This is a genomic window from Pseudomonas laurentiana (assembly GCF_014648275.1).
Taxonomy (GTDB): Bacteria; Pseudomonadota; Gammaproteobacteria; order Pseudomonadales; family Pseudomonadaceae; genus Aquipseudomonas; species Aquipseudomonas laurentiana.
This window is the reverse complement of sequence record NZ_BMQU01000007.1, coordinates 57672-113558: the sequence shown is the minus strand read 5'-3', so window position 1 is coordinate 113558 and position 55887 is coordinate 57672. Positions and strand designations below refer to the sequence as shown.

Genomic DNA, 55887 nt, shown 5'->3' with positions numbered 1-55887 from the left:
GGCGTACCAGGCGCATTACCCAGGCTTGCAGGGTGTCGATGGCCGCCAGGGCTCGGTTGCCTTTTTCTGCATCATCCTTGAGCAACTGCAGCGCGGCCACACCGAGGAAGGCTGCGAAGATCACCACACTGATGATCGAGGTTGGCTTGGCCCGGGCCAGATCGCCTACCGGGTTCTGCGGGATGAACGACAGCAGCAATTGCGGGATATTCAGGTCGGCGACCTTGCCGGCGTAATCACTCTGGATGGTCTGCATTCGCGCCATTTCCTGAGTGCCGGCGACCAGCCCTTCGGCACTCAGGCCAAACAGGTTGGTCAGCAGGATGCCGATCAACGCGGCAATGGCCGTGGTGAACAACAGGGTGCCGATGGTCAGGAAGCTGATCCGGCCCAGTGACGATGCGTTGTGCAGGCGCGCTACGGCGCTGAGGATCGACGCGAAGATCAGCGGCATGACGATCATCTGCAGCAACTGCACATAGCCGTTACCGACCAGATCGAGCCAACTGAGGGTGGCCTTGAGCACCGGGTGGCCGGCGCCATAAATGGCATGCAGAGCGGTTCCGAACAATACGCCGAGGATCAGGCCCGCGAGGACCTTCTTCGCCAGGCTCCAGGTACTGTTACGGGTTTGTGCCAGGCCTAGCAACAATGCGAGGAACGCCAGCAGGTTAAGGGTTAACGGCAGATTCATTGAAGCTCCAGAACAAAGCAGGGGCATCGCTTCTGTGTGCGATTGCGAACAGAAATGCTAACAGCATGAAAACTGACGAATTTATATCGAAATGGAATTTGCTTAGTTGTTTTTGGAATAAAAAGTGTTGCGAAGCGTTGATGCGATAGTAAAAGGGGGTGACGGGCCACGCTAACTCTAGGTGCTAGGAGCTGTCCTACGAGCGCTGTCGAACTTGAAAGATTGTCCGGGGGAAGGTGTGAGACTACTTTCGTTCAATTGGTGCGTAATCGGCGGTCGGGTGTGCGAAACCGAGGACCTTACGTGCATCAGTGAAGTTATGGCGGCTGTGCGCGGGCAGACTCATGTCTGGCCGGTTTTCAAACTCCCGGTTTCTCACCCCGCGCATGGCTGCCACCTTAATCTTGTGAAAGTGATTCCGTCCGTTCACGGTTGAGAGCGCACTGGAAGTGAGGTCGGTTTCATCGGCAGGGCTGGCGTCTGCCTCACCATAGCGATGGGGAGGTATGAGAGGGGTGTCAGTCAGTTCGCGGCGCCTGCATCGCAGGCAAGCCTGGCTCCCACGGGACTGCGCGAAAATTTGGCGGGCCAACGATTTGCCCGGACCTTGTTGATCGCACTGCTGTAATTCTAGGTTTTAGGAACTATCCTACGAGCGCTGTCGCCTTGGGGTGCTTGTCCTGTGTATGTCTCGGTATTAGCTTCGACCTGTCACTGAAAATCCAGTGATCGGGCGTGAGAACCCGCCAGTCAGATACAGGGCGCAACCCTTTATGGCGTTATGTCATGGTAGCCGTGCGCGGGCAGACTTCGGTCTGGCCGAGCTCCTGTATCCTCGGTTTCTCACCCCGCGTACGGCTGCCACCCTATCTCGTGAGAAAGATCGGATGGCAGCTCCTTCATCAGGTACAGGAGTGCACCATGAAAAAAATCGTCCCCGATCCACCTCCCGCCCTTGGCACCACTGCCGCCATCCCTTTTGGCACCTGCCAGTCCAGTCATCCTCCGATGTTCAGCGTTTGCAGCGGTATCCAGGCCGAAGACGCGCTGGTTCATGCGACCCTATTGCTGCGCGGTATCCGTGACGTTACCGACTACTACTGTCAGCACCATGCCGAAGAAACCGGGCGTGGGATGTTGTGGTCGGTGTTGCATTCGGCGGAGATGGCCAAGGCATTGGTTGAAGGCGTGTTGGATGGGATGCCGGTGTCGTCGGCAGGGCCGGCGCCTACGTCAACGTAGCGAGCGCATGATTCTGCAGGGCGGGCTTGCCTGGGAAGGTATCGGTGGGGGCGCCGGTTCACGACGCCTGCATCGCAGGCAAGCCTGGCTCCCACTGGATTGCACAAGGCGGTGTGGGAGTTGGCTTGCCAACGATGGGTTTGGGCCGCTAAGGCGGTCTCAGGCGACGATCAGTGCCTTGACCTTGTTCATCGCGTTCTTTTCCAGCTGGCGAATACGCTCAGCCGACACGCTGTACTTCTCGGCCAGGTCATGCAGGGTAGCCTTTTCCTCGGCCAGCCAGCGTTGGTAGAGAATGTCGCGGCTACGGTCATCCAGGCCCTGCAGGGCTTCGTGCAGGTTGCTGGTGGAGTTGTCGCTCCAGTCGGCATCCTCAAGCTGACGGGCCGGGTCGTAACGGTGGTCTTCCAGGTAGTTGGCTGGCGATTGGAAGGCGCTGTCGTCATCCGCTTCAGCGGCGGGGTCGAAGGCCATGTCCTGACCGGTCAGGCGGCTTTCCATCTCGCGCACTTCACGCGGTTCGACGCCCAGGCTTTCGGCGACACGATGCACTTCATCGTTGTTCAGCCAGGCCAGACGTTTCTTTTGGCTGCGCAGGTTGAAGAACAGCTTGCGCTGAGCCTTGGTGGTCGCGACTTTGACGATCCGCCAGTTACGCAGGATGAATTCGTGGATCTCGGCCTTGATCCAGTGCACGGCGAACGACACCAGGCGAACGCCCATTTCCGGATTGAAGCGTTTGACCGCTTTCATCAGGCCAACGTTACCTTCCTGGATCAGGTCAGCCTGGGCCAGCCCGTAACCCGAGTAGCTGCGGGCGATATGCACGACGAAACGCAGGTGGGCGAGCACCATTTGCCGAGCCGCCTCAAGATCCTGCTGGTAGTAGAGACTCTCGGCCAGTTCACGCTCCTGCTCGACGGTCAGCAAAGGGATGCTGTTGACCGTGTGTACGTAGGCCTCCAGGTTTGCACCGGGGACCAGGGCATAAGCAGGTTGCAACGAAGTGGTCATACGAAAAAACCTCCGACTCACTGAATTTGTGCCCGTGGGCACTGCCAGCATTGACCGGGGAACCCAAAACAAGTTCCCCCAAGCGATACGTCAATGCAGGCAAAAAGACACTTTTATCGCGGTGCGAGCTCGCTCAAGTGACGAGCGACCGCAATCCAAGCACCGATATACCCTAACAACACTGCACCAAGCAAGAGCGATAGACCATCGGCTGGTGGAACGCCTGCCAGTGCGAAATCGCTACCGTAGAGACCAGAAAGCCCGATAACGGCATCATTCAGCCAGTTCAAGCCAAATGCCAGCACGCCCCAGGACAGTACGCCTGCGCCAAATCCGTAGAGCGCGCCCATGTACAGGAACGGCCGGCGGACATAGCTATCGGTGCCACCGACCAGCTTGATGACCTCGATTTCGATGCGACGGTTTTCGATATGCAGACGAATAGTGTTACCAATTACCAGTAGCAGCGCTGAAACCAGCAGCACGGTCAAGCCGAAGACAAAGCGGTCACCCAGCTTCAGAATCGCTGCCAGGCGCTCGACCCAGACCAGATCCAGCTGGGCCAGTTCAACCCGTGGCAGTTCGGCCAGGCGCTGACGCAAGGCCTCAAGGGCCGGTTTGTCGACTTCTTTCGGGGTGACCACGATCACGCCGGGCAACGGGTTTTCGGGCAGTTCGCGCAGGGCTTCGCCGAGGCCGGACTGCTTTTGAAACTCATTGAGCGCCTGGTCTCGGCTGACAAACTCCGCTTCGGCGACACCGGCAATGCCCTTGATCTGGTCGCGCAAGGCTTCGCCATCACGGCTGCTGGCGTCCAGTTTCAGGTACAGGGAGATTTGCGCTGCGCGCTGCCAGGAGCCACCGAGTCGTTCGACGTTGCTCAGCAGCAACGACAGGCCCATGGGCAGGCTCAGGGCGACGGCCATCACCAGGCAGGTGAAGAAGCTGCCAATCGGTTGTTTGCCCAGGCGCCGCAGGCTGTCGAGAAGGCTCGAGCGGTGGCTTTCCAGCCACGCGCGCAGCAGGGTGCCGAAGTCCGGGCCGTCATCCTCGTCGTTGCCGCGTTTTTTCTTCTCCGGGGCTGGGTCGGCCGGTTTCGGTGCCACCCGCTCGGAAACCTTGGGACTACGTGTTGCACTCATTGCCCGGCCTCCCCATCGCCGATCAAGCGGCCGCGCTGCAAGGTCAGCATGCGATGACGCATGCGTGCGATCAGGGTCAGGTCGTGGCTGGCGATCAGCACACTGGTGCCCAGGCGGTTAATGTCTTCAAAAACACCCATGATCTCCGCGGCCAGGCGCGGGTCAAGGTTACCGGTCGGTTCGTCGGCCAACAGCAAGGCCGGGCGGTGAACGATGGCCCGGGCGATACCGACGCGCTGCTGCTGCCCTGTGGACAAGTCGCCCGGGTACAGCTCGGCCTTGTCCGACAAGGCCACGCGTTCAAGTGCGGAGTCGACTCGCTTGGCCACTTCGACCTTGGACAGGCCGAGAATCTGCAGTGGCAGGGCGACGTTGTTGAACACGGTGCGGTCGAACAGCAACTGGTGGTTCTGGAACACTACGCCAATCTGGCGGCGCAAAAACGGAATCTGTGCGTTGCTGATCTGCCCCAGGTCCTGGCCAGCCAGCAGCAACTTGCCGCTGGTTGGACGTTCCATGGCCAGCAGCAGGCGCAGCAAGGTGCTCTTGCCTGCGCCGGAATGGCCGGTGACGAACAGGAATTCGCCCCGACGTACCCGAAAACTCAATTCATGCAGGCCAACGTGACCATTCGGATAGCGTTTGGCGACCTGTTCGAATCGGATCATGGATGCTCCCGCTCGGCAAACAGTGCTTTAACAAAGGGTTCGGCCTCGAAGGTCCGCAGATCGTCGATGCCTTCGCCCACACCAATGTAACGAATGGGCAAGCCAAACTGCTTGGCCAGGGCGAAGATCACCCCGCCTTTGGCCGTGCCGTCGAGTTTGGTCAATGCCAGGCCGGTCAGCTCAACGCTCTGGTTGAAGTGCTTGGCCTGATTGATGGCGTTCTGCCCGGTACCGGCGTCCAGCACCAGCAGGACTTCGTGTGGGGCAGCGGCATCGAGTTTGCCCATTACCCGACGGACCTTCTTGAGCTCTTCCATCAGGTTGTCTTTGGTGTGCAGGCGGCCTGCGGTGTCGGCGATCAGCACGTCGATACCACGGGCTTTGGCGGCCTGCAGCGCGTCAAAGATGACTGAGGCCGAGTCGGCACCGGTGTGCTGGGCAATGACCGGGATATTGTTGCGCTCACCCCAGACCTGCAACTGCTCGACTGCGGCGGCACGGAAGGTGTCGCCGGCCGCCAGCATGACTTTCTTGCCTTCAAGCTGCAGTTTCTTCGCCAGTTTGCCGATGGTGGTGGTCTTGCCCGCGCCATTGACGCCGACGACCAGAATCACGAATGGCGTGCTCTGTGACTGAATGCGCAACGGTTGCTCAACCGGCTTGAGCAGGTCGGCCAGTTCGCCTTGCAGCGACTTGTACAGTGCATCGCTGTCGGCCAACTGCTTGCGCGCGACCTTCTGGGTCAGGCTCTGGATGATCACCGACGTGGCTTCAACGCCGACGTCGGCGGTCAGCAGACGGGTTTCGATTTCGTCGAGCAGGTCGTCGTCGATGGCTTTCTTGCCCAGGAACAGGCTGGCCATGCCTTCGCCGATGCTGGCGCTGGTTTTCGACAGGCCTTGCTTGAGGCGGGCAAAGAAACCGGTTTTGGCTTCCTCGGTGCGCTCTGGCACCGGCTCGACCGGCGTAGCCACAGGCGTAGGGGGTGCGGCCTGGGTGATAGGCGCAGGCGCGACGGGTGCAGGTGCAGGTGCAGGCTCGACGGCTGGCTCAGGCGTTGCAACCACCGGAGGGTGCGGCTCAAGCGGCTCAAGCGGCTCAACCGGTGCGGCGCGGTGCGGAATCGGCGGCGGCGAATGCGGCTCAAGGTCGGCCACCAATGCCACCGGCTCCTCAGGAACCGGCAAGGTCAACCCGGCAGTCGGTGCTGCCGGGGCAACAGCGGGGGCAAGCTCAGGCGCGGGCGTCGGGGCCGAAGTCGGGGCGACGTTGATCGCCGGCTCGGCGACGGGTGGCGCGACCGGCTCAGGTGCATCCTGGGCGGGCGGCTGTGGCTGTTCGACAACCGGCTGCTTTTTGCGCAGCCAACCGAACAGGCCCTTCTTTTCACCGGCCGGGGCCGGGTTCTTTTTGTCGTCGTTGGAACCAAACATGGAAGACGGCTATCTCAGGGTAGCGATGCGCCACTGCGGCGCCTCAAAAAATTCTTTCAACGCAGAACAGACTATGTTTAAACCGACTTGTTCATGCGCACATTTTGTCGAGAAGCTCTCGGGCTTGAACCCCGACAGGCATGGTCGTCTGGCAACCGGATCAGTATCCTAGCACCTCCTCGCCCGCAGACGCTAAGACCAAGCGGGCAGTCCTACAGGTTGAACAACGAATGAATGCTCTAGCCCGCCGCGCCGCTGGCCTGCTGCTCAGCACAGTTATTCTGCCGTTCGCGGCCTTTGCCGCCGATCCGCAGCCCACTCACGAGTTCTTTCTCGACAACGGCCTCAAGGTGGTCGTGCGTGAAGATCACCGCGCCCCCGTGGTGGTTTCGCAGGTCTGGTACAAGGTGGGCTCCAGCTATGAGACGCCGGGGCAGACCGGTTTGTCCCATGCCTTGGAGCACATGATGTTCAAAGGCAGCGAGAAACTGGGTCCTGGCGAAGCTTCCCGCATCCTGCGTGACCTGGGTGCCGAAGAAAACGCCTTCACCAGCGATGACTACACCGCCTATTACCAAGTGCTGGCCCGTGACCGCTTGCCGGTGGCCTTTGAGCTGGAAGCCGACCGAATGGCCAGCCTGCGCCTGCCGGCCGATGAATTCAGCCGTGAAATCGAAGTCATCAAGGAAGAGCGCCGCCTGCGCACCGACGACCAGCCTACAGCCAAGGCCTACGAGCGGTTTAACGCCATGGCCTACCCGGCCAGCGGCTATCACACTCCGACCATCGGCTGGATGGCCGACCTTGATCGGATGACCGTCGAAGACCTGCGCCATTGGTACCAGTCCTGGTATGTGCCGAACAACGCCACCTTGGTCGTGGTCGGTGATGTCACCCCGGACGAGGTCAAAAACCTCGCCCAGCGCTTTTTCGGGGGTATCCCCAAGCGTCCGGTGCCATCGGCGAAGCTTCCGCTGGAACTGGCCGAGCCTGGCCTGCGTCAGCTGACCCTGCATGTACGCACTCAACTGCCAAGCCTGATCTATGGCTTCAACGTCCCGAGCCTGGCGACTGCAAAGGACCCACGTACCGTACACGCCCTGCGCCTGATCTCGGCCCTGCTGGATGGGGGCTACAGTGCCCGCCTGTCGACCCGCCTCGAGCGTGAACAGGAACTGGTGTCTGGTGCGTCCACCAACTACGACGCGTTTGCCCGTGGCGACAGCCTGTTCGTGATTTCGGCCACGCCCAATACCCAGAAGAACAAGACATTGGCCGACGTCGAGGCCGGTATCTGGAAGCTGCTCGAAGAGCTGAAGACCACACCGCCGTCGGCTGAAGAGCTAGAACGCGTGCGTGCCCAAGTGATCGCCGGGTTGGTCTACAACCGCGATTCCATCAGCAGTCAGGCCACGACCATTGGTCAGCTGGAGACGGTTGGCCTTTCCTGGAAACTGATCGACAACGAGCTGGAGGAGCTGAAAAGCGTGACCCCGGCTGACATCCAGAAGGCCGCGAGCACCTACTTCACCCGCGAGCGCCTGAGCATCGCCCACGTATTGCCCGAGGAAAAGGCTCATGAGTGAGCGCACGACTCCCCGTTACACCCTGATGGGCCTGGGTATCCTGCTGGCGGTAGCACTGCTGGCATTCTTCCTGGCTCGCCCCGCCCAGTCCGATAACGCTGCTGTCGCAGAAAAACCGGCGGCAAAGCCAAGCAGTACTTTGCAGTCGCTGGCTGAGCTCGACAACAAGGCGCCCAGCCGCCGCCAACTGGATATCCAGACCTGGAATACCGCTGAAGGCGCCAAGGTGCTGTTCGTCGAAGCCCGCGAGCTGCCGATGTTCGACCTGCGCCTGACCTTCGCTGCAGGCAGCAGCCAGGATGGCGATGCGCCAGGCCTTGCGACCCTGACCAACGCCATGCTCAACGAAGGCGTCGCCGGTAAGGACGTCAGTGCTATTGCCGAAGGCTTTGAAGGCTTGGGCGCAGACTTCGGTAACGGCGCCTACCGCGACATGGCTGTCGCGACCCTGCGTAGCTTGAGCAGCACAAGCAAGCGTGAACCTGCGCTCAAACTGTTCGCTGAGGTGGTCGGCAAGCCGACGTTCCCAAGTGATGCCTTGGCACGAATCAAGAACCAGTTGCTGGCAGGTTTCGAGTACCAGAAACAGAACCCCGGGAAACTGGCTAGCCAGCAATTGTTCGAGCGCCTCTATGGCAGCCACCCCTACGCTCACCCGAGCGATGGCAATGCCAAGAGCATTACCCCGATTACTGTCGAACAACTGCGGGCTTTCCATGCCAAGGCCTATGCGGCCGGCAACGTCGTGATCGCACTGGTCGGTGATTTGAGCCGCGAGGACGCCGAAAAGATCGCAGCTCAGGTGTCTGCCGCGCTGCCTAAAGGTCCGGCACTGGCCAAAGTCGCCGAGCCGAGCGAGCCCGCGCCGGGCGCCAGCCATATCGACTTCCCGTCCAAGCAGACCCATCTGCTGCTCGCCCAATTGGGCATTGACCGCAACGACCCGGATTACGCTGCGCTGACGCTGGGTAACCAGATCCTCGGGGGTGGCACTTTCGGTACTCGGTTGATGAGCGAAGTACGAGAGAAGCGGGGTCTGACCTACGGGGTGTACTCTGGCTTCAGCCCGATGCAGGTACGCGGCCCGTTCCTGATCAACCTGCAAACCCGCGCCGAACTCAGCGAGGGCACCCTGAAGCTGGTTCAGGACATTCTGCGTGACTACCTGAAAACCGGCCCGACCCAGCAAGAGCTGGACGACGCCAAGCGTGAACTGGCCGGTAGCTTCCCGCTGTCCAACGCCAGTAACGCCAGCATCGTCGGCCAGTTGGGTGCCATCGGCTTCTACAACCTGCCACTGACCTACCTTGAAGACTACATGCAGCAGTCCCAAAGCCTGACCACTGAACAGGTCAAGGCGGCACTGAACAAGCATCTGGTCGCCGACAAGATGGTCATTGTCACGGCAGGGCCAAGCGTGCCGCAAAAGCCTTTGCCGCCACCTACTGACAAACCCGCCGAGCAGCCGCTCGGTGTTCCGGAGCATTAATGGCCAGTCCCTCCGCAAAACCGGCCCGGGCCCACAACGGCCAGGGCCAGCTGCGCATCATTGGCGGCGAATGGCGTAGCCGTCGTCTGAACTTTCCCGACGGTCCGGGCCTGCGTCCGACCCCGGACCGGGTTCGAGAAACCCTGTTCAACTGGTTGGCCGCCTACATTGAAGGCGCCCGTGTGCTGGACGCGTTCAGTGGCAGCGGGGCGTTGTACCTTGAGGCGTTGTCGCGCGGCGCCGCCTCTGCGGTGGCGCTGGACAACAATCCGGCAGCGATCGCCAGCCTCAAGCAGAACCTGGAACTCCTGCGCTGCCCACTTGGCCAGGTGATCCAGAGTGACGCCCAGCGTTACCTGCAGGGGGAGCCGAGCGCTCCCTTTGATGTGGTGTTTCTCGATCCGCCGTTTCATCAGGACTTGCTGAGTACGACCTGCAGCCTGCTTGAAGAGCGCCAATGGCTGGCGCCACGCGCCTGGATCTACACCGAGAGCGAGACCGCACCGTCGAGCCTGCAAATGCCAGGGAACTGGCGCTTGCACCGGGAGAAAAAGGCTGGCCAGGTACACTATGCCTTGTGGCAGCGCACCTGATAGCGCGTCAGGCTCGCCTTCTGGCGGGCCTGACACCTCAATAACTATCTACACCCATCCCCCTTGGCGGAACGCAGAAGCTACTCCGGCACTTGATGCCACTTTATGGAGTACTTCTCATGCTCAAGAAAACCTTACGATGGGCGCTCGCCTGTCTTGCCCCCGGCCTGCCGCTATTGGCAACGGCCAGTGAACCCGCCCCCTTGCAGCACTTCACCCTCGACAATGGCCTGCAGGTCATTTTGCGAGAGGATCGTCGTGCCCCTCTCGTTGAATCGCAGCTGTGGTACCACGTCGGCTCCAGCTACGAATATCCCGGTCAATCGGGATTGTCCCATGCACTGGAACACTTGATGTTCGAGGGCAGCAGCAAAATCGGCCCTGGCCAGTTTGCAAAGATTTTCGCCCGCATCGGGGCCACGGAAAACGCCTTCACGACACATGACGCGACGGTATTTCACCAGACCTTGCCCAGCGACCGGCTTGCAATTGCCCTGGAGGCAGCAGCTGACGCGATGGAAACCGCACGTTTGGGCGCAACGGAATATGCGCGTGAGATCGAGGTAGTAAAGGCTGAGCGCCGCAGACGGGTGGACAACACGCCCATTATGCTGGCTGAGGAGCGCGTCCTGTCCCATGCCTATGCACAGAGCAGTTACCGGACGCCGACCATTGGTTGGGCAAACGACCTTGAGCAGATGCACGTCGAGGAGCTGCGGCAGTGGTATCGCGACTGGTATGTCCCCAACAACGCCACCCTTGTGGTGGTGGGTGATGTAAGCCTTGAAACGCTTAAACCCTTGGTCGAGCGCTATTTCGGTGCCATTGCGCGCCGAGACACTCCGGTGAAGAAGGTGCCTCGCGAGCAGGGTAGCGTGGGTGAGCGTCGCCTGGACCTGCGCCTGCCCCAGCTGGAGCCTGGCCTGATACTGGCGTTTAACGTCCCCAGCGCGGCGACGGCTGAAGCGCCTTATCTGCCCCAGGCATTGCGCCTGATTCCGCAGATACTCACGGAAGGCTTCAGTTCACGCATGAATGCCCAGCTGCTTCGTCATGAAAAACTGTTGTCCTATGTGCAGTCTACCTACGAGCCCTACCGGCGCGGCGACACGCTGCTGACGCTGCATGCCTTCCCAAACCCGACCACGCAACCCGCATTGGCTGACGTCGAAATGCGGGTCTGGGAAATGCTCGAAGCACTCAAGTCCACACCCCCTACAGCCGCCGAACTGGCACGTGCCAAAGCGCGCCTGATCGCCTCGCAGGTGTATGTCCGCGACGAATTGGGTGCACAGGCCGACGCCATCGGCGAGTTCGTCGGCAGTGGTTTACCGCTGACCTACCTGAACGACGAAAGCCAGGCACTGCAAGCTGTTACCGCCGAGGATGTTCAGCGCGCAGCCCAAAGCCTGTTGACGCGTGAGCGTTTGACCATTGCCTATCTGCAGACCAAGGAGGTCGACCATGAATAACCTCAAGGCACGCCTGCGTCATGGCGTGATGGGTGTATTAAACATTACGCTCTTCACCCTGATGACATCGACCGCCGCAACAGCAACAGATGAACTGTTCGGCGGTCTTACCTCGCCTCACGAGATTGATCTGCTCAGCCACCCGGAGATAAAGCAGGACATTCAGACCTGGCGTACCGACGCAGGCACTCAGGTGTTGTTCGTGCATTCGCCTGGCCTGCCCATGTTCGATCTGGTCCTGAAGATTGATGCCGGCAGCGTCCGGGATGGCGACACGCCCGGGTTATCCGCGCTCACCGTGAGCATGCTCAACGAAGGGACCAACGACTACAACACCGACGAAATTGCCGAACTGTTCGAGCAGCACGGCGCTAAATTCGCGACCCGTTATGAAGCGGACTATGTCTCTGTTTCGCTGCGCAGCCTGAGCGCTGCCGAGCACCGCATACCGCTGGTTGAGCTGTTCGCCGAGGTGGTTGGCAAGCCCACGCTGGGCGCCACTCAGTTGCAGCGGTTGAAAGGGGAGATGCTCAATCAGTTGAACGATGACAACAATTGGATGCCGTTTTTCCTGAAGAGCGAGTCATACGCCCAGCTCTTTCGTGGTCACCCCTACGCTCAGCCGTCAGGGGGCACGCCAGAGGGTATTGCAGCGGTTACCCGCGAAGCCTTGCACAGGTTCCACAGCCAGACCTACACCTCGCAGAACATGGTCATTTCACTGATCGGTGATCTGACGGTGGAGGAGGCCAAGGCCATTGCCGAAACCGTTAGTCAGGCGCTGCCCGAAGGGCCGGCTCAACCTCCGATTGCCAGTACGTCAGAAGCTGAGCCCGAGGTTCTGCATTTTGAGCGCCCGAATGCACAAACCGATGTCATGCTGGCATTTCCGAGCATCACGCTAGACGACCCGGATTATGTTGCCATGGAGATTGCCAGTATTTTATTGGGCAACCATCCCAACTCACGCCTGACGAATGAGCTGCGCCAGAAACGTGGGCTGACCTATGGTGTTGTGGCCACGTTCATGCCGTTCAAGGCTGGCGGTTCGTTGCAGATCAAATGGGATGTAGAACCACGCTACAACGAGGCTTCCCAGGCGTTGGTCAGTGAAATGCTGGAGACATTCTTGCGTAACGGCCCGACCCAGGAAGAGCTGGACCTGGCCAGACAGCTATTTCGTAGCGAAGCGCTCAACGCAATTTCGGTCAACGCCCTCGCGGTGCGGGAAATTTCTGCCATAGGCTTCAACGGTAGACCGCTTGATTACATTCAGCGTCAACAGGAAGACGCCCTCGCCTTGACCCCAGAGGCTGTCAGGCTTGCTGTAAATCGCACGTTGGACCTTAAGAAGTCGGTGTTCATCAGTGTTGGCCCCGAGGTGCCTCAGGAGCCATTGCCCGAGCTATTGTTGATTACACAAGCCGACGAATAGTGGCGGTACAACGATTATGGTTTGTGGCAACTTAGTTGACGCTAGAAGAGGAATCGACGTTGCCCAAAGCCCTCAATACACCCGTATTTCGCCCAGCCCTGGGGCTGGGCAACCCTCATCTGCAGACCTTGTGGGGGCCGCTATGGCGCAAGCTCCCCACGCCGTCACGCAGCCGTGAGCGACTTTGGTTAAAGGACGGTGATTTTCTCGACCTGGACTGGTACGGCCCGCATCGCATTGATGCTCCCCAGGTACTGCTGCTACATGGCCTGACGGGGTCCTCATCATCGCCGTATATCCTCGGCTTGCAGCAGGCACTCGCGGAGCAGGGCTGGGGCAGTGTCGCGGTGAACTGGCGAGGCTGTTCAGGGGAGCCGAACCTGTTGCCACGCAGCTACCATTCGGGTGCCAGCGAAGACTTGGCCGAAGTCATTACTCATGTGCAGGCTCAACGTCCCGTCGCACCGCTCTACGCTGTCGGTTACTCATTGGGTGGCAACATACTGCTCAAGTACCTTGGGGAAACCGGCACGGCCTGCCCCTTGCAAGCCGCCGTGGCGGTTTCGGTACCGTTTCGCCTGGATCAGTGCGCCGACCGCATTGGCCAAGGTTTTTCGCGGGTGTATCAAGCCCATTTCATGCGTGCAATGCTGGCCTATGTGAAAGACAAGCAGCGGCATTTCCAGCGCCACGGCCATCAAGACGGGCTCCGCGCTATTGAACGCCTGGGGCCACTGGAGAATTTGCGCACCTTCTGGGATTTCGACGGCAAGGTCACCGCGCCGCTGAACGGCTTTGACGACGCCCACGACTACTACCGGCGTTCATCAAGCCGTTACTTTCTTGGGGAGAATCGAACGCCAACGCTGATCATCCAGTCCAGCGACGATCCGTTTGTATTCCGTCACAGCGTGCCGGGTAGCAACGAACTTCCGACACAGACCCGCCTGGAGTTGCATGCACGCGGCGGGCATGTCGGCTTTGTCGATGGCAGCTTGCGCCATCCGGGTTATTACCTGGAACGGCGCATTCCGCAGTGGTTGGCGCGAGGGGTTTAATCGCCGGTGGCGACTGGGTTTTGCGGGTCGGTAATCCACTCGCTCCAGGAGCCTGCGTACAGTGGCGCCATCGGGTAACCCGCCAGGCACAGGGCAAACAGGTTATGGCAGGCCGTCACGCCTGAACCGCAATAGGCCACCAGCCCTTCCGGTTGACGTGTGCCCAAGGCAGCGGCGAAGCGCTGATGCAGTTGCTCAGTTGGCAGGAAACGACCATCAGCGTCCAGGTTGTCGGTGAAGACTGCACACTGGGCGCCCGGGATGTGCCCTGCAACCGGGTCGATAGGCTCTACTTCACCACGGAAACGCGGCAAGGCACGGGCGTCGAGTAAGGTCAGTTCAGGCGAGCCCAGACGTTTGCTCAGTTGTTGCGCCGAGACCAGCATCGCCTGATCCGGCTTGCCCGAAAAATTCCCTTCTCGCTTTTCCGCAGGGTCCAGGCTCAATGGCAGTCCCGCCGCGTGCCAGGCCTTGAGCCCACCATTGAGCAGGTACACACCATTGCGTTTGCCCAACCAGGCCAGCAGCCACCAGGCTCGCGCGGCAAAGGCGCCTGGGCCATCGTCATAGAGCACGACGTCACTGTCGTTATCCACGCCCCAGCTTCGCAGGCGCTCGATCAATCGCCCTGGCTGTGGCAGTGGATGACGTCCGCTCACGCCCTTGACCACCGGGCCACTGAGGTCGCGCTCCAGGTCGGCGAAATGCGCACCGGCGATATGCCCTCCGGCATAACTGCGCTGACCATAATCGACATCGTCCAGGGCAAAGCGGCAATCGAGCACCACCAGCTTTGGCTGTTCGAGCCGTTCGGCCAGTTGCTCAGGGCTCATCAGTTGCGCGAGGGGCATGACCATCTCCTTATCGTTCAAATGGGGTGGATAGCAAAGGCCGGGGCGTCACTGCTCCAGTGCCTTGTTCAGCGAAACGTAGAATTCCTCACACAGGGCATCCACCGCCGGGCGCGCCTGGGCGGTGACGAAGCCCAGTTCGAGCACCAGCACCTGGTAAACGCCACGCTTGAATGCCTGTTCGCTCAGGTGCGCGGAGTGCTCACGGGTCGTGCAGAGAAACCGCACCCAGGAGGTCAGCACGATCCAGGCATTCAGCGTCAGCGATTCGATCTGTACGGCGTCCATCATAACGATGCCGGCTTCGACGAAGCCGCGATAGATGGCCTGGCCCTGCAGCAGGCAGCGCTGGGAAAAACGCCGGTAACGTGCGGCCAGTTCCCTGTCGCTGTCGAGCAGGTGCTCAAGGTCGCGATGCAGGAAGCGATAGTTCCACATCGCTGCCAGCAATTCCTTGAGGTAGAAGCGCTTGTCCTCCACGGTTGCCATTCGCCCCTCGGGCGGTCGCAGGAAACTGTCCACCTGTTCTTCGTACTGAGTGAACAGTACGGCGATGATTTCCTGCTTGTTGGCAAAGTGGTAGTACAGGTTGCCGGGCGAAATCTCCATGTGCGCGGCGATATGGTTGGTACTCACACTGCGCTCGCCCTGCTGGTTGAACAGCTCAAGGCTGTTCTGCACGATGCGTTCGCGGGTATTGATTCGTGGGGCCATAGGTCAGCTCCCAAAACATGAGCTTGAATGATTATGCCCATCTTACGGTTTATCGACCGCAGGATGTACCCGGCGAGAGGCTTTAAAAATTGGTACAACAGTGCAATATTAGAGCATTAGCTCTATTCATATTGCCCCTGTCGTGGAGCACCGCATGACCGTCGACACTGCCAGCACGCTACCGCTACCTACTGCACTTGATGCAATGAACATGACGTTTAACGCTCAACGACAGGCGTTTGCCGGTAACCCGATGCCGCCTGCGGCACAACGCCGGCAGTGGCTGAAGCACCTGCGTCTGGCCCTGCTGGCGCGTCAGGACGAATTGGTCGAGGCGATTGGCCGCGATTTTTCCATGCGCAGTGCCGATGAAACCTTGCTGGCCGAATTGATGCCCAGCGTTCAAGGCCTGCGTCACGCCGAGCGACATGTGCAGCGCTGGATGAGAGCGACTCGCCGGCCGGTCGGCCTGGCATTCCAGCCTGCCAGCGCGCGCGTGGAGTACCAGCCATTGGGTGTGGTTGGGGTGATCGTGCCCTGGAACTACCCGCTGTTTCTCGCCATCGGCCCCCTGACCGGTGCCTTGGCGGCCGGCAACCGGGTGATGCTCAAGCTCAGCGAAGCCACACCGGCCACCGGTGAGCTGCTCAAAGGCCTGTTGCAGGATGTTTTCCCCGACGACCTGGTCAGTGTGGTAGTGGGGGAGGCCGAGGTCGGTGAAGCATTTTCACGCTTACCGTTCGACCACCTGCTGTTCACCGGTGCGACGTCTATCGGGCGCAAGGTCATGCAGGCCGCGGCACACAACCTGACGCCGGTGACACTGGAGCTGGGTGGCAAATCCCCGGCCATTGTCTCGGCCGATGTGCCGCTGGAGGCAGCAGCCGAACGGATTGCCTTCGGTAAAACCCTTAATGCCGGGCAAACCTGTGTTGCCCCGGACTATGTACTGGTGCCTGAGCAGCGCCTGGCCGGGTTCGTTGACGCCTACCGCAAGGCCGTGCAGCGGTTCTATCCACGGATCGCGGGTAACCCGGACTACAGCGCGATTATCAACCCGCGCCAGTTGGCCAGGCTCAACGACTACCTGAGCGATGCGCGAGAGAAGGGTGCGCAGGTGCTTGACCTGTACCCCGGCGAGTCCGGCGAGGGCCGGCAACTGGCACCTCATCTGTTGTTGCAGGTCAACGATGACATGCGGGTCATGCAGGACGAGATCTTTGGCCCGCTGTTGCCCGTTGTTCCCTACCGCCAGCTTGACGATGCCCTGGCCTACGTCAACCAGCGGCCCCGTCCGCTGGCGTTGTATTACTTCGGCTACAACCGCCGAGAACAGCAGCGAGTGCTGGAACAGACCCATTCCGGAGGCGTATGCCTGAACGACACCCTGCTGCATGTCGCCCAGGATGACCTGCCGTTTGGCGGCGTCGGTCCATCCGGGATGGGGCATTACCACGGGCATGATGGTTTTCTGACCTTCAGCAAGGCCAAGGCGGTACTGATCAAACAGCGACTGAATGCGGCACGGCTGATCTACCCGCCCTACGGCAAGGCCCTGCAAAAGCTGGTGTACAAACTGTTCATCCGTTAACTCGGCGATCGACTCCCGGCCTGATAACAATGACAACAAGCCTGTCTGAACTGCACGCTCTAAACCGTCGCAACCTGCTCAAGCTTGGCTTGGGGGCCACGGCACTGTTTGCCACTGTCGGGCTGAGCGGCTGTACCCCGGCGCCTTCGGCCAAGGGCCTCTATGTGTTGCGCGACAGCGACTTGCCGGTGCTGCGGGCGCTGATCCCCGTGGTATTGGAAGGCACGGCTGCCGTGCACGCGGTGGAGCCGGTGCTGCGCAGTCTGGATGACAAACTCGCTTACCTTTCCCCGGCAATGCTGAAGCTGACCCGTCAGTTACTCGACGTGCTGAGCCTGCCCCTGACCCGGGGCCCACTCACCGGCGTATGGGGGGCGTGGGATCAGGCCAGTAGCGAACAGATCCAGGCCTTTTTGAGGCGCTGGCAGCACAGCTCGTTCGACCTGCTGCGCATGGGGCATGGCTCGCTGCTGCAACTGTTGCAGATGGCGTGGTACGGCCTGCCCGACGCGTGGGTCGACTGTGGCTACCCCGGTCCGCCGAAAATCTGACCCCTTATCCAGAGCACCGACATGCCCGTACCCGATCTGTTCCGCGAAGGCCTGGCCCGCGGCTGGAAGACCCACGACGGTTCTGCCCTGAGCCAGGACCTGACCCTGGAAACCGACGTGGCGATCATCGGCAGTGGTGCCGGTGGCGCGACCACTGCCGAGTTGCTCAGTGCCGCCGGGCTCAAGGTGCTGCTGATCGAGGAGGGCCCGCTGAAGACCAGCAGTGACTTCCATCTGCTCGAAGACCAGGCCTATGCCAGCCTCTACCAGGAAGGCATCGGTCGCATGAGCAAGGACGGTGCCATTACCATCCTGCAGGGCCGGGCGGTCGGTGGCACCACGTTGATCAATTGGACCTCCAGCTTTCGCACCCCGGTGCAAACCCTGGATCACTGGGCCACCGATCACGGCGTCATCGGCCACAGTGCCGAAGCACTGGCGCCGTGGTTCGAGCGCATGGAAAAACGCCTCGGGATTGAGCCGTGGGCGATGCCGCCCAATGCCAACAACGAGGTATTGCGTCGTGGCTGTGAACAACTGGGCTACACCTGGAAAGTCATTCCGCGCAATGTGCGTGGCTGCTGGAACCTGGGGTACTGCGGCATGGGCTGCCCGGTCAACGCCAAACAGTCGATGCTGGTGACCAGTATTCCGGCGACGCTGGAAAGCGGCGGCGAGTTGCTGTACTTGAGTCGCGCCGAGCGCCTGCTGCATAACGGCGAGCGCATCACGCAGTTGGAGTGCGTGGCCATGGACAACCGCTGCGTGGCGCCCACCGGGCGGCGCATCACCGTCAAGGCACGGCACTATGTGCTGGCGGGTGGCGGTATCAACAGCCCGGCCTTGTTGTTACGCTCCGATGCCCCAGACCCCTACCAGCGCCTTGGCAAGCGCACCTTTCTGCACCTGGTGAACTTCAGCGCCGCGCAGTTCAAGGACGCTGTGAACCCGTTCTACGGTGCCCCACAGTCGATTTACTCTGACTACTTCCAGTGGCGCGATGGCGTCACCGGGCCCATGGCCTACAAACTTGAGGTGCCGCCACTTCACCCGGCACTGGCCAGCACCCTGCTAGGCCGTTTCGGCCGGGAAAACGCCTTGCGCATGGCACAACTGCCAAACACTCATGTGATGCTGGCACTGATGCGTGATGGCTTTCATCCGCAGAGTGTCGGTGGCGAGGTCTCGCTGCGTGATGATGGCGCTCCCGTGCTCGACTATTCGATTTCCGACTACACGTGGGACGGCCTGCGCCGGGCGTTCCACAGCATGGCCGAGATCCAGTTCGCAGCCGGTGCCGAGGCTGTGCTGCCGCTGCACAGCGACGCGCACTACGTAAAGAGCCTGGCCGAAGCCCGGCTGATGATTGACGGCCTGAACCTTGAGCGCTACCTCACACGGCTGGGCAGTGCCCATGTCATGGGCGGCTGCGCCATGGGTGAAGACCCGCGACAGGCCGTTTGCAACAGCCTTGGCCAGCATCATCAATTGGCCAATCTGTCGATTCACGACGGTTCGTTGTTTCCCACCAGCATTGGTGCCAACCCTCAATTATCGGTGTATGGCTTGAGTGCCAAGCTCAGCGATGCCTTGGCCAAGCGCTTGTCGAAAGGCGGGTGACAAGCCTTATTCATGCTGTCTATAGTGCCATCAGCCTGTGGATGCGACTTGGCCGACTGCAGAGGCTGCGCTACCATCCGACTCCCCAACGCACTCCTGCCAGGACGACGCGATGAACCGAGTGTTGTACCCAGGGACATTCGACCCTATTACCAAGGGCCATGGCGATCTGGTCGAACGCGCCTCGCGCCTGTTCGACCACGTGATTATCGCGGTTGCCGCCAGTCCCAAGAAAAACCCGCTGTTCCCACTGGAACAACGGGTCGAGTTGGCGCGCGAGGTTACCCGTCATCTGCCCAATGTCGAAGTCATCGGCTTCTCCACGCTGCTGGCGCATTTTGCCAAGGAGCAGCAAGCCAATGTCTTCCTGCGAGGTCTGCGCGCAGTGTCCGACTTCGAGTACGAGTTCCAGTTGGCGAACATGAACCGCCAATTGGCGCCGGACGTCGAGAGCCTGTTCCTGACGCCTTCCGAGCGTTACTCCTTTATCTCGTCCACCTTGGTGCGTGAAATCGCAGCCTTGGGCGGAGATATCAGCAAGTTCGTTCACCCTGCGGTGGCTGACGCCCTGACCCAGCGCTTCAAGAAGTGATTCTTCCGGCCTGAACCGAGCGCCCGCGTGCATCGCGGGCGCTAATGCGGCACAATTACGCTCATTGGTTTTCACATGCCAGGGCCAGATGCCCAGGCCGGAGTCCCCATGTCCCTGATCATCACCGACGACTGCATCAACTGCGACGTCTGCGAACCCGAGTGCCCGAACGCCGCTATTTCCCAGGGCGAAGAGATCTACGTGATCGACCCAAACCTGTGCACCCAGTGCGTCGGCCACTACGACGAGCCGCAATGCCAGCAGGTTTGCCCGGTTGACTGCATCCCGCTGGATGAAGCCCACCCGGAAACCCATGAAGAGCTGATGATCAAGTACCGCAAGATCACCGGCAAGGCCTGATGCCTGGCAGCACCGCGTTCCGTACACTGCTGTTTGGCGCCGCGCTGGCGCTGTGTGCCACGCAAGCCTTGGCTGACGGTCCGGGGCGGGCGGCGATTGCCAGCCCGCACCCGGAAGCCACGGCAGCTGCTCGGGAAATTCTGGAGCAGGGCGGTAACGCGTTCGATGCGGCAATTGCCGTGAGTGCCACCCTGGCGGTGGTTGAACCTTACGGCTCAGGGCTGGGCGGCGGCGGGTTCTTCCTGCTGCGTCAGCCTGGCTCACCGGCCAGCTATCAGTTCATCGACGCTCGCGAGCGTGCACCGGGCAAAGCCACCGCGACCCTGTACCTCAAGGACGGCAAGGTTCAGCCGGGCCTGTCGATCAACGGGCCGCTGGCTGCCGCCATTCCGGGCCTGCCCGCTGCGCTGGCCGACCTTGCGACCAACTACGGCAAATTACCGTTGACCCGCTCGCTGGCGCCGGCCATTCGTTTGGCCAATCAAGGCTTTGCTGTCGACCGGGTTTACCGCGACCGTGCCCAGATGCGCCTGAGTGCCCTGCGTGACGATCCGGAAAGTGCCCGCTTGTTCTTGAAGGACGGCGAGGTTCCGGTATTGGGTACGTCTATTCGTCAGCCAGAACTGGCCGCTACCCTGACACGTTTGGCCGAGCAAGGGCGTGACGGGTTCTATGCCGGGACTACTGCCCAGGCACTGCTCAGTGGCGTGCAGGGCGCAGGCGGTATCTGGCGCGAGGAAGACCTGAGCGACTATCGCGTCGTGCACCGTGAGCCGTTGCGCTACGCGCTGGCGGACCGCCGTGAACTCATCAGTGCGCCGCCACCGTCTGCGGGCGGCGTGGCCCTGGCACAGAGCCTGGTCATGCTTCAGCGTCTGCCGTGGCAGGGCGCCGACCCAGTGCAGCGCAGCCATTACGTGCTTGAAGTGCTACGTCGCGCCTACCGGGACCGTGGCTTGCTGGGTGACCCGGATTACGTCAGCAACCCGATCCCCCAGTTGCTTTCGCGCAGTTACCTGCAGGGGTTGGCTGATGGCATCGATGTCTACAAGGCAACCCCCAGCGCCGATTTGCCGCCTGCTTCGGCTTGGCGCGAAGGGGACCACACTACCCATTTCGCGGTAATCGACGGCGAGGGTAATGCGGTAGCGGCCACCTTGTCGGTCAACCTGCCGTTTGGCGCCGCCTACAGTGCCCCTGGCACGGGTGTGGTGCTGAACAATGAAATGGACGATTTCGCGGCCGACCCCAGCGGCAGCAACAGCTACGGGCTGGCTGGCAGCCAGGCCAATGCGGTCGCGGCAGGCAAGCGACCGCTGTCGAGCATGAGCCCCACGTTTATCGAGAGCCCCAGCCAGTTCGCCGCGTTTGGTACGCCTGGCGGCAGCCGTATTCCGAGCATGGTGCTGCTATCGGTGCTGGAGTTTCTGGAGGGGCGCCCCGTGGCTACGTGGCCAGCGGTACCGCGCTACCATCACCAGTACCTGCCGGATGTGGTCGAACACGAACCGGGTGCCTTCAGTACCGAGCAGCAGCGCGAGTTGCAGGCGCGCGGCTACACGCTCAAGGATGTGGGTCGCGCTTATGGGAATCAACAGGTGCTGTTCTGGGACAAGGCCGGGCATACCCTGGAGGCGGCCAGCGATCCGCGCGGGCTGGGCACCTCCGACGTATTCAACCCACGCTGACGCGGCCTAGGTCTGGCAGCGTGGGCAGTACACGCTGGCACGCTGACCCAGGCGGACCTCACGCAAGGTACTGCCACACACCTTGCACGGTTCTTCCCCGCGCCCGTAAACGAAGAGCTCCTGCTGGAAATAGCCTGGCTGGCCGTCACCGCCAATAAAGTCACGCAGGGTGGTTCCTCCGCGTTCGATGGCACTGGCCAGGATTCGTTTGATCTCGATGGCCAGTTTCAAGTAACGCGCCCGGGAAATGCTCCCTGCTTCGCGCCGAGGATCAATGCCGGCAGCAAACAACGCTTCGGTCGCATAGATATTGCCGACGCCCACCACCACCGCGTTGTCCATGATGAACGGCTTGACCGCCATCGAGCGTCCCCGTGACAGCTGGAACAGGCGCTCACCGTCGAACAGGTCGGTCAACGGCTCAGGCCCCAGCTTGATCAGCAGTTCATGGTGCAGCGGGTCCAGGCTCCAGAGCATCGCACCAAAGCGCCGGGGGTCGGTGTAGCGTAGCGCCAGCCCGGACTCCAGTTCGATGTCCACATGCTCGTGCTTGAGCGCCGGCAGGCCGATTTCAACCAGCCGCAGGTTGCCGGACATGCCCAGGTGACTGATCAAGGTGCCGACTTCGGCATTGATCAACAGGTACTTGGCTCGCCGCTCCACACTGACGATGCGCTGGCCGGACAGGCGAACATCGAGGTCTTCAGGAATCGGCCAGCGCAGGCGCCGGTCGCGAACGATTACCCGGCTAACCCGCTGGCCTTCCAGGTAGGGTGCAATACCGCGTCGCGTTGTCTCGACCTCGGGTAATTCAGGCATCGATCAGTGTCCACCGAGTTCGCGGATGGTCTGCTTCAGGTTCTCGAAGTCGTACTCGGGCAATCCGACGTAATCGAGCACCAGATGGCTGATGGTGTTCCATTCGTGGTCTTCGCTTTGGCCACCCAGCACCCGGTGCGAAGCACAAATGTGCTCGGCCATTTTCAGGATCGACAGCAGGTTCTTCAACTGGCTGTTGCGCGCCGATTCATCGCTGAATATCGCCAGGGCATTGTGATGGTTGGCAATGGCATTGCCCAAGTGTTCCGGCAAACGCCACGACTTGGCGGTGTAGTAGCCGACCACCGCATGGTTGGTGTTGAACACCTGGTTTTCGGTGTCGACCACGCGCTGTCCCGGCCCGGCGCTGGCATAGGCGTCCTCGACCACGCTCATGTACTCCGGGAAGCGCTTGAGCATCAACGGAATGCCACAGTCGTGGAACAACCCCAAGGCATAGGCTTCATCTACCGCCTGGGAGCCCAGGCGCTTGGCCAGGGTCATGCAGGTCATGGCCACATCCTGAGCGTTGTCCCAGAAACGGTTCAAGGTGACGATGGTTTCATCGCTCATCTCGCCCTTGATCGACTGTGCGTTGATCAGGTTGATGATCGAACGGCTACCGAGCAGATTCACTGCGCGTTGAATCGAGGCGATCTTGTTGGTCAGGCCGAAATGCGGCGAGTTGACCAGTTTGAGCAGCGCCCCCGAAAGCCCCGGATCCTGGGAAATCAGCTTGGCGATCGTCTCCAGATCGGGATCAGGCATGTACTGCTCCATCTGCAGATCAACCATGATTTGCGGCTGGGGGGGCACACTGATGCCCTGCAGGGCCTGCTGAATCTGTTCGGGGGAAAGCTCTTGGGACATAAGTACACACTCGGGGCTGAACGGCGATTTTAACCTTGCTGCGCGCACGAGGGACACCGGCAGAACGGCTTGATTGCAACTTATTGCTACCCTGACCCACCACTTGGCAGCTATTTCTACCGGGCCACGCGTTGAACCCCGTCGACGCGCTATAATCCCGCTCTTTTTTCCCGGAGCGACGTCATGTCCCTGCCCAGCCTTCGTCTCAAAGCCAACGCCGACCGCCGCCTGCGCGCCGGCCACCTGTGGGTTTACAGCAACGAAATCGACGTCGCCGCGACCCCGCTGCATGGCTTCAAGGCCGGCGATCAGGCGGTGCTGGAAGCTGCAGGCGGCAAAGCCCTGGGCATCGTCGCCATGAGCCCGAACAACCTGATCTGCGCCCGCCTGCTGTCGCGTGACGCCAAGCTGCCACTGGACAAGTCACTGCTGGTGCACCGTCTGAACGTGGCCCTGTCGCTGCGTGAGCGTCTGTTCGACAAGCCGTACTACCGTTTGGTCTACGGTGATTCCGACCTGTTGCCGGGCCTGGTGGTTGACCGTTTCGGTGACATTCTGGTCGTGCAATTGGCTTCGGCCACCATGGAACTGCACCGCGACGACATCCTGGCCGCGCTGATCCAGGTGCTCAAGCCAAGTGGCATCCTGTTCAAGAACGACTCTGCTGCGCGCGATGCCGAGGGCCTGAACCGCTACGTGGAAACCGCGTTCGGCCTGGTGCCGGAGTGGGTTGCCCTGGAAGAGAACGGTGTGAAGTTCGAAGCGCCAGTAATGGAAGGCCAGAAAACTGGCTGGTTCTATGACCACCGCATGAACCGTGCGCGTCTGGCGCCGTATGTCAAAGGCAAGCGCGTACTCGACTTGTTCAGCTACATCGGTGGCTGGGGCGTGCAGGCCGGTGCCTTTGGTGCCAGCGAAGTGTTCTGCGTCGATGCCTCGGGTTTTGCCCTGGACGGCGTTGAGCGCAACGCCGCGCTCAACGGTATTGCCGAAAAAGTTACTTGCGTCGAAGGCGACGTGTTTGAAGCGCTGAAGGAACTGAAAGCCGCCGAAGAGCGTTTCGACGTGATCGTGGCCGACCCGCCTGCATTCATCAAGCGCAAGAAAGACCTGAAAAACGGCGAGGGCGCCTACCGTCGCCTGAACGAGCAAGCCATGCGCCTGCTCACCAAGGACGGCATCCTGGTCAGCGCATCGTGCTCGATGCACCTGCCCGAAGACGACTTGCAGAACATCCTGCTGACCAGTGCCCGCCACCTGGACCGCAACATCCAGCTGCTGGAGCGTGGCGGCCAGGGCCCGGACCACCCGGTTCACCCGGCGATTCCGGAAACCCGCTACATCAAGAGCCTGACCTGCCGTCTGCTGCCTAACAGCTAATACGCGGTACCCGTGTTGGGCTGCACGGCAGCCCAACACCTAGTCGCGCATCGGTACAGCGCTCAGCTCCACGCCGTCGATGTTGAACGTGTTGAAGCGTGGCTTGACCGGCTTTAGCGCGCTCTGGCGGATCAATTCGATCAAGCGCGCCGGGTCTTCTTGACCCTCCAGGTCCGCGGCCGCCCGCCACTCTCCGTGCTCGTCACGGTCCAGAATGTAAGCCTTGAACCCCCATTCTTCCTTGGACACGAGCAACACCTCGTTTCGACCGTCATCGTTCAGGTCCATGGCATGCAGTACGCAGCCGGCACCCTGGCAATGCATACCGATGAATGCGCCTTTCAGCATGGCCTCGACACCGTCCTCGGCATCGCCCACCCATTCCATGTTCAGGGCATTATCACGGCCGTCAAACTCGGCAGTATTCGAGCGATAGGTCGGCTCGCTCAGCACGTCGCGCAACCGCTCACGCCCTTGCACATCGAGAATCTGGTTGCGTTCTACCTCTGCTTTCAACCACTCGAATTGTTCGACCCCGGCTGCACCAAGCCGGTAGCGCAGGGACCAGGCATCGAAGTCTGCTACAGGCGTACGTCCACTGAGCAAGCGCTGCACCTGGTTCTGTGCACTCCAGGCTTCCGGGCTCACCAGTGGCGTATGTACTAGTACCAACACCACACAGCCGAACAGGGCAATGAGCGGGTTGCTGGTGCGCAGAGGGCCCAGCCATACCGACTGCCGACGAACAACCGCCCACACAGCCGCCAGGCTGTACAGCAGTGCAACCAAGAGCAGTGGGATCGCCATGAAGCGTTGCGGTGTCAGGCCGTACTGTTCAATTCGCAGCCAGGTTGAATACCCTGCCAGTACGACCAGCACCGGCAAACACAGCAGGGACAGGTCCACCAGCCGCCGCAAGCCGCTGCCATAGGTGGCGCTGTCGTGACCGTCTTGAAACACGCCATTGACCAGGAACAGGTTGAGCCCCACTAGGCAGAGCAGGATCAGGGTCGAAGAGCCCGTATCCCAGACCGGTTGCAGGCCGCTGAACGGCAACGTCAGGATGAACAGCACGGTCATCAGGGCACTGAATGGCAGCAGGAAACGGCACACCGCCAAGAGCACGCCGCGCAGCAGTCCAATGACCGCCTCCTTCTCACGGCCTATGCGCATGCCGAGGGAGAACACCAGTGTCAGGGCAATCGCGAGGAACAGCGGCGACTCCAGCACCGCCTTGACGTGCGGCACGCCCAGCATCGTGAACAGTGCGCCGCACAACAGCACCAGCAGCATCACCACCATGACCAGTTGCTGCGCGAGCAGCACAATGAAGATATTGCCCCACGCATGCCTGAACAGGTCTTCGTAGCGTGGCCCGCGTCCTTCACGGCTTGGCCAACTGGCGATAAAGGCGCAGCCAATGTAACCCAGCAGGCTCGCGCAGACTGCCCAGGACCCTTGCAGCCACTGCGAGCCGTTGTCGGAGAAAACCCAACCGCTGATCGCCGTCATCACCAGCGTCATCAGTGTGACCAGCACCCAGGTGCCACGTAGCAGCACTGAACGCCCGAGCAGCTGCAGGTTGATCCCGCCGACGGCGGCCAGTGTTATCAGCATCGTGCTGATCCAAGGGATCTCCAGCCATATGGCGCTCAAGAGCAAAAGCCCCTGAAGCAAACCAACCACCAGATAGAAATACAACGAAGGGGATAACGCGGGCATGCCAAGTCCTTTTGCCGGGGGAGCTGCGAAGGGCGGCAGTCTAACCAAGTGCCGCCAGATTTTCCCCTTGGAGGCGCCGCTGATGCACCAACCCTCCACAGCGCCATTCCTTCCCGCTGCCAGCCGTGTAGAATCGGCCTATTCATCGCCAGTCATCCCCGGCGGGTTTATGAGCTCTGGCCGAGCGCACGGCGATCCCGCGGCGTTCTCGGCTTCATCCGCACCAGCGGCCACCTGCCTTCGGTGCAAAGGACAAGAGACGCTCACTCCCCTTTTTGTTACCTGCTTAGCCGCCAGGAGTGCTCCATGCCAGATTACCGCTCGAAAACGTCCACCCACGGTCGCAACATGGCCGGCGCCCGCGCCCTGTGGCGCGCCACGGGTATGAAAGACGACGATTTCAAGAAACCGATCATCGCCATTGCCAACTCGTTCACCCAGTTCGTACCGGGCCACGTCCACCTCAAGGACCTCGGCCAACTGGTCGCCCGTGAGATTGAACGCGCCGGTGGCGTGGCCAAGGAATTCAATACCATCGCGGTTGACGATGGCATCGCCATGGGCCATGACGGCATGCTCTACTCGCTGCCGAGCCGCGAGATCATTGCCGACTCGGTCGAGTACATGGTCAACGCCCACTGCGCCGACGCCATTGTCTGCATCTCCAACTGCGACAAGATCACCCCTGGCATGCTGATGGCCGCCCTGCGCCTGAACATCCCGGTGATCTTCGTTTCCGGTGGCCCGATGGAAGCCGGCAAGACCAAGCTGGCCAGCCACGGCCTGGACCTGGTCGATGCCATGGTCATCGCTGCCGATACCTCGGCCTCCGATGAAAAAGTCGCCGAGTATGAGCGCAGCGCCTGCCCGACCTGCGGTTCCTGCTCCGGCATGTTCACCGCCAACTCGATGAACTGCCTGACCGAAGCCCTGGGCCTGGCCCTGCCGGGCAACGGCTCCACCCTGGCCACCCACAGCGACCGTGAACAGCTGTTCCTGCAGGCTGGCCGGACCATCGTCGAGCTGTGCAAGCGTTACTACGGCGAGAATGACCAGAACGTTCTGCCGCGCAATATCGCCAGCTTCAAGGCGTTCGAGAACGCCATGACCCTGGACATCGCCATGGGCGGGTCGACCAATACGATCCTGCACCTGCTGGCCGCTGCCCAGGAAGCCGAAATCGATTTCGACCTGCGCGACATCGATCGCCTGTCACGCAAAGTGCCGCAGCTGTGCAAAGTGGCGCCGAACATCCAGAAGTACCACATGGAAGATGTGCACCGCGCCGGTGGCATCATCAGCATCCTTGGTGAACTGGCCCGTGGCGGCCTGTTGCACACCGACCTGCCAACCGTGCACAGCAAGACCATGGCTGATGCCATTGCCAAGTGGGACATCACCCAGAGCGATGACCAGGAGGTGCATACCTTCTTCCGTGCAGGCCCGGCCGGTATCCCGACCCAAACCGCCTTCAGCCAGTCGACCCGTTGGGAAACCCTCGACGCCGACCGTGAAAACGGCTGCATCCGCAGCGTTGAACACGCCTACTCGCAAGAAGGCGGCCTGGCTGTGCTTTACGGCAACATCGCCCTGGACGGCTGCGTGGTGAAAACGGCCGGTGTGGATGAGTCGATCCACGTATTCGAAGGCAATGCGAAGATCTTCGAAAGCCAGGACAGCGCGGTACGCGGCATCCTTGCTGACGAGGTGAAGGAAGGTGACATCGTCATCATCCGTTATGAAGGCCCGAAAGGCGGCCCGGGCATGCAGGAAATGCTCTACCCGACCTCTTACCTGAAGTCCAAGGGCCTGGGCAAGGCCTGCGCGCTGCTGACCGACGGTCGTTTCTCTGGCGGTACCTCCGGTCTGTCGATTGGCCATGCCTCGCCCGAAGCGGCAGCCGGTGGTGCGATTGGCCTGGTACGTGATGGCGACAAAGTACTGATCGACATTCCGAACCGCTCGATCAACCTGCTGGTGGACGACGCCGAACTGGCTGCACGCCGGGTTGAGCAGGACAAGAAAGGCTGGAAACCGGTTGAAGTGCGCCCACGTAAAGTGACCACTGCGCTGAAAGCCTACGCCCTGCTGGCGACCAGCGCCGACAAGGGTGCGGTACGCAACAAGGCCATGCTCGACGGGCTGTAAGGTGTTGGGTTAACCCCGGCAGACAAAACCCCTGACCGAAAGGCCAGGGGTTTTTGCTTTTCAGGCTTTGGCTCAATAGGGCCACATGTCCCTATGGCCATGTCCGCGGTGTGTGGGGACGGCAGGCCGCACGAGGCAGCGGCTTACTGATTCCAGGGCGCCGCACGTTTGCTATCGAGCAAGCTCAGGTAACTGCTGCCGCCCAACTGGCGCATCTGCTGGCGTATCCAGCTGGCGCGTCGTGCGACGTAGGTGCTGGGGCGGCTGGCGCTCCATTTGCGTGGGCTGGGCAGCACGGCGGCGAGCAGGCTGGCCTGTTGCTGGGACAGGTTGCGGGCGTCGACGCCGAAGTGGTGCCGGGCTGCGGCCTGTGCGCCAAATACCCCGTCATCCCATTCAGCGCTGTTGAGGTAGACCTCAAGGATGCGTTCTTTCGACCAAAGCATTTCGATCAGTGCCGTGAACCAGGCTTCCAGCCCCTTGCGCAACCAGCTGCGCCCCGACCAGAGAAACAGGTTCTTCGCCACCTGCTGGCTCAGCGTACTGGCGCCGCGGATGCTGCCACCGCGTTCGTTGTGGGCCAGCGCGGCCTGGATCGCAGTGAAGTCGAAACCCCAATGCTCAGGGAATTTCTGGTCTTCTCCGGCGATCACCGCCACTTTCAGATCGTCGGAGATCTGTTCCCACGGTTGCCAGTCGCGCTGCAGGTCAATCGGCTGGCCGTTGAACCAGGAGGCGACCTTGCGCTCGACCATCAGCGCGGTGCCTGGTGGTGGCACCCAACGAAAGAGCAGCACCAGCAGGGCACTGCCGGCCGCGAACCAGAGCAGGGCACGAGTGAGGCGACGCAGTAGGGATGACAGCATAAGAGAGATGGCTTGGCCGAACCGATGGAGCGGGCCATTATACAGACCCTCTGCCTCGCCATGGTCCTGACTGGGAGTTGTCTGATGCTTCGTAGTTTCTTGTTACTCGCTGCCTTTTTCGGTTTTACCGGTGTCGCCCTCGGCGCCTTTGCCGCCCACGGTCTGAAAGCACGCTTGAGCAGTGAGTACCTGGCGATCTTCCAAACCGGTGTGACCTATCAACTGATTCACACCCTGGCCCTGCTGGCGGTAGCGCTGCTCGCAACACAGCTCCCCGGACGCCTGGTGGGCTGGGCTGGTGGCCTGTTCAGCCTGGGTATCGTGCTGTTCTCCGGCAGTTTGTACCTGCTGACACTGACTGGCGTCGGCAAGCTGGGGATCATCACGCCGCTGGGCGGTGCGGCGTTCCTCGCCGGCTGGTTGTGCCTGGGGCTTACCGCCTGGCGCTTGAGTTGACTGATCGGTCGAAAACCGGGACGAATGGCGCTGCTTTGCCTTGGTCATCGATGCGGATCGGGGCTAGAATGCTGGCCCCCTGAAAATAATGGCTGCCGTCCGCATGCGCATTCAATTGAACGGTGAACCCTATGAGCTGCCTGACGGTACGACCGTCGAGGCATTGTTGACCCGGCTGGAGTTGGTCGGCCGCCGGATTGCAGTGGAACTCAACCTGGATATCGTGCCGCGCAGTCAGCACGCCGCCACCGCCCTGTGCGAAGGCGATCAGGTCGAAGTCGTCCACGCCATTGGTGGCGGCTAGGCCGCCCCGCGATCCACCTGCAAGCCCCTCAACCCCCAAGAGGATTTCCGATGAGCAATGTTCGTAGCGACAAGCCTTTCACTCTGGCTGGCCGTACCTTCCAGTCGCGCCTGCTGGTTGGCACCGGCAAGTACCGTGACATGGAAGAAACCCGTCTGGCCATCGAGGCCTCGGGGGCTGAGATCGTCACCGTCGCCGTGCGCCGGACCAACATCGGCCAGAACCCGGGCGAGCCGAACCTGCTCGACGTGTTGCCGCCAGATCGCTATACCATCCTGCCGAATACCGCCGGTTGCTATGACGCAGTCGAGGCTGTGCGCACCTGCCGCCTGGCCCGCGAACTGCTCGATGGACATAACCTGGTGAAGCTGGAAGTACTGGCAGACCAGAAGACCCTGTTCCCCAATGTGATCGAAACCCTGAAGGCCGCTGAAGTGCTGGTCAAGGACGGTTTCGATGTCATGGTGTACACCAGCGATGATCCGATCATCGCCCGGCAACTGGCCGAAGCCGGCTGTATTGCCGTGATGCCGCTGGCGGGCCTGATTGGCACCGGCCTGGGTATCTGCAACCCCTATAACCTGCAAATCATCCTGGAAGAAGCCAAGGTGCCTGTGCTGGTCGATGCCGGTGTCGGTACCGCCTCGGACGCGACCATCGCCATGGAGCTCGGTTGCGAGGCCGTGCTGATGAACTCGGCGATTGCCCACGCTCAGCAGCCGATCATGATGGCCGAGGCCATGAAACATGCAATCGTTGCGGGGCGCCTGGCGTACCTGGCCGGTCGTATGCCGAAAAAACTCTATGCCAGCGCCTCGTCGCCGCTGGATGGTCTGATCAAGTAAGAGCCCCCGATGACTGAATCGCAACAACCGCCGATCTCTCCTGAAGGCGAAGAGCGCCAACACCGCCGCATCAAGAGCTTCGTGATGCGTGCCGGCCGCATGACTGAAGGCCAGCAGCGTGGCCTGGATCAGGGCGCGCCGCTGTTTGTCCTGCCGCTGAGCGACAGCCCGGTGGATTTCGACCAGGTCTTCGGTCGCGCTGCCCCGCGCACGCTGGAGATTGGTTTCGGCATGGGCCACTCCCTGCTGGAAATGGCCGCTGCTGCGCCTGAGCAGGATTTCATCGGTGTCGAAGTGCACCGGCCGGGTGTCGGTGCGCTGCTCAATGGCGTGCTGACCCAAGGCCTGAAAAACCTGCGGGTGTATGACTGCGATGCCATCGAAGTGCTGAACAAGTGTGTGGCTGACAACAGCCTTGATCGCTTGCTGCTGTTCTTCCCGGACCCTTGGCACAAGAGCCGTCACCACAAGCGGCGCATTGTTCAGCCGGCATTCGCCGAGCTGGTACGCAGTAAGCTGAAGGTCGGTGGTGTGCTGCACATGGCCACTGACTGGGAACCCTATGCCGAGTACATGCTGGAAGTCATGAACGTCGCACCGGGTTATCGCAACCTGGCGGCAGATGGCAAATGCGTACCGCGTCCTGAAGAGCGCCCAGTCACCAAGTTCGAGCGTCGCGGTGAGCGGCTCGGGCATGGCGTCTGGGACTTGAAGTTCGAGAAGCTGGCGTAAGTGCCTGTGCGAGCCGGCAATGCCGGCTCGCGCAAGTCAGCGGCGGTCGGCAACAACGCCGATCAGTACCAGTACCACCAGTAGCACGGGTGCCAGGGCATAGTTGTTGAACTGGCTCAGGCCGCGCACCACCCAGGGCGTGGCATAGATCAGTGCAGCGCCGCTGCCGATCAGGCACAGCAGGGCCATGAACGGGACGCGCAAGGCGCCCGCCAGATTGCCGATCCGTTGTTCGATCCAGCCCTTGATATCCGTACCGAACAGCACTAGCAGGCAGCCGACCAGCGCCAAGGAAATCTCCGACAGGTTACTGCGGCTCCAGCGGGAAACGGTTGAGAGCAGGTCGAGTACCAAGTCCATTCGCAATCCTTAGGTCAAGAAATACTGCAGCAGGTCGTTGAGGAACAACTGGCCGCGTGGTGTGGCCACCAGTCGCGTCGGTTCGACCTGCAAAAGTCCTTTTTGTTCGGCTTCACGACGTGCCGCCGCCAGCTGTGCCATCGGCAGTCCGGTGCGCTGACTGAACAGCTCGGCATCTACCCCTTGAGTCAGGCGCAGGGCATTCATCAGGAACTCGAACGGCAGTTCGTCTACGGGCAGCAGTTTTTCACCCGCCTTGAAGGCTTTGGCCGGGTTCAGGTAGTCCTTGGGCAGGCGGGTCTTCCAGGTGCGAACGATGCGCCCGTCCGGGTGGCTGAGCTTGCCATGGGCGCCCGCGCCAATGCCGATGAAGTCGCCAAAGCTCCAATAGTTCAGGTTGTGCCGTGCGGCGCGTCCGGGCTGGGCATAGGCGGACACTTCGTACTGGGCGTAGCCGTGCTCGGCAAGCAGGGCTTGGCCGGCTTCCTGGATGTCCCAGAGGATGTCGTCCTCGGGCAGAACCGGTGGCTGGTTCCAGAACACCGTGTTCGGTTCCAGGGTCAACTGGTACCAGGACAGGTGGGTCGGGCCCATGGCAATAGCCTGGCGCAAGTCGCTCAAGGCGTCATCCAGGGACTGATCGGGCAAACCGTGCATCAGGTCCAGGTTGAAGTTGTCGAACCCGGCACGTCGCGCCATGTCGGCCGCACGCACGGCTTCTTCACCGTTGTGGATACGCCCCAGGGCTTCGAGCTTGGCTTGTTGGAAGCTCTGGATGCCGATCGACAGGCGGTTGATGCCCAGTTGCCGGTAGGCGGTGAACTTCTCCTGCTCGAACGTTCCGGGGTTGGCCTCCAGGGTGATCTCAATGTCGCTGGCGAACGGGATGCGCTGTTCGACACCCGCCAGCAGCCGACCCAGTGCTTGCGCGCTGAACAGGCTGGGGGTACCCCCCCCGAAGAAGATCGAGCTCAGCGGGCGGCCATAAACTGCGGGCAATTCCTGCTCAAGGTCGGCCAGCAGGGCGTCGACGTAGGCCTCTTCCGGCAACTCGGCACTGGCTGCATGAGAGTTGAAGTCGCAGTACGGACATTTGCGCACGCACCAGGGGATGTGGATATACAGCGCGAGTGGTGGCAGCTGCGGCAGTGCCAGCCGAGGTGCCTGGGAGCTGAAGCCAGCCTCGCTCAGGTGCAGAGGCTGTGCTGGCGAATGCTCGGTCATGCCAGGCCCAGGCGCTGTCGCAGCAGGCTCATGGCGCGTGCGCGGTGGCTCAACTGGTTTTTCTCCACCGGGTTCAGTTCGGCGCTGGAGCAGTTGCGCTCCGGCACCCAGAACAACGGGTCATAACCAAAACCGTTGGCACCGCTGGCTTCGGTCAGGATACGACCGTGCCAGAGACCTTCGCAGAGAATGGGCAGTGGATCGTCAGCGTGTCGTACCAGTGCCAGGACGCACACGAACTGTGCGCCGCGCTGGTCGTGTGGCACGTCTTTGAGGGCATCGAGCAGCTTGGTGTTGTTGGCCGCGTCGCCCTGGCCATCGGCGTAGCGTGCCGAGTAGATGCCCGGGGCGCCACCGAGGAAGTCCACGGCCAGCCCTGAATCGTCGGCCAACGCCGGCAACCCGGAAATGCGCGCTGCATTACGGGCCTTGAGGATGGCATTTTCAACGAACGACAGGCCGGTTTCCTCGGGCTCTACGCTACTGAATTCACCGATTGAACGCAGTTGAACCGAATCGCCGAGCATGGCCTGGAGTTCTTTCAGTTTGCCGGCGTTATGGCTGGCCAATACGAGCTGTGGAAAAGTCATCATTCGCCTGGGAATACTTCCTGGTTAAAGCTGAAACTGTTGGTTTTGCCAGCGGCACCGACAGTGACCGTGAAGGTGTAGGTTTCGGGCTGCTGCACCGGGAACTGGGCAATGTAGTACACCGCGCCCTGATCACTGACCTGCTTGAAGGTCAGGTCGGTCTTGCGGCTGGTCAGGTCGCTGACAGTGCCGCTGACCGAGGCGGTGCTGGCCTTGCCGTCCTTGAGCACCGTAATGTTCAGTACGCCCTGGTTCTTGCTGCGCACAAGGCCTGCGGCCTGTGCAGTCGCGGGTTGCAGGAAGCCGGAATTGAAGACGCTGTAGTGAACAGTCACATCACCGAAGACTTCCTTGCGCTCGGGCTTGGCGGCATCGGCAGCCAGGACCGGGATGGCCAGGCACAGGCTGCATAGAAACAGGACTAGACGGCGCATGATCGTACTCCTCGAAAAAGGGCGGGGTTAAACCGCGACCTGATGTTCCTGCAGGCCCGGGCTGTTGACACGGTAAATGCCGATCTCCCCTAGTAGATTAGGCCAAAGCTTGCTTGCCCACCCGTGACGGTGCAAATGGTCTACCGCCAGGCGGTCGAGTACTTGTGCCCGGCGCTCGCGGCACAGCGCCTCGAAGTCTTCGAAGGTGCAGAAGTGGATGTTCGGCGTGTTGTACCAGGTATACGGCATGAAGTCCGAAACCGGCATGCGGCCTTTGGTCGCCAGGTACCAGCGGCAGCGCCAATGACCGAAGTTGGGGAAGGTGATGATGCACTGGCGACCGACCCGCAGCATTTCGTCGAGAATCCGGTCTGGGTATTCGACGGCCTGCAGGGCCTGGGTCATGACCACGACATCGAAGCTGTTGCTGGCAAAGTTGCCCAGGCCCTTGTCGAGGTCCTGTTCGATGACGTTGACGCCCTTGGCCACGCATTCGGCGATGTTGTCGGGGTCGATTTCCAGGCCGTAGCCGGTTACCTGTTTGTTGGCGCGCAGCGAAGCCAATAGCTCGCCATTACCGCAGCCAAGGTCGAGTACCCGGCTGCCGGCGGGGATCCAGTCTTGGATGATTTCCAGATCGGCTCTCATGGGGTCCTCAGAGGGCAATGCGGTTCATGTAGCGGGAGAAGGCCTGCAGGTACCGTGGGATCGGGATCAGGAAGGCATCGTGGCCTTGAGGCGCGTCGATCTCCAGGTAGCAGACGTTTTTCTTCGCGGCCATCAGTGCGTCGACGATTTCCCGCGAGCGAGCCGGCGAGAAACGCCAGTCGGTAGTGAACGACATCACGCAGAAGTCGGCTTTGACGCCGGCCAGGGTTGCGGCCAAGTCACCACCATGGGCAGCAGCCGGGTCGTAGTAGTCCAGCGCCTTGGTCATCAGCAGGTAGGTGTTGGCGTCGAAACGCCCGGAGAACTCTTCGCCCTGATAGCGCAGGTAGCTCTCCACCTGGAACTCCACGCTGTGGAAGTCGTAGTTGAGCTTGTCGCTTTTCAGCTCGCGGCCAAACTTCTCGCCCATCGAGTCATCGGACAGGTAGGTAATGTGCCCGACCATGCGCGCCAGCATCAGGCCGCGCTTGGGAATTACGCCATGCTCCTGGAAGTAGCCGCCATGGAACTCCGGGTCGGACAGGATGGCCTGGCGCGCCACTTCGTTGAAGGCGATGTTCTGTGCCGAGAGCTTCGGTGCGGAGGCGATGGTCAGGCAGTGGCGTACCCGCTCGGGGTAGCTGATGGTCCACTGCAGTGCCTGCATGCCGCCGAGGCTGCCACCCACGACCGCCGCCCAGGTGCTGATGCCGAGCCGGTCGGCCAGGCGTGCCTGGCTGTGTACCCAGTCTTCCACGGTGAGTACCGGGAACTCGGCACCAAAAGGCTTGCCGGTCGCCGGGTTCACGCTGCTCGGGCCGGTCGATCCGTTGCAGCCCCCGAGGTTGTTCAGGCTGACGACGAAGAAACGGTTGGTGTCGATGGGTTTGCCGGGGCCGATGCAACTGTCCCACCAGCCGGGTTTGCGGTCATCGGGGCTGTGATAGCCCGCCGCGTGGTGGTGCCCCGACAGGGCATGACAGATCAGCACGGCGTTGCTCGCGCTGCTGTTGAGTGTGCCGTAGGTTTCGTACATCAGGTCGTAGGCGGCCAGCGATCGACCGCAGGCCAGGGCCAGTGGGTCGCTGAAGTGCGCCAGTTGCGGTGTTACCAGACCGACCGAATCTTCGGGAAAGACAGTGGACATCGACCCTGCTCACGCTTAAATGAGGCGTAAGTCTAAAGACCGCTGGGGTGGGGGGCAAGCCGCGTGGTAGATGGCTGGCCTTGCCGACGAAGCGGTATGAATTCATCGTCGGCAAGGCCGCGTCTACAGGCGCGGTGTTGTCAGGCCTGAAATCAGACCAGCAGGCGCAGGATCTCTGGCATGGCGGTCATGGCGGCCAGGTTGTTGATGACCAGCATGTCGATCAGTTTCAGCGCCATGAATGCCAGGATCGGCGAGATATCCAGGCCGCCCAGGTTTGGCAGCAGGCGCCGGAACGGGGCCAGGAACGGATCGCAGATCTGGTTGACCAGCTCGGCACCGGGGTTGTGGCTGCCCGGTGCTACCCACGACAGGATCACGCTGATGATCAGGGCGAAGAAGAAGATCTTCAGGAACAACGCGGTTACGCCAATGATCGACCAGATCAGCAGTTGCACCGGATTGCCGGTAGTGCCGTAGGCCAACAGCAAGGTCAGGCCCATCAGCAGCAGTTGCACCGCCAGTGCCAGCAGCAACGACGACATGTCCAGGCCGAACAGGCTTGGGATGATCCGGCGCAATGGCTTGAGCAGCGGCTGGGTGGCGCGCACGGCAAACTGGCTGAGCGGGTTGTAGAAGTCTGCGCGAACCAGCTGCAGGATGAAGCGCAGCATCACGATCAGCAGGAACAGGCTGCCGAGGGTCTGCAGAATGTAGATTGCAGCGGTGTTCAGTCCGATCATCTTCGGCTCCTTAATTGCCTAGTTGTTCGGCCAGTTCGGCCGAGCGATGCGCAGCTGCGCCCAGCGCTTTTTCCACCAGCGCTTCGAATCCATCGGCCTGGAAGGACTTGATCGCAGCTTCTGTAGTGCCCGCTGGGGAGGTCACTCGACGGCGCAGCTCGGCTGCGTCTACATCGCTGTTGACCGCCATTTGCGCGGCGCCCAGTGCCGTTTGCAGGGTCAGGCGTGCTGCGGTTTCACGTGGCAGGCCAAGCTTCTCGCCGGCTGCGGTCATGGCCTCGATCAGCAGGAAGAAGTAAGCCGGGCCGCTGCCGGATACGGCGGTGACCGCGTCCAGTTGTTGTTCCTGTTCCAGCCACAGCGCGATGCCAACGGCCGAGAGCAGTTGTTCGGCCTGCTGGCGCTGTTCGGCACTGACCTGGGCGGTGGCGAACAGGCCGCTAACGCCCTGGCGCAGCAGTGCCGGGGTGTTGGGCATGCAGCGCACGATCGGCTGGGCACCCAGCCACTGGTTCATGCTGGCACAGGTGATGCCGGCAGCAATCGAGACGATCAGTTGGTTTGGCTGGAGGCTGGGTTGCAGGGCCAGGCAAACGGCTTTCATGGCCTGGGGTTTGACGGCCAGCACGATTACGTCGGCGCCATCGATGGCCTGGGCGTTGTCGGCGAACATCTCGATGCCGTGTTCGGCGTGAATCTTGGCGCGCTGTTCGGCACCAGGGTCGCTGGCGCAAATTTGCGCAGCCTCCAGGCCCTGTGCGCGCAGGCCGCCGATCAGGCTGGCGGCCATGTTGCCCGCACCGATAAAGGCAATACGAGTCTTGCTCATGTCAGGTCCTTGTCGAAAAAGTGAATAAAACAGGGTCAGGGTTGGCCGTAGTCACGCGCACCAAACAGTGCGGTACCGATGCGCACCCAGGTCGCGCCCTGTGCAATCGCCGATTCCAGGTCGTGGCTCATGCCCATGGACAACGTGTCGAGTGGCAAGGCCAGGCTGGCCTGCAGGTCGCGTACCTTGGCAAAGGCTGCGTCCTGCGCGGCGCGGTCGTCGGTAGGCTCGGGTATTGCCATCAAACCGCGCAGTCGCAGCCGTGGCAGCGCCGCGATGGCAGCGGCCAGCGCGGGCAATTCCTCTGGGGTACAGCCGGATTTGCTGTCTTCGCCGCTGACGTTGACCTGAATACAGATATTCAGTGGCTCAAGCGTTTCGGGGCGTTGTTCGGAAAGGCGTTGAGCGATTTTCAGGCGATCCACGGAATGTACCCAGTCGAAGTGCTCGGCGATTGCGCGCGTCTTGTTCGACTGAATGGGGCCGATGAAGTGCCAGGTCAAGGGCAGGTCGGTTAATTCGACCTGTTTGCCCAAGGCTTCCTGCAGGTAGTTCTCGCCCATGTCGCGCAGGCCGGCGGCGAATGCTTCGCGCACGGCGGCGGCAGGTTTGGTCTTGCTCACGGCCAGCAGCTTGATGCTGGCCGGATCTCGCCCGGCAGTCTCGGCGGCACGGTGGATGCGCTCGGCGAGGGTGGAAATGTTGTCTGCTATGGTGGACATGATCGATGCCAGCGGCTCTTTGGGTCTGCGGCATTCTACCTGCTTGGCGATGTTTGGGGAGTCTTATGGATGTGACTGAACTGCTGGCCCTTGCTGCCAAGGCGGGGGCCTCGGACCTGCACCTGGCGGCGGGTGATGTGCCAATGATCCGCCTGGATGGCGAGATGCTGCGGCTGGATTTGCCGTCGCTTGAGCCTGATCAGGCGCGGGCGTTAATCGCGCACATCATGACGGATCAGCAAAAAAAGGATTTCAAAACCCTTCAGGATCTCGATTTTTCCTTTGCCATGGCGGGTGTGGGGCGCTTCAGGGTCAATGCCTTCGAGCAGTTGCAAGGCGTGGGGGCGGTGTTCCGGTTGATCCCCTCGTCGGTGCGTGGCCTCGCTGAGTTGGGGCTGGGTGCGGTTTTCCGGCAAATCGCCGAACTGCGCGGCGGCCTTGTGTTGGTGACCGGTCCGACCGGCTCGGGAAAGTCCACCACCTTGGCAGCCTTGATCGATCACCTGAACCGCGAGCGCGCCCTGCATATCCTCACCGTTGAAGATCCCATCGAGTTTATCCACAGCCCTGTGCGTGGCCGTATCAGTCAGCGCGAAGTGCCGCGTCACAGTCACAGTTTTGCCGCGGCATTGCGTGCAGCACTGCGTCAGGACCCCGATGTACTGATGCTGGGGGAGCTAAGGGACCTGGAAACGATCCGCCTGGCCCTGACGGCGGCTGAAACCGGGCATCTGGTATTGGCCACCCTGCACACCGGTTCAGCAGCGAAGACCGTTGATCGAATCGTCGATGTGTTTGCCGCCGAGGAGAAGCAATTGGTGCGCACGATGCTGGCCGAGTCGCTGCAGGCTGTTGTGTCGCAGGTGCTGGTGCGCAAGCCGGGTGGCGGGCGGGTGGCCGCACACGAAATCATGCTGATGACGCCGGCGATCCGCAATTTGATCAGGGAGGGGAAGGTGGTACAGATCCAGTCTGCGATTCAGACCGGTGGTGCACTGGGCATGCAGACCCTGGACAGTTGTCTGCAGGGTCTGCTGGCAAGGGGTACCATCAGTGCGGGTACGCTCCGGATGGCGGGATGTGCGCCCGGTGCGTTTTAGCGCTTGGCCAGGCTCAGCTGTTGCTGGTCCTTGGGCAGTACACGTTTTGCGACCACATAGTGGTTCTGCCAGTAAGGCTTGTTCAGCGTGTCGATGCTGACGCGCTTGCCCGTGCGTGGCGCATGGATGAAACGGTCGTTGCCCAGGTAAATGGCGACGTGATTCACCTTGCGGCTCTTGATGTTGAAAAACAGCAGGTCACCCGGCTTCAGGTCTTTTTGATCGACCTTGATGCCGTGGCCGCTGGCCATGGCGTTGGAGGTGCGAGGCAGGTCGACTTCATCGATATCGTTGAAGGCGTACTTGACCAAGCCGCTGCAGTCGAAGCCCTTGCTTGGGCTGCTGCCGCCCCAGCGGTAGGGCGTGCCTAGGGCATTGACGGCGCGGCTCAGCACATCGCTGCTCTGCTTGGCCGACAGGTTGGCCGTTGGTTTTTTCGGTGTGGCACTACGGCTGGCATAGTGAACCTTGGATACCGAACCTTTGTTGGCGTGTACGCCGGTGGCATTGGCGGTGTAGCCAGAGAAGCCAGTAGGAAGACGTTGCTCACGGTTGGTGGCGTGGGCGGCCAGGGGCAATAATAGGCAAATAGTCAGCCATGTCTTGAAAAGGGGACGCATAGGCAGGGCTCTTGTTGGTTAGCGCGCAACTTTATAACAGCTTTTTTGCGCTACTCTGCTCCGCTGGTCGATTTCGGCGACACCATACGTCGGCTTGCTACAGAAAAGTCACATTTTTATTTAGAAAATTTTCACATAACCCGCTGAGGCTACGAATGAACAGTTATCAACAGAGCCCGCCGTACCATGACACGCACAGCAAGGTTATCGGCTATCTGCTGTGGTGTTTTGGCTTCCTTGGCGCGCACCGTTTCTACTATGGCAAGCCGGTCACGGGCACGATCTGGTTCTTTACCCTGGGGCTGCTTGGTATTGGCTGGCTGATCGACCTGTTCTTGATCCCGTCGATGGACCGTGAGGCTGACATGCGCTTTCACTCCGGGCCGCTGGATTACAACATTGCCTGGATTCTGCTGACGTTTCTCGGGGTATTCGGCGTGCATCGCATGTACCAGGGCAAATGGATCAGCGGCCTGATCTACCTGGTAACGGGTGGGCTGTTTCTGGTGGGCGTGCTGTACGACTTCTGGACCCTGAACGACCAGGTGTCGCTGAAAAACGCCCAGCAGCGCTAAGGCGCTGCCGGGCGGGGGCTTACTGGCGGTTTTGGCGCTGCTGCAGGAGCAGGTTGCTGAAGCCGCTGCCGGCCAATTGCTTCTGGGCCACGGTCAGTTGTTCGCGGTTGCTGAACGGGCCCACCAGTACGCGGTACCAGGTTTCGTCGCGGACCATGCCGGACTCAACCTGCACCGCCTGACCGAGCAGAATGATCTGCGCACGGACCTTGTCGGCATCGGCTTGCTTGCGGAACGAGCCAGCCTGCAGGAAAAACTGAGTGGTTGCTGCCGGTTTCACCACCGGTGGTGGCGGTGGCGTCTGCCCCAGCAGTGCGGCCTGGGCCCTGGCAGTGTCGATTTTCGCCGCTTCAGCCGGTGTGACTGGCTGCTGTGGTTGGGCGGGTACCGGCGGCGTCTTCTCCGGTACGGCTTCTGGCGGCACGATGACTTCCGACTCGGGCAGCAGGGTGTAGAAGTCGTACTTCGGCTTCACTGGCTGTTGCGGGCTTGGGGGCGTCTTGTTCGCTTCGGCGGCTCGCTCGGCTTTCTGCTGTTCGGGCTTGCTCCGCTTGACCTCGTCGGTGCTCGGATCAAGCTTCATCAGAAAAACAATGAACGCGCCGACCGTCAGGCCGACGGCCAGCCACAGCCAGCCGGGGATCGGCTTTTTCTCTGGCGCCTGATAGCGGCTGGCGCCGCGCTTGGGGGCGGGCTTTTTCTTGGCTGCCACCTTACATGCGCTCCAGGGTTTCCAGGCCCAGCAACTCCAGGCCCTGCTTGAGGGTGCGAGCGGTCAGTGCGGCCAGGCGCAGGCGGCTCTGTTGCTGCTCGGCGGTTTCGGCGGCCAGGATCGGGCAGTTCTCATAGAAGCTGGAGAACAGGCCGGCGACGTCGTACAGGTAGCTGCAGAGAACGTGCGGCGTGCCTTTCTCCGCGACGTTGTTCAGGATTTCGCCGAACTGTGCCAGGCGTGCAGCGAGGTCTTGCTCCTGCGCAGCTTGTAGGGTGATATGGCCGTCAACTTCGCTGAAGTCCTTGCCCAGCTTGCGGAACACGCCCGCCACACGGGTGTAGGCGTACAGCAGGTACGGTGCGGTGTTACCTTCGAAGTTGAGCATCAGGTCGAAGTTGAAGCTGTAGTCGCTGGTGCGATGCTTGGACAGGTCGGCGTATTTCACGGCGTCGATACCCACCACCTGAGCGATGGCGCGCAGTTCGTCCTCCGCCAGTTGCGGGTTCTTTTCCTTGACCAGCGTATAGGCGCGTTCCTTGGCTTCGGTCAGCAGGTCGATCAGCTTGACCGTACCGCCGTCGCGGGTTTTGAACGGGCGGCCATCGGCACCGTTCATGGTGCCAAAGCCCATGTGTTCCATGACCATGTCGTTGCCGACGAAGCCGGCGCGGCGGGCTACTTCAAACACTTGCTGGAAGTGCAGTGCCTGGCGCTGGTCAACGAAATACAGGGCGCGGTCGGCCTTGAGCACATTGCTGCGGTAGCGCACGGCGGCCAGGTCAGTGGTGGCGTACAGGTAGCCACCGTCGGCCTTCTGCACGATCACCGGCAGTGGGTCGCCGTCGGCGGTCTTGTACTCTTCAAGGAACACGCACTGGGCGCCATTGCTTTCGACCAGCAGCCCCTTGGCCTTGAGGTCGTTGACTACGTTGATCAGGTCGTCGTTGTAGGCGCTTTCGCCCATGACGTCGGCCATGGTCAGTTTGACGTTGAGCAGCTCGTAGGTCTTCTGGCAGTGCGACAGCGAGATGTCCTTGAAGCGGGTCCACAGCTTCAGGCATTGGGCGTCACCGGCTTGCAGCTTGACCACCAGGCTGCGGGCGTGATCGGCGAAGGCTTCGGACTCATCGAAGCGCTTTTTCGCGGCACGGTAGAAGTTTTCCAGGTCCGACAGCTCGTCGCTGGTGATCGGGTTTTCTTCCAGATAGGCCATCAGCATGCCGAACTGGGTGCCCCAGTCGCCGACGTGGTTCTGGCGGATCACGTTATCGCCAAGGAACTCGAGCACGCGGGCAACGGCATCGCCGATGATGGTCGAGCGCAGGTGGCCAACGTGCATTTCCTTGGCCAGGTTGGGCGCCGACAGGTCGACGACCACTTTCTGTTGTGGGCCGGCTTTCTGTACGCCAAGTTTGGTATCGGCCAGCGCGGCATCGAGGCGTGACGCCAGGGCCTGGGTATTCTGGAAGAAGTTCAGGAAGCCAGGGCCGGCGATTTCCACTTTGCTGACCTGGGCATCGGCGGGCAGGGCCGCAATGATTTTTTCGGCCAGGTCGCGTGGCTTCATGCCGGCCGGTTTGGCCAGCATCATCGCGATATTGCTGGCGAAGTCGCCGTGGGTCTTGTCCCGGGCGTTTTCCACCTGGATCGCCGGCGTAAGCCCTTCAGGCAGCACACCGTCGGTGACGAGTTGGGTGAGGGCTTGCTGGATCAGCTGGCGAATGGTGTCTTTCATGGGCTTCTCTTTCGACCGCAAGCGCGGCGGCGCTTGGATGCGCAGGTGGAAAAACTGAACATTATCCGTTGCTGGCGCGAGCTTGCCAACCTTTGACGGCCGTGTTGCGCTTGATCTTCTGCAATGTGGTTACAAACCGGCCTTGTCGACACAAGGGGCGGATTGATCAATAGAGGTCAACCGGGTCCACATCCAGCGACCAGCGCACCTGTCGCCCGCTTGGCATGTGTTCCAACAATAGCAGCCAGGCATTGATCAGCCGATGCAGCGGCGCACGAGCGTTCGCCTGCAGCAGCAACTGTGCGCGGTAACGGCCGGCCCGGCGCTCCATTGGCGCCGGTACCGGCCCGAGCAGTTCGATGCCATGCAGGTTGTGCTCGGCCAGCAAGTGTTCGGCGGCACCGCAGGCTTCATCGAGAAAGCCTTCAGCCTGGCCCGGTTTGTGCGCTTCGGCGCGGAGCAGGGCAAGGTGCGCGAAGGGTGGAAGGCCGGCGGCACGGCGCTCGCTCAAGGCCTGTTCGGCAAAGGCGAAGTAGCCTTGTTCGGTCAGTTGGACCAATAGCGGATGGTCGGCCAGGTGGGTCTGGATGATCACTCTGCCGGGCTCTTCCGCGCGCCCGGCGCGACCCGCTACCTGAACGATCAGTTGCGCCATGCGCTCGCTGGCGCGGAAGTCGCCGGAAAACAGTCCGCCATCGGCATCGAGAATGGCCACTAGCGTGACGCGGGGGAAGTGGTGACCCTTGGCCAACATTTGAGTGCCGACCAGAATGCACGGCTGACCGCGCTGGATGGTGGCGAACAACTGGTTCATCGCATCCTTGCGTGAGGTGCTGTCGCGGTCGACCCGTAGCACCGGGTAGTCCGGGAACAGGATGCTCAGGCGTTCTTCAGCGCGTTCGGTGCCGGCGCCGACCGGGCGCAGGTCGACTTTATTGCATTGCGGGCATTGGCGCGGCATGCGCTCGTCATAGCCGCAATGGTGACAACGCAACTCGCCGGAGCGCTGATGGACGGTCATTCGAGCATCGCAACGCGGGCATTCGGACATCCAGCCGCAATCATGGCAAAGCAATGTCGGGGCGAAGCCTCGGCGGTTGAGGAACACCAGCACCTGCTGGCCAGCGGCGAGTGTCTGGCCAATGGCTTGTTGCATTGGGCCGCTGATGCCGCTGTCCAGTGGGCGACTCTTGACATCCAGGCGCAGGAATCGCGGTGCCTGGGCACCCCCGGCGCGGTGGTTCAGGCGCAGCAGGCCATAGCGGCCCGTGTAGGCATTGTGCAGGCTTTCCAGGGAAGGCGTGGCCGAGCCCAGCACGATCGGGATGTTTTCCTGGCGAGCGCGCACCAAGGCCAGGTCGCGTGCGTGGTAACGCAGGCCTTCTTGCTGTTTATAGGAGCCGTCGTGCTCTTCATCAATGATGATCAGCCCTGGGGTTTTCATGGGCGTGAACAGGGCTGAACGGGTGCCGATGATGATGTCAGCCTCGCCGTCGCGGGCTGCCAGCCAGGCATCCAGGCGTTCGCGATCGTTGACCGCCGAATGCAATAAGGCGATTCGGGCATTGAAGCGCTGCTCGAAGCGGGCCAGGGTCTGCGGGCCAAGGTTGATCTCGGGGATCAGGATCAGTGCCTGCTTGCCGGCTTCCAGGGTTTCACGGATCAGTTGCAGGTAAACCTCGGTCTTGCCGCTGCCGGTGACCCCGGCGAGCAGGAAGGCGTGGAAACTGTCGAAACCGGCCCGCACCGCATTGAAGGCCGCGTGCTGCTCCTCGTTCAGCGGTAGCTCCGGTTGTGCCAGCCAATGTTCATGGCGTTGTTGCGGGGCATGACGTCGCACTTCAACCTGTACCAGGGCTTTGCTCAGCAGCAGATCGAGGCTGTCTTTGTTCAGGCCCAGCTTGCCGAGCAGGCCGTGGGCGACGCCATGTGGGTGCTGGGCCAGGGTCGAGAGTGCTTCACGCTGGCGTGGTGCCCGGGCAATGCGCGGGTCGTCCAGGCGTGCGCCGGGTGCAATCTGCCAGAAGCGCTCCTGTCGTGCTTCGGCCGGTTCACCTTGGCGTAGAAACACTGGCAGAGCCCAGCTAAAGGTGTCGCCCAGGCTGTGCTGGTAGTACTGCGCTGTCCACACGCACAGCTTGAAGAAGGCTGGCGGCAGGGGAGAAACCGGGTCAAGCAGCGCGATCGCAGGCTTGAGTTTATCGGCTGGGACGTCGCTGTGGTCGCAGACCTCCACCAGGATGCCGATCATTTCGCGTCGGCCGAATGGCACCCGAATACGCATGCCGGGTGTCAATTCGATGCGGGTCATGCTCGCTGGGGCCCTGTAGTCGAACAGCCGCCGCAGGGGCGAGGGCAGAGCAAGGCGCAGAATGACGTCGGACACGCGGTAATTTCTCTGAAGGGTGATTCCTGAACCGTCGAGCCTATCAGACGACCGTCGGTGCAAGCGACAACTTGCGTCGACCGTAGGCTCTGGTATTATTCGCCGCCTAATTACGTGCGGTATTCAACAATGGTGTTGGATGGCGGCACGCAGTCGAGGAAGTGACCATGAAGCCAGAAATTCATCCAACATACGAAGCCGTTACTGCCACCTGCAGCTGCGGTGCTGTCATCGAAACCCGTTCGACTCTGTGCAAGCCACTGAGCCTCGACGTGTGCTCGCTGTGCCACCCGTTCTACACCGGTAAGCAAAAAGTACTGGACACCGGCGGCCGCGTACAGAAGTTCGCCGATCGCTTCGGCATGTTCGGTGCCAAGAAGTAAGATTGCGCACAAGACTAGCCTCTATGGGCCTGTCCATGCTGCTGAAGAAGGCGTCCCTTGTGGGCGCCTTTTTTATGGGCGCGATTTGGCAGGGTGTCGCCCTGGCATTCTGTCCTGCACCGGCTGGTCTGCAGTCGGTAAGCGTCACGCAGGTGGTCGATGGCGATACCGTGCGTCTGGATGATGGGCGCAGCGTGCGTCTGATCGGGGTAAATGCCCCCGAAATCGGTCGCAAGGGCCGCAGCAGCGAGCCGTTTGCCGAAGCGGCCCGGCAACGCCTGCAGGCATTGGTCAAGGCCAGCGACGGGCGTGTTGGCCTACAGCTGGGTGTGCAAGATCGCGACAAGTACGGACGTACACTTGCACATATCTATTCACGCAATGGCGACAATATTGAGGCGCAGTTGTTGGCTGAAGGCCTCGGCTATCGCGTGGCGGTGGCGCCTAACGTTGCGCTGGTGACGTGCCAGCAGGACGCTGAGCGGGTGGCTCGCCAAGCACGGCTGGGGCTTTGGCGTATGCCTGCAGTGCGTACTGCCGGGCACATCGAGCAGTCAGGCTTTGCGCTGATCACTGGCCGTGTTCAGGCCGTCGAGCGTAACCGTGGGGGCATCTGGATCGAAATCGACGAAGGATTGGTGCTTCAGGTCAGCTCGCGCTTGCAGAACGACTTCCCGTCGTCCTTTTTTGAGGGTCTCAAGGGGCGGCAAGTGGAAGCGCGGGGTTGGGTGCTGGACCGTTCCCGCAAAGGCGCTCTGAAGTCGGGGCAGGCGCGTTGGTTGCTGCCGCTGACCGACCCGAGCATGCTCGAACGGGTTGATTAAGCAAAGAATTGTGGACATTTTTAAAATAAATTGTACACACTGAAAGCCTTGCAGGACGCGGCTCTTGGCGGAAAGTCGTAGGTTAAAGGCCTTGACACTAGTGACCGGGCAGTCTTGTCGGCCCCTTGCTCTTTGCGTATCCTCGGCGGCTCGTCAGAACAGTAAAAGCGGAATGCCCATCATGTCAGATTTGAAAACTGCCGCTCTCGAATACCATGCTCAGCCTCGTCCGGGGAAACTGAGCGTCGAGCTCACCAAGCCTACCGCGACTGCTCGCGACCTGGCCCTGGCCTACAGCCCGGGCGTCGCCGAGCCGGTACGTGAAATCGCTCGCGATCCAGAGCTGGCCTACAAGTACACCGGCAAGGGCAATCTGGTAGCAGTCATTTCCGACGGTACTGCCATCCTCGGCCTGGGTAACCTGGGCCCTCTGGCTTCCAAGCCTGTCATGGAAGGCAAGGGTGTTCTGTTCAAACGTTTCGCCGGTATCGATGTGTTCGACATCGAAGTCGACTCGGAAAGCCCACAGGCATTCATCGACACCGTCAAGCGTATCTCCATCACCTTCGGTGGTATCAACCTGGAAGACATCAAGGCACCCGAGTGCTTTGAGATCGAACGTGCTCTGATCGAGCAGTGCGACATCCCGGTATTCCACGATGACCAGCACGGCACCGCGATCGTGACCGCTGCCGGCATGATCAACGCCCTGGAAATCGCTGGCAAAACCTTGGGCGAGGCGAAAATCGTCTGCCTGGGCGCCGGTGCTGCTGCCATCTCCTGCATGAAGCTGCTGGTGAGCATGGGTGCGCAGATCGAAAACATCTTCATGGTTGACCGTACTGGCGTTATCCACGCTGGCCGTGACGACCTGAACCAGTACAAGGCGGTGTTCGCTCACGCTACCGAGAAGCGCACCCTGTCCGAAGCGTTGGAAGGCGCTGACGTGTTCGTCGGCCTGTCTGGCCCGAACCTGCTGAGCGCTGAAGACCTCAAGCGCATGGCAGCCAACCCGATCGTGTTCGCCTGCTCCAACCCTGATCCAGAGATCTCGCCAGAGCTGGCTCACGCCACTCGTAACGATGTGATCATGGCCACCGGCCGTTCGGACTACCCGAACCAGGTCAACAACGTTCTGGGCTTCCCATTCATCTTCCGTGGCGCTCTGGACGTTCGCGCCAAGCGCATCAACGAAGAGATGAAGATCGCTGCTGCAAACGCCCTGCGCGAGCTGGCCAAGCTGCCAGTGCCGAAGGAAGTGTGCGACGCCTACGGCGGTATCTCGCTGGAGTTCGGCCGTGAGTACATCATTCCGAAGCCAATGGATGCTCGCCTGATCACCGTTATCTCCGATGCTGTGGCCAAGGCTGCGATCGAGACCGGTGTGGCAACCCTGCCGTATCCGAAGAACTACCCGCTGAAAAGCGTGGATGACGTCTTCAACGGCTAAGCCGTTGTAGCGCTCCAGCAAAAAAAAGCCCCGGCGCGTGAGCGTCGGGGCTTTTTTGTATGCGAATGCCTTAGACATCAGCCAGTGCGCACGGATTCCTGTGGGGGCCTTGCCTGCAATGCAGGCGCCGCGATCTGGCTGACACCCCACTGATGACACCATCGCCAGCAAGAGCCGTGCTCCTGCATCGCAGGAGCACGCTGTCGACAGGGTCAGAACAGGTCGATCGGAGCGGCTTCATCTGCGGGCAGCGGGCTGCCCGGCAGGTTGCTGTTGCCCAGTTCGTTGACTGATGGTGGTGAGTCTTCAGCCTTGAACAGCTCAAAGTAGGCGTTTGGCGTGCTAGGTGTCGCCGCACGGCCACTGGCCGGGTCAATCCGCAGGCTGAGGATACCCTCCGGCTCTGCCAGGGTATGGGCCGGTTTGTCCTTCAGTGCTGCGCCCATGAAGTTGATCCAGATCGGCAGGGCTACCGTGCCACCATACTCGCGATGGCCGAGGGTCTCTGGCTGGTCGAAGCCGGTCCACACCGTGGTGGTGTAGTCAGCGTTGTAGCCAGAGAACCATGCATCCTTGGCTTCGTTGGTGGTCCCGGTCTTGCCAGCGAGGTCGGTTCGCCCCAGAACCATCGCCCGGCGGCCGGTGCCACGCTTGATCACGTCTTCCAGCATGCTGGTAAGGATGTACGCGGTGCGGCCATCGATTACACGCGGTGCGATCACGGGGGCTTGCGCCACAGCCGTCGGGTTGGAGGTATCGACGCTGATTGGCCCCGGCTCCGGCGCAGCAATGCCGTTCTGGTCTTCAGCGCCCTGCGGCACGCGCGCCGGGTTGGCGGTGAACAGTGTTTCGCCGTTACGGCTCTCGATGCGCTCGATCAGGTACGGCGAGACTTTGTAGCCGCCGTTGGCAAAGGTGCTCCAGCCGGTGGCGATCTCCATCGGGGTCAGGGTCGCGGTGCCCAGGGCCAGCGACAGGTTGCGCGGCAGGTCCTGTTTGTTGAAACCGAACTTGGTGATGTAGTCGATCGTAGGGTCGACTCCCAGGCTTTGCAGCAATCGGATCGAAACCATGTTGCGCGACTTGTACAACGCTTCACGCAAGCGGATCGGGCCAAGGAAGGTGTTGGTGTCGTTCTTCGGGCGCCAGACCTTGTCCAGGTACTCGTCGACAAACACGATCGGGGCATCGTTGACCAGGCTGGCGGCGGTGTAGCCGTTATCCAGTGCGGCACTGTAGATGAACGGCTTGAAGCTTGAGCCTGGTTGACGCTTGGCCTGCATGGCGCGGTTGTAGTTGCTCTGCTCGAAGGAGAAGCCGCCGACCAGCGCACGGATGGCACCGCTGTGCGGGTCCAGCGAGACCAGTGCGCTCTGCGCCGTTGGTACCTGGCTGAACTTCAGGGTGCCGCTGTTCAGGCGCTGTACCCGGATCAGGTCGCCGATCTGGGCAACATCCGCTGGCTGCTGCGGGCTGCGGCCCTGACTGTTGGTGTTGAGGAAGGGGCGGGCCCATTTCATGCTGTCCCAGGCAACCGGCAGCTCTTCGCCAGTGCGGGTCAGGACATGCAGGCCGCTCTTGTCGACCTTGGTCACGATGGCCGGTTCCAGGCCGCCCAGCGGCCGTTGCTTGGTCAGTTCCTGCAGCCAGGCCGCACGGGTTTTGCCAGGCAGGCGCGATTCCGGCCCGCGGTAGCCGTGACGCTGATCGTAGGCGAGCAGGCCTTCGAGTACGGCGTCGTTGGCCATTTCCTGGAGGTCGCTAGGGACGGTGACCGTCACGCGGAAGCCTTCAGTGTAGGCGTCGCTGCCATAGCGGCCGACCATCTCGGCACGGGCCATCTCGGCGATGTAGGGAGCGTTCACTTCCGGGGTCGGTACGTGGTAGCTGGCGTTGATCGGTTCAGCCAAGGCGCTCAGATAGCTGGCTTCGTCGATTTTGCCAAGCTTGTACATGCGGCCGAGGATCCAGTCGCGGCGTTCTTTGGCGCGAACCGGGTTGGCCAGCGGGTTGAAGCGTGATGGTGCCTTGGGCAGGCCGGCGATCATCGCCATTTGCGCCAGGCTGACATCGCGAATCGACTTGCCGTAGTAGACCTGGGCCGCGGCTTCAATGCCGTAGGCGCGGTTGCCCAGGTAGATCTTGTTCACGTACAGCTCGAGGATTTCATCCTTGGTCAGTTCGCGCTCGATCTGCAGGGCCAGGAGAATCTCGTTGGTCTTGCGCGAGAAGCTGCGTTCGCTGCTCAGGAAGAAGTTCTTCGCCACCTGCATGGTGATGGTGCTGCCGCCACTCTGGATGTGGCCCGACTTGACCAATTGTGTTGCAGCACGCATCAGGCTACTGGGGTCGACCCCATAGTGATTGGCGAAGTTGTCATCTTCGGCGGCCAGCAATGCCTGGATGAAATGTGGCGGAATGTCGGCAAAACGGATGGGTGAGCGGCGCATTTCGCCAAACTCGGCGATCAGCTTGCCGTCACTGCTGTAGACCCGCAGGGGGATCTGCAACTGGATGCTTCTGAGGGCCTCTACCGAGGGCAAGCTGGGGCTAAGATACAGAAAGGCGCCGCTCAGACCGAGTACGAGCGCACAAATGACTGCGACGAAAGACCACCAGAAGAACTTCAGCAGGCGTATCAAGGCTTTGGGGTGTCCAGATAGAGGAGTGAGTTGAGCACAGGCCCAGCGGACGTCAAAAAAAACGCTGGGCATTATAAGCAATTTTCACTGCTGCGCGTTACGCGTGCAGTTGTCAAGGTGTTCGGTTGCCGCTGGCACAGGCTGTGCGCGGCGAACGGCCACTTTCAAAAATAGGGAAAGCCAATGTTTGGACGCTTCGGCAAGGATGCCGGTTCACTTTTGGGCATTGAAATCACGTCCACTGCCGTACGCCTGGTTCAACTGGCGGGTCGTGGCGAAGGGGTACGTGCCTGGGCCATTGAGCCGCTGGCTCAAGGCGCCGTGGTTGATGGGCGCATGGTGGCGCCTGACTCGCTCGCCGCGGCATTGACTCAGGCGTTCAAGCGCAGCGGGGCTACAGCCGTTGATGCTGCTTTGGCGCTGCCGGCGTCGGCGGTCATGTGCTGTGAGGTGACGATGCCACGCGGGCTTGGCGACGATGAAATCGCTGACCGTTTGTCCGACGAGTTAGCGGGTGTTGTCCCGTATCCCCTTGATGACGCGGCGGTGGACTTTCAGGTCATGGGTGCCAGTGCGCAGGCGCCGGGGCTGCTCACGGTGGCGGTGGCGGTTTGCCGCTGGAGCATGGTGGAGATGATTGAGGATGTTCTGGCCTTGGCCGGCTTGCGTCCACAGATCGTCGATATCGACAGCCATGTCTTGCAGCGGGTTGCCTGTCGGGCATCAGGTGCGGCTTCGGCGGTGCTGATGGTTGAGGTGGACCACTTGGTCTTTCACCGCTTGCATGAGACGGGTGAGAGCCGTCGCGACGAGTTGCAGGGCGGGGATGCGGTCGTGCAGCCAGCGTCCATTGTTCGTGCGCTTGATCATTGGTTGTTAAGTGACCTGGAGCGTACCCGCGGGCCAATGCCGGAGCGGTTGTTGCTGGCAGGGGCCGGTGCCAGTGCGTTGCTCGCCGAACAGTTGCAGCCAAGGCTGGGTGTCGCCTGCGCTGTGCTTGATCCCTTTGACGGTATGGTCGGTGCGCAGGATGGTGCATTGCGTGCGGTTGCACCGAGCCTGGCAATTGCCTGCGGTCTGGCGTGCAGGGGGGTTGACTGATGCGGTGGGTCAACCTGCTGCCGTGGCGAGAAGCAAGGCGTCTGGCTCGAGGCCAGCAAATGCGGGCCATGCTGCTGGCGATGCTATTGCTGGGCGGTGTAGGCGTCTTGCTGGTGGACCGTGCGGTCAAGCACCGGCTGAGTGGGCAGGAGGCGCGCAACGCGGGATTGCAGCACGACAGTGAGCAGCTTGATGAACTGATCGTCCGTCTGTCCGATTTAGCCGGACAACGGGATGCTTTGCTGGCGCAACTGCAGGGCGTCGAAGCGTTACAGGACGGGCAGGGATTCGACGTGTTTGAGCGTTTGATTCATGCTTTGCCGCACGGCGTGCAGCTTACCGGGTTGACGTTTGAGGCCGCGCGGTTGAACGCCTCTGGCCTGGCCCCTTCAAGTGCAACGGTAGCCCGGTTACTCCGAAATCTCGAAGCAGTGCCGGGTTTGCATGGGTCTGAACTGCAGGATGTAACGGCGAGTGGGGCGGGCGTGGCCTTCCAACTGCGGGTGGGTGTCCAGTTATCTGATTCGGCTTCTGGCCCATGAGCCGCCTGGCCATGTTTGTCGGTCTGGAGTGGGGGGTATTGGGCGGTTGGTCCTGGCGGGCGAAGACGGCGTTGCTGGTTGCAGCCCTCGCCGCCGTGGCGGGGCTTGGCTACGGCTTTCAGGTGCGTGACGGGCTGCTGCAGTTGGAGCTCTCGGTAGGGCGAGAGGCTGCGCTCAAGCTCGAAATTGTCGAGAAGTCAGCGCAGGCAGCGCTTTCGGAGGGGTACCACCGCCAGATCGATGCCTTGCAGCGCCGTCTTGATACTGCCGGACGGCGGCTGCAGCAAGGCGATGGAGTTGCTCGGTTGCTGGAGGATATCTCTCGGTTGGGTGAGGGGGTTCTTGTCGAGCAGTTCAGGCTGTTGGAAGAAGTCCCTCATCCCTACTTTATCGAGCAGCCGCTGCAATTGGATGCCACGGGTGCTTATCCACAACTGAAGGCGTTGTTCGCCGGCCTGGCTGGGCTTTCACGGATTGTCACGTTGACGTCGCTGCAATTGGTACCTGCCGAGGGGAAGGCGCCCGGTCAGTTGCAGGTGCGTCTGCTTGCCAGCACCTACCGTACGGGCGACCTGTCTCAAGCGCTTGAGCTCAGCGCGCTGCCTGTGTCTGGTGAGGTTTCAGCATCACTGTCACACGACCCGTTTGTCGCGGTTGAGCCGCCTGAGTCACGCGCGCTGCTTGAGCGGCTTGCACTTGAGCAGTTTGAGATGGTCGGCAGTCTGTACGGTCGGCAGGGGCGTGTGGCTTTGCTCAGCGCTGCGGGTTCGGTGCATCGGATACAACTGGGGGATCGCTTGGGGTCTGACCATGGACGCGTCGTGGCCATCAGCGAGCATCAGATCGAGCTCGTCGAGCAGATTTTTATCGAGGGTAGGGGGTGGGTTGAGCGGCCTCGCGCCCTGGTGTTGAAACAGGCGGACCGTCGCGACGGTCGTTGACGCTGGAGGTCATGGATGAGCAAGCGGTGTTGGGTGTTCGGGGTGTTGTGTTCGTTTTTGGCGAGCAAGGATCTGCATGCGGCGGTATCGACGGGGCCTTATGTTGGTGAGCCATTGTCGTTGAACTTTCAGGATGTCGAGGTGCGCTCGGTGCTGCAGGTGCTGGCCGAGTTCACCGAGCTGAATCTGGTGGCCAGCGACGCAGTGCAGGGCAATGTCACCCTGCGCTTGCAGAATGTACCCTGGGATCATGCGTTGGATCTGGTGCTGCGCAGCAAGGGGCTCGGCAGGCATCTGGATGGCAATGTGCTTATGGTGGCTCCATTGGAAGAGCTGGCGGGGCTGGCAACGTTGCAGCGTGAGTTGTTGCAGGTGACCCATGCCAAGGCTGCAGATATCGCTGAGCTTTACCAGGGCTTGTTCAAAAGCGATTCAGCAGGTGCCGAGCACGGTTCTCTTGTGATTGATGAGCGTACCAATACCATTCTCGCCCGCCAGACCTCGGCGCGTCTCGATGCGTTGCGCCAGCTTGTCGCGCAATTGGATGTGCCGGTGCGTCAGGTGCTGATCGAGGCGAGGATTGTTGAAGCCAATGTCGATTACGAAAAGAGTTTCGGCATTCGTTGGGGTGGCAAGGTGGGCGTGGGCGGTGGTCTGGGGCTCTATGGACCAGGTGAAGCCGGGCGACCGTTTGTTGATCTTGGGGTGGAACGGGCGAGTTCGGGCATTGGCTTGGGGTTGGTTCGTGACAGCCAGTTGCTCGATCTTGAGCTGAGTGCGATGGAAAAATCCGGTAATGGGGAAATCATCTCGCAGCCCAAGGTGGTGACCGCTGACCGAGAGACCGCCCGGATCCTCAAAGGGACCGAGGTGCCTTATCAGGAGTCGGGCGCCAATGGCACCACTTCGATAACCTTTCGCGAGGCTTCTCTGTCACTTGAAGTGACACCGCAGATCATGGCAGATAACCGTGTGGTGATGGTTGTCAAGGTGACCAAGGATGAGCCTGATTACCTCAATGCCCAGGCTCAGGTGCCGCCGATACGGAAGAATGAGGTCAATGCCAAGGTTCAGGTGGGTGATGGGGAGACCATCGTGATTGGCGGGGTGTACTCGACGGTGCAAAGTAAAGTGGTTGATAAGGTGCCATTTTGGGGCGATGTGCCGTATGTTGGGCGGCTGTTTAAGCGCGATGTCGTACAAGAAAAAAAATCTGAGCTGCTGGTCTTCCTGACTCCGCGTATCATGGGTGACCAGGCGATTGCTGTGAGTCGTTGATTCTGTGCGAAATTTGATACTTGTTGGGCCGATGGGTGCTGGCAAAAGCACCATCGGCCGTCTGCTTGCCAAAGAGCTGCGTCTGCCGTTCAAGGATTCCGATAAGGAAATCGAGCTGCGTACGGGCGCCAATATCCCATGGATCTTCGACAAGGAAGGCGAGCCGGGTTTTCGTGATCGTGAGCAGGCGATGATCGCCGAGCTGTGCGAGGCCGATGGCGTGGTGCTTGCGACCGGCGGTGGCGCCGTGATGCGCGAAGCCAATCGCCGGGCCTTGCATGCCGGTGGGCGAGTGGTTTACCTGCATGCCTCGGTTGAGCAGCAAGTCGGGCGCACCGCGCGTGACCGCAATCGACCGTTGCTGCGTACCGCCGACCCTGCTGCGACCTTGCGTGCCTTGCTGGAGCTGCGTGATCCGCTCTACCGAGAGATCGCCGACCTGGTCGTGGAAACCGACGAACGTCCGCCGCGTATGGTGGTGCTGGATATTCTCGAGCGCCTGGAGAAGTTGCCGCCCCGTTAGGCTATCCTCGGCGGCCAGTCATGCCGTGACAGGGCACCTCGTTACTGCGCGGGCCGCGCTATTGCTCCCGCGCCCTAGTTCATTGTGGGGAAACATGCAGACACTTAAGGTCGAGTTGGGTGAACGTAGCTATCCGATCTACATTGGTGAGGGCTTGCTGGATCAGCCCGAGTTGCTGGCGCCGCATATAGCGGGCCGGCAGGTTGCCATCGTTTCCAACGAGACCGTTGCCCCCCTTTACCTGGAGCGCCTGACCCGCACACTGGGGGCTTTTTCAGTGCTGCCCGTGGTGTTGCCGGATGGCGAAGCCTTCAAGAACTGGGAAACCCTTCAGTTGATTTTCGATGCGCTGCTGACTGCGCGTCATGATCGTCGGACTACTGTTATCGCCCTTGGCGGCGGTGTGATCGGCGATATGGCTGGTTTTGCGGCAGCGTGCT

The 55887-nt window shown here is 61.2% G+C and carries 54 protein-coding genes and 1 pseudogene (2 of these 55 running past the window's edge); 30 read left to right on the top strand and 25 right to left on the bottom strand.

Going from position 1 to position 55887, the window contains the following annotated elements; all coding sequences use genetic code 11:
- Positions 1-694 carry the 5' end (the start) of an L-cystine transporter gene (locus tag IE038_RS09335; protein ID WP_189395506.1) on the bottom strand. It extends 698 nt beyond the left edge of the window, so 694 of the gene's 1392 nt are visible here — the first part of the coding sequence; it begins with the start codon at positions 692-694; the stop codon falls past the left edge of the window.
- Positions 695-1615: 921 nt separating this feature from the next.
- On the opposite strand from IE038_RS09335, the gene IE038_RS09330 reads away from it, so the two are divergent.
- Positions 1616-1936: a DUF3077 domain-containing protein gene (locus tag IE038_RS09330; RefSeq protein ID WP_163939907.1), complete on the top strand. Its 321-nt coding sequence runs from the start codon at positions 1616-1618 to the stop codon at positions 1934-1936.
- 159 nt (positions 1937-2095) lie between these two features.
- Here IE038_RS09330 and rpoH read toward each other — a convergent pair whose 3' ends face one another.
- The 4 genes from rpoH to ftsY form a co-directional block, all read right to left on the bottom strand.
- Complete coding sequence (gene rpoH / locus IE038_RS09325; protein ID WP_163939903.1) at positions 2096-2950, bottom strand: RNA polymerase sigma factor RpoH; 855 nt, start codon at positions 2948-2950, stop codon at positions 2096-2098.
- A 113-nt stretch (positions 2951-3063) separates the two neighbouring features.
- Complete coding sequence (gene ftsX / locus IE038_RS09320; protein ID WP_163939902.1) at positions 3064-4092, bottom strand: permease-like cell division protein FtsX; 1029 nt, start codon at positions 4090-4092, stop codon at positions 3064-3066.
- Positions 4089-4760, bottom strand: coding sequence for a cell division ATP-binding protein FtsE (ftsE, locus tag IE038_RS09315; protein WP_163939901.1), 672 nt, complete (start codon positions 4758-4760; stop codon positions 4089-4091). Before ftsE ends, ftsX begins: the two co-directional genes overlap by 4 nt.
- Positions 4757-6193: a signal recognition particle-docking protein FtsY gene (gene ftsY / locus IE038_RS09310; protein ID WP_189395505.1), complete on the bottom strand. Its 1437-nt coding sequence runs from the start codon at positions 6191-6193 to the stop codon at positions 4757-4759. The genes ftsE and ftsY overlap by 4 nt, the downstream gene beginning before the upstream one ends.
- A 230-nt stretch (positions 6194-6423) precedes the next feature.
- Between ftsY and IE038_RS09305 the strand changes: the two genes are divergently transcribed.
- The 6 genes from IE038_RS09305 to IE038_RS09280 all read left to right on the top strand — a co-directional run bounded on the left by IE038_RS09305 (position 6424) and on the right by IE038_RS09280 (position 13826).
- Entirely contained in the window at positions 6424-7779 is a 1356-nt protein-coding gene (locus IE038_RS09305) for a M16 family metallopeptidase (RefSeq protein ID WP_189395504.1), read from the top strand.
- Positions 7772-9268: a M16 family metallopeptidase gene (locus IE038_RS09300; protein ID WP_189395503.1), complete on the top strand. Its 1497-nt coding sequence runs from the start codon at positions 7772-7774 to the stop codon at positions 9266-9268. Before IE038_RS09305 ends, IE038_RS09300 begins: the two co-directional genes overlap by 8 nt.
- Positions 9268-9861, top strand: coding sequence for a 16S rRNA (guanine(966)-N(2))-methyltransferase RsmD (rsmD, locus tag IE038_RS09295; RefSeq protein WP_163935352.1), 594 nt, complete (start codon positions 9268-9270; stop codon positions 9859-9861). The genes IE038_RS09300 and rsmD overlap by 1 nt, the downstream gene beginning before the upstream one ends.
- A gap of 119 nt (positions 9862-9980) precedes the next feature.
- Positions 9981-11333, top strand: a complete 1353-nt coding sequence (locus tag IE038_RS09290; RefSeq protein WP_163935355.1) for a M16 family metallopeptidase — start codon at positions 9981-9983, stop codon at positions 11331-11333.
- Positions 11326-12768: a M16 family metallopeptidase gene (locus IE038_RS09285; RefSeq protein ID WP_189395502.1), complete on the top strand. Its 1443-nt coding sequence runs from the start codon at positions 11326-11328 to the stop codon at positions 12766-12768. Before IE038_RS09290 ends, IE038_RS09285 begins: the two co-directional genes overlap by 8 nt.
- Before the next feature lie 59 nt (positions 12769-12827).
- Positions 12828-13826: a hydrolase gene (locus tag IE038_RS09280; protein WP_163935363.1), complete on the top strand. Its 999-nt coding sequence runs from the start codon at positions 12828-12830 to the stop codon at positions 13824-13826.
- On the opposite strand, the gene IE038_RS09275 is transcribed toward IE038_RS09280, so the two are convergent.
- Both IE038_RS09275 and IE038_RS09270 read right to left on the bottom strand, forming a co-directional pair.
- Positions 13823-14677 (bottom strand): sulfurtransferase, encoded by an 855-nt coding sequence (locus IE038_RS09275; protein WP_163935366.1) that lies wholly within the window; start codon positions 14675-14677, stop codon positions 13823-13825. The two genes, IE038_RS09280 and IE038_RS09275, sit on opposite strands and share 4 nt — an antisense overlap.
- Positions 14678-14725: 48 nt before the next feature.
- On the bottom strand, positions 14726-15391 hold the full coding sequence (locus tag IE038_RS09270; RefSeq protein ID WP_163935369.1) for a TetR/AcrR family transcriptional regulator: 666 nt from the start codon (positions 15389-15391) through the stop codon (positions 14726-14728).
- A gap of 154 nt (positions 15392-15545) precedes the next feature.
- On the opposite strand from IE038_RS09270, the gene IE038_RS09265 reads away from it, so the two are divergent.
- From IE038_RS09265 to ggt, 6 genes are all read left to right on the top strand, one after another.
- Positions 15546-16982, top strand: a complete 1437-nt coding sequence (locus IE038_RS09265; protein WP_163935372.1) for a coniferyl aldehyde dehydrogenase — start codon at positions 15546-15548, stop codon at positions 16980-16982.
- Positions 16983-17011: 29 nt separating this feature from the next.
- Positions 17012-17533, top strand: coding sequence for a twin-arginine translocation pathway signal protein (locus tag IE038_RS09260; RefSeq protein WP_189395501.1), 522 nt, complete (start codon positions 17012-17014; stop codon positions 17531-17533).
- 21 nt (positions 17534-17554) lie between these two features.
- Complete coding sequence (locus IE038_RS09255; RefSeq protein WP_163937173.1) at positions 17555-19153, top strand: GMC family oxidoreductase; 1599 nt, start codon at positions 17555-17557, stop codon at positions 19151-19153.
- Between the two features lie 112 nt (positions 19154-19265).
- The gene (coaD, locus tag IE038_RS09250) at positions 19266-19745 is read left to right on the top strand and encodes a pantetheine-phosphate adenylyltransferase (protein WP_065758175.1); all 480 of its coding nucleotides are present in this window, start codon (positions 19266-19268) and stop codon (positions 19743-19745) included.
- 108 nt (positions 19746-19853) lie between these two features.
- Positions 19854-20105, top strand: a complete 252-nt coding sequence (locus IE038_RS09245; protein ID WP_065758176.1) for a YfhL family 4Fe-4S dicluster ferredoxin — start codon at positions 19854-19856, stop codon at positions 20103-20105.
- Positions 20105-21793 (top strand): gamma-glutamyltransferase, encoded by a 1689-nt coding sequence (gene ggt / locus IE038_RS09240; RefSeq protein ID WP_163937176.1) that lies wholly within the window; start codon positions 20105-20107, stop codon positions 21791-21793. The genes IE038_RS09245 and ggt overlap by 1 nt, the downstream gene beginning before the upstream one ends.
- A gap of 6 nt (positions 21794-21799) precedes the next feature.
- On the opposite strand, the gene mutM is transcribed toward ggt, so the two are convergent.
- Together mutM and IE038_RS09230 are read right to left on the bottom strand one after the other, a co-directional pair.
- Positions 21800-22612 (bottom strand): bifunctional DNA-formamidopyrimidine glycosylase/DNA-(apurinic or apyrimidinic site) lyase, encoded by an 813-nt coding sequence (gene mutM, locus IE038_RS09235; protein WP_163937179.1) that lies wholly within the window; start codon positions 22610-22612, stop codon positions 21800-21802.
- A gap of 3 nt (positions 22613-22615) precedes the next feature.
- Positions 22616-23428, bottom strand: a complete 813-nt coding sequence (locus IE038_RS09230; RefSeq protein WP_189395541.1) for an HDOD domain-containing protein — start codon at positions 23426-23428, stop codon at positions 22616-22618.
- Positions 23429-23665: 237 nt separating this feature from the next.
- On the opposite strand from IE038_RS09230, the gene IE038_RS09225 reads away from it, so the two are divergent.
- Positions 23666-24862: a class I SAM-dependent rRNA methyltransferase gene (locus tag IE038_RS09225; RefSeq protein WP_065758180.1), complete on the top strand. Its 1197-nt coding sequence runs from the start codon at positions 23666-23668 to the stop codon at positions 24860-24862.
- A gap of 39 nt (positions 24863-24901) precedes the next feature.
- Here the strand turns inward: IE038_RS09225 and IE038_RS09220 are convergent, their stop codons facing one another.
- Positions 24902-26584, bottom strand: a complete 1683-nt coding sequence (locus tag IE038_RS09220) for a DUF4153 domain-containing protein (RefSeq protein WP_163937184.1) — start codon at positions 26582-26584, stop codon at positions 24902-24904.
- A gap of 306 nt (positions 26585-26890) precedes the next feature.
- Here IE038_RS09220 and ilvD point away from each other — a divergent pair, with 306 nt between their 5' ends.
- Complete coding sequence (gene ilvD, locus IE038_RS09215; RefSeq protein ID WP_189395500.1) at positions 26891-28732, top strand: dihydroxy-acid dehydratase; 1842 nt, start codon at positions 26891-26893, stop codon at positions 28730-28732.
- Between the two features lie 143 nt (positions 28733-28875).
- Here ilvD and mtgA read toward each other — a convergent pair whose 3' ends face one another.
- Positions 28876-29598, bottom strand: a complete 723-nt coding sequence (mtgA, locus tag IE038_RS09210) for a monofunctional biosynthetic peptidoglycan transglycosylase (protein WP_163937187.1) — start codon at positions 29596-29598, stop codon at positions 28876-28878.
- Positions 29599-29682: 84 nt separating this feature from the next.
- Between mtgA and IE038_RS09205 the strand changes: the two genes are divergently transcribed.
- The 4 genes from IE038_RS09205 (at position 29683) to trmB (ending at position 31935) form a co-directional block, all read left to right on the top strand.
- Positions 29683-30054, top strand: coding sequence for a DUF423 domain-containing protein (locus IE038_RS09205; protein WP_163937190.1), 372 nt, complete (start codon positions 29683-29685; stop codon positions 30052-30054).
- A gap of 103 nt (positions 30055-30157) precedes the next feature.
- Positions 30158-30358 carry a sulfur carrier protein ThiS gene (gene thiS / locus IE038_RS09200; RefSeq protein ID WP_163937193.1) on the top strand — a complete coding sequence of 67 codons (201 nt, stop codon included), beginning with the start codon at positions 30158-30160 and terminating at the stop codon, positions 30356-30358.
- A gap of 50 nt (positions 30359-30408) precedes the next feature.
- Positions 30409-31203 (top strand): thiazole synthase, encoded by a 795-nt coding sequence (locus IE038_RS09195; protein ID WP_065758185.1) that lies wholly within the window; start codon positions 30409-30411, stop codon positions 31201-31203.
- A gap of 9 nt (positions 31204-31212) precedes the next feature.
- Positions 31213-31935, top strand: coding sequence for a tRNA (guanosine(46)-N7)-methyltransferase TrmB (gene trmB, locus IE038_RS09190; RefSeq protein WP_102053216.1), 723 nt, complete (start codon positions 31213-31215; stop codon positions 31933-31935).
- A gap of 36 nt (positions 31936-31971) precedes the next feature.
- On the opposite strand, the gene IE038_RS09185 is transcribed toward trmB, so the two are convergent.
- The 9 genes from IE038_RS09185 to IE038_RS09145 form a co-directional block, all read right to left on the bottom strand.
- Positions 31972-32295: a DUF3392 domain-containing protein gene (locus IE038_RS09185; protein ID WP_065758187.1), complete on the bottom strand. Its 324-nt coding sequence runs from the start codon at positions 32293-32295 to the stop codon at positions 31972-31974.
- Positions 32296-32304: 9 nt separating this feature from the next.
- Positions 32305-33519, bottom strand: a complete 1215-nt coding sequence (gene hemW, locus IE038_RS09180) for a radical SAM family heme chaperone HemW (protein ID WP_163937196.1) — start codon at positions 33517-33519, stop codon at positions 32305-32307.
- Positions 33516-34112 carry an RdgB/HAM1 family non-canonical purine NTP pyrophosphatase gene (gene rdgB, locus IE038_RS09175; RefSeq protein WP_163937200.1) on the bottom strand — a complete coding sequence of 199 codons (597 nt, stop codon included), beginning with the start codon at positions 34110-34112 and terminating at the stop codon, positions 33516-33518. Before rdgB ends, hemW begins: the two co-directional genes overlap by 4 nt.
- On the bottom strand, positions 34109-34543 hold the full coding sequence (locus tag IE038_RS09170) for a DUF4426 domain-containing protein (protein WP_189395499.1): 435 nt from the start codon (positions 34541-34543) through the stop codon (positions 34109-34111). The genes rdgB and IE038_RS09170 overlap by 4 nt, the downstream gene beginning before the upstream one ends.
- Before the next feature lie 27 nt (positions 34544-34570).
- Positions 34571-35191: a methionine biosynthesis protein MetW gene (gene metW / locus IE038_RS09165; RefSeq protein ID WP_065758191.1), complete on the bottom strand. Its 621-nt coding sequence runs from the start codon at positions 35189-35191 to the stop codon at positions 34571-34573.
- A 7-nt stretch (positions 35192-35198) separates the two neighbouring features.
- A complete protein-coding gene (metX, locus tag IE038_RS09160) occupies positions 35199-36338 on the bottom strand; it encodes a homoserine O-succinyltransferase MetX (RefSeq protein ID WP_189395498.1) in 1140 nt (379 codons plus the stop codon).
- Positions 36339-36490: 152 nt separating this feature from the next.
- A complete protein-coding gene (locus IE038_RS09155; protein WP_163937203.1) occupies positions 36491-37081 on the bottom strand; it encodes a YggT family protein in 591 nt (196 codons plus the stop codon).
- Positions 37082-37091: 10 nt separating this feature from the next.
- Entirely contained in the window at positions 37092-37910 is an 819-nt protein-coding gene (gene proC, locus IE038_RS09150; RefSeq protein ID WP_189395497.1) for a pyrroline-5-carboxylate reductase, read from the bottom strand.
- 35 nt (positions 37911-37945) lie between these two features.
- Positions 37946-38632: a YggS family pyridoxal phosphate-dependent enzyme gene (locus IE038_RS09145; RefSeq protein WP_163937206.1), complete on the bottom strand. Its 687-nt coding sequence runs from the start codon at positions 38630-38632 to the stop codon at positions 37946-37948.
- Positions 38633-38697: 65 nt separating this feature from the next.
- On the opposite strand from IE038_RS09145, the gene IE038_RS09140 reads away from it, so the two are divergent.
- A complete protein-coding gene (locus IE038_RS09140; RefSeq protein WP_189395496.1) occupies positions 38698-39732 on the top strand; it encodes a type IV pilus twitching motility protein PilT in 1035 nt (344 codons plus the stop codon).
- Here IE038_RS09140 and IE038_RS09135 read toward each other — a convergent pair.
- Complete coding sequence (locus IE038_RS09135) at positions 39729-40352, bottom strand: C40 family peptidase (RefSeq protein WP_163937208.1); 624 nt, start codon at positions 40350-40352, stop codon at positions 39729-39731. The genes IE038_RS09140 and IE038_RS09135 overlap by 4 nt on opposite strands.
- 155 nt (positions 40353-40507) lie before the next feature.
- On the opposite strand from IE038_RS09135, the gene IE038_RS09130 reads away from it, so the two are divergent.
- Positions 40508-40927: an NINE protein gene (locus tag IE038_RS09130; protein ID WP_189395495.1), complete on the top strand. Its 420-nt coding sequence runs from the start codon at positions 40508-40510 to the stop codon at positions 40925-40927.
- 19 nt (positions 40928-40946) lie between these two features.
- Here the strand turns inward: IE038_RS09130 and IE038_RS09125 are convergent, their stop codons facing one another.
- The 3 genes from IE038_RS09125 to IE038_RS09115 all read right to left on the bottom strand — a co-directional run bounded on the left by IE038_RS09125 (position 40947) and on the right by IE038_RS09115 (position 45763).
- Positions 40947-41639, bottom strand: a complete 693-nt coding sequence (locus IE038_RS09125) for an SPOR domain-containing protein (protein ID WP_163937211.1) — start codon at positions 41637-41639, stop codon at positions 40947-40949.
- 1 nt (position 41640) lies between these two features.
- The gene (gene argS / locus IE038_RS09120; protein WP_189395494.1) at positions 41641-43377 is read right to left on the bottom strand and encodes an arginine--tRNA ligase; all 1737 of its coding nucleotides are present in this window, start codon (positions 43375-43377) and stop codon (positions 41641-41643) included.
- A gap of 166 nt (positions 43378-43543) precedes the next feature.
- Positions 43544-45763 carry a primosomal protein N' gene (locus IE038_RS09115; protein WP_163937215.1) on the bottom strand — a complete coding sequence of 740 codons (2220 nt, stop codon included), beginning with the start codon at positions 45761-45763 and terminating at the stop codon, positions 43544-43546.
- 167 nt (positions 45764-45930) lie between these two features.
- Here IE038_RS09115 and rpmE point away from each other — a divergent pair, with 167 nt between their 5' ends.
- The 3 genes from rpmE to IE038_RS09100 all read left to right on the top strand — a co-directional run bounded on the left by rpmE (position 45931) and on the right by IE038_RS09100 (position 48420).
- On the top strand, positions 45931-46146 hold the full coding sequence (rpmE, locus tag IE038_RS09110) for a 50S ribosomal protein L31 (RefSeq protein ID WP_065758202.1): 216 nt from the start codon (positions 45931-45933) through the stop codon (positions 46144-46146).
- 23 nt (positions 46147-46169) lie between these two features.
- Positions 46170-46970 carry a thermonuclease family protein gene (locus IE038_RS09105; protein WP_163937218.1) on the top strand — a complete coding sequence of 267 codons (801 nt, stop codon included), beginning with the start codon at positions 46170-46172 and terminating at the stop codon, positions 46968-46970.
- A gap of 181 nt (positions 46971-47151) precedes the next feature.
- Positions 47152-48420 carry a malic enzyme-like NAD(P)-binding protein gene (locus tag IE038_RS09100; RefSeq protein ID WP_163937221.1) on the top strand — a complete coding sequence of 423 codons (1269 nt, stop codon included), beginning with the start codon at positions 47152-47154 and terminating at the stop codon, positions 48418-48420.
- Positions 48421-48632: 212 nt separating this feature from the next.
- On the opposite strand, the gene IE038_RS09095 is transcribed toward IE038_RS09100, so the two are convergent.
- Positions 48633-51059, bottom strand: coding sequence for a penicillin-binding protein 1A (locus IE038_RS09095; protein ID WP_189395539.1), 2427 nt, complete (start codon positions 51057-51059; stop codon positions 48633-48635).
- A gap of 186 nt (positions 51060-51245) precedes the next feature.
- Here IE038_RS09095 and pilM point away from each other — a divergent pair, with 186 nt between their 5' ends.
- From pilM to aroB, 6 genes and pseudogenes are all read left to right on the top strand, one after another.
- Entirely contained in the window at positions 51246-52163 is a 918-nt protein-coding gene (gene pilM, locus IE038_RS09090; RefSeq protein WP_163937228.1) for a type IV pilus biogenesis protein PilM, read from the top strand.
- Positions 52163-52705, top strand: coding sequence for a PilN domain-containing protein (locus IE038_RS09085; RefSeq protein ID WP_189395493.1), 543 nt, complete (start codon positions 52163-52165; stop codon positions 52703-52705). The genes pilM and IE038_RS09085 overlap by 1 nt, the downstream gene beginning before the upstream one ends.
- Positions 52702-53646: a pilus assembly protein PilP gene (locus IE038_RS09080; protein WP_189395492.1), complete on the top strand. Its 945-nt coding sequence runs from the start codon at positions 52702-52704 to the stop codon at positions 53644-53646. The genes IE038_RS09085 and IE038_RS09080 overlap by 4 nt, the downstream gene beginning before the upstream one ends.
- Before the next feature lie 99 nt (positions 53647-53745).
- A pseudogene (locus tag IE038_RS09075) lies at positions 53746-54924 on the top strand (type IV pilus secretin PilQ); the annotation flags it as partial.
- Positions 54925-54928: 4 nt separating this feature from the next.
- The gene (gene aroK, locus IE038_RS09070; protein ID WP_065758209.1) at positions 54929-55447 is read left to right on the top strand and encodes a shikimate kinase AroK; all 519 of its coding nucleotides are present in this window, start codon (positions 54929-54931) and stop codon (positions 55445-55447) included.
- 94 nt (positions 55448-55541) lie between these two features.
- Positions 55542-55887: the 5' portion of a 3-dehydroquinate synthase gene (aroB, locus tag IE038_RS09065; protein WP_189395490.1), read on the top strand. It continues 752 nt past the right edge of the window; the window shows 346 of its 1098 coding nt (coding positions 1-346); the start codon lies at positions 55542-55544; its stop codon lies beyond the right edge, outside the window.

Excerpts from the sequence above, each read along its gene's own strand:
- IE038_RS09330 (WP_163939907.1), top strand. The coding sequence starts at position 1,616 with ATGAAAAAAATCGTCCCCGATCCACCTCCCGCCCTTGGCACCACTGCC.
- rpoH (WP_163939903.1), bottom strand. The coding sequence starts at position 2,950 with ATGACCACTTCGTTGCAACCTGCTTATGCCCTGGTCCCCGGTGCAAAC.
- ftsX (WP_163939902.1), bottom strand. The coding sequence starts at position 4,092 with ATGAGTGCAACACGTAGTCCCAAGGTTTCCGAGCGGGTGGCACCGAAA.
- ftsE (WP_163939901.1), bottom strand. The coding sequence starts at position 4,760 with ATGATCCGATTCGAACAGGTCGCCAAACGCTATCCGAATGGTCACGTT.
- ftsY (WP_189395505.1), bottom strand. The coding sequence starts at position 6,193 with ATGTTTGGTTCCAACGACGACAAAAAGAACCCGGCCCCGGCCGGTGAA.
- IE038_RS09305 (WP_189395504.1), top strand. The coding sequence starts at position 6,424 with ATGAATGCTCTAGCCCGCCGCGCCGCTGGCCTGCTGCTCAGCACAGTT.
- IE038_RS09300 (WP_189395503.1), top strand. The coding sequence starts at position 7,772 with ATGAGTGAGCGCACGACTCCCCGTTACACCCTGATGGGCCTGGGTATC.
- rsmD (WP_163935352.1), top strand. The coding sequence starts at position 9,268 with ATGGCCAGTCCCTCCGCAAAACCGGCCCGGGCCCACAACGGCCAGGGC.
- IE038_RS09290 (WP_163935355.1), top strand. The coding sequence starts at position 9,981 with ATGCTCAAGAAAACCTTACGATGGGCGCTCGCCTGTCTTGCCCCCGGC.
- IE038_RS09285 (WP_189395502.1), top strand. The coding sequence starts at position 11,326 with ATGAATAACCTCAAGGCACGCCTGCGTCATGGCGTGATGGGTGTATTA.
- IE038_RS09275 (WP_163935366.1), bottom strand. The coding sequence starts at position 14,677 with ATGCCCCTCGCGCAACTGATGAGCCCTGAGCAACTGGCCGAACGGCTC.
- IE038_RS09270 (WP_163935369.1), bottom strand. The coding sequence starts at position 15,391 with ATGGCCCCACGAATCAATACCCGCGAACGCATCGTGCAGAACAGCCTT.
- IE038_RS09265 (WP_163935372.1), top strand. The coding sequence starts at position 15,546 with ATGACCGTCGACACTGCCAGCACGCTACCGCTACCTACTGCACTTGAT.
- IE038_RS09260 (WP_189395501.1), top strand. The coding sequence starts at position 17,012 with ATGACAACAAGCCTGTCTGAACTGCACGCTCTAAACCGTCGCAACCTG.
- IE038_RS09255 (WP_163937173.1), top strand. The coding sequence starts at position 17,555 with ATGCCCGTACCCGATCTGTTCCGCGAAGGCCTGGCCCGCGGCTGGAAG.
- coaD (WP_065758175.1), top strand. The coding sequence starts at position 19,266 with ATGAACCGAGTGTTGTACCCAGGGACATTCGACCCTATTACCAAGGGC.
- IE038_RS09245 (WP_065758176.1), top strand. The coding sequence starts at position 19,854 with ATGTCCCTGATCATCACCGACGACTGCATCAACTGCGACGTCTGCGAA.
- ggt (WP_163937176.1), top strand. The coding sequence starts at position 20,105 with ATGCCTGGCAGCACCGCGTTCCGTACACTGCTGTTTGGCGCCGCGCTG.
- mutM (WP_163937179.1), bottom strand. The coding sequence starts at position 22,612 with ATGCCTGAATTACCCGAGGTCGAGACAACGCGACGCGGTATTGCACCC.
- IE038_RS09225 (WP_065758180.1), top strand. The coding sequence starts at position 23,666 with ATGTCCCTGCCCAGCCTTCGTCTCAAAGCCAACGCCGACCGCCGCCTG.
- IE038_RS09220 (WP_163937184.1), bottom strand. The coding sequence starts at position 26,584 with ATGCCCGCGTTATCCCCTTCGTTGTATTTCTATCTGGTGGTTGGTTTG.
- ilvD (WP_189395500.1), top strand. The coding sequence starts at position 26,891 with ATGCCAGATTACCGCTCGAAAACGTCCACCCACGGTCGCAACATGGCC.
- mtgA (WP_163937187.1), bottom strand. The coding sequence starts at position 29,598 with ATGCTGTCATCCCTACTGCGTCGCCTCACTCGTGCCCTGCTCTGGTTC.
- IE038_RS09205 (WP_163937190.1), top strand. The coding sequence starts at position 29,683 with ATGCTTCGTAGTTTCTTGTTACTCGCTGCCTTTTTCGGTTTTACCGGT.
- thiS (WP_163937193.1), top strand. The coding sequence starts at position 30,158 with ATGCGCATTCAATTGAACGGTGAACCCTATGAGCTGCCTGACGGTACG.
- IE038_RS09195 (WP_065758185.1), top strand. The coding sequence starts at position 30,409 with ATGAGCAATGTTCGTAGCGACAAGCCTTTCACTCTGGCTGGCCGTACC.
- trmB (WP_102053216.1), top strand. The coding sequence starts at position 31,213 with ATGACTGAATCGCAACAACCGCCGATCTCTCCTGAAGGCGAAGAGCGC.
- IE038_RS09185 (WP_065758187.1), bottom strand. The coding sequence starts at position 32,295 with ATGGACTTGGTACTCGACCTGCTCTCAACCGTTTCCCGCTGGAGCCGC.
- hemW (WP_163937196.1), bottom strand. The coding sequence starts at position 33,519 with ATGACCGAGCATTCGCCAGCACAGCCTCTGCACCTGAGCGAGGCTGGC.
- rdgB (WP_163937200.1), bottom strand. The coding sequence starts at position 34,112 with ATGATGACTTTTCCACAGCTCGTATTGGCCAGCCATAACGCCGGCAAA.
- IE038_RS09170 (WP_189395499.1), bottom strand. The coding sequence starts at position 34,543 with ATGCGCCGTCTAGTCCTGTTTCTATGCAGCCTGTGCCTGGCCATCCCG.
- metW (WP_065758191.1), bottom strand. The coding sequence starts at position 35,191 with ATGAGAGCCGATCTGGAAATCATCCAAGACTGGATCCCCGCCGGCAGC.
- metX (WP_189395498.1), bottom strand. The coding sequence starts at position 36,338 with ATGTCCACTGTCTTTCCCGAAGATTCGGTCGGTCTGGTAACACCGCAA.
- IE038_RS09155 (WP_163937203.1), bottom strand. The coding sequence starts at position 37,081 with ATGATCGGACTGAACACCGCTGCAATCTACATTCTGCAGACCCTCGGC.
- proC (WP_189395497.1), bottom strand. The coding sequence starts at position 37,910 with ATGAGCAAGACTCGTATTGCCTTTATCGGTGCGGGCAACATGGCCGCC.
- IE038_RS09145 (WP_163937206.1), bottom strand. The coding sequence starts at position 38,632 with ATGTCCACCATAGCAGACAACATTTCCACCCTCGCCGAGCGCATCCAC.
- IE038_RS09140 (WP_189395496.1), top strand. The coding sequence starts at position 38,698 with ATGGATGTGACTGAACTGCTGGCCCTTGCTGCCAAGGCGGGGGCCTCG.
- IE038_RS09135 (WP_163937208.1), bottom strand. The coding sequence starts at position 40,352 with ATGCGTCCCCTTTTCAAGACATGGCTGACTATTTGCCTATTATTGCCC.
- IE038_RS09130 (WP_189395495.1), top strand. The coding sequence starts at position 40,508 with ATGAACAGTTATCAACAGAGCCCGCCGTACCATGACACGCACAGCAAG.
- argS (WP_189395494.1), bottom strand. The coding sequence starts at position 43,377 with ATGAAAGACACCATTCGCCAGCTGATCCAGCAAGCCCTCACCCAACTC.
- rpmE (WP_065758202.1), top strand. The coding sequence starts at position 45,931 with ATGAAGCCAGAAATTCATCCAACATACGAAGCCGTTACTGCCACCTGC.
- IE038_RS09105 (WP_163937218.1), top strand. The coding sequence starts at position 46,170 with ATGGGCCTGTCCATGCTGCTGAAGAAGGCGTCCCTTGTGGGCGCCTTT.
- IE038_RS09100 (WP_163937221.1), top strand. The coding sequence starts at position 47,152 with ATGTCAGATTTGAAAACTGCCGCTCTCGAATACCATGCTCAGCCTCGT.
- pilM (WP_163937228.1), top strand. The coding sequence starts at position 51,246 with ATGTTTGGACGCTTCGGCAAGGATGCCGGTTCACTTTTGGGCATTGAA.
- IE038_RS09085 (WP_189395493.1), top strand. The coding sequence starts at position 52,163 with ATGCGGTGGGTCAACCTGCTGCCGTGGCGAGAAGCAAGGCGTCTGGCT.
- IE038_RS09080 (WP_189395492.1), top strand. The coding sequence starts at position 52,702 with ATGAGCCGCCTGGCCATGTTTGTCGGTCTGGAGTGGGGGGTATTGGGC.